Below are 54647 nucleotides of genomic sequence, written 5' to 3'. Positions count from 1 at the left end.
GCGGTACGCGACAGGACCAGCTGAGGACCGCGGTTCTCGGTACGGATCTCCTTCAGCAGGGCACGCACGCGGGTGCCAACGCGGAAGGTCTCGCGCGGAATGATCTGGTCGCGGGCCAGCAGCGCCTCGGCGTTGTTGCCGAGATCGACGATGACGTTGTCGCGGGTGACCTTCTTCACGGTACCGGAAATGATCTCGCCGACCTTCTCGCGGTAGGCATCGACCACCTGGGCGCGCTCGGCCTCGCGGACCTTCTGCACGATGACCTGCTTGGCAGTCTGCGCAGCGATGCGGCCGAACTCGATGGATTCGATCTTTTCTTCGATGACCTCGCCGACCTTCGCGCCCGGCTTCTGCTCCTGGACGTCCTCGACGGTGATCTCGGTGGCGGGGTCCTGGTAGTCCTCGTCGGCGACGACGTGCCAACGACGGAAAGTCTCGTAGCTGCCGTTATGACGATTGATCTCGACGCGCAGGTCGACCTCGTCCTCGAAACGTTTCTTGGTGGCGGTCGCCAGAGCCAGCTCCAGCGCCTCGAAAATCACGCCGGCCGGTACGCCCTTTTCGTTGGATACCGACTCAACAACCAGCAGTACTTCTTTGCTCATTGTACGCCTCGCCTTTCAATCCATTGGATCCGCGGATTCGCGTCTCAATCAAAACGGGGAATGATGTTGGCCTTGTCGATCGAATCGATCGGCAGCAGGTACTCGTGATCGTCCACCAGGACCACCACATCCTGCTCCTCCACACCACGGAGAATGCCTTGGTAGTTACGCCGCCCCTCATAGGGCGAACGCAGCCTGATCTTCACTTGCTCGCCGGCATGCTTGGCGAACTGTTCGAGGGTGAACAGCGGCCGATCCATGCCCGGAGAGGACACCTCCAGGGTGTACTCGCCGCTGATCGGGTCTTCGACGTCGAGAATACCGCTGACCTGCCGACTGACGGCTTCACAGTCATCGATGAGGATGCCTTCGGGGCGGTCGATATAGACGCGCAACACCGAATGACGACCCTGGGAAATGAACTCGACGCCCCAGCACTCATAGCCGAGCGCCTCGACCACAGGGGCCAGCAAGGCCTGCAACTGTTCTAGCTTGCTCGACACCTGATCGCCTCGCGTATGTCGTAGAAACAAAAAATGGGCGAAACGCCCATCCCTAAATTGCCACTCGGAACCGTGGCATGGACTGTCCAGCTAACAAAAAGCCCCTAAAAAGGGGCCCTGAAAAACTGGTTGCGGGGGCTGGATTTGAACCAACGACCTTCGGGTTATGAGCCCGACGAGCTACCAGACTGCTCCACCCCGCGTCAAAGCTGGTGCAAGATTATACGACCGACACCCTGATGGGTCAACCGAACCTTGCGGAGACAAACCCCGCAGGACGGGGCTTGCTTATATGGTACCGAGGAGGGGACTCGAACCCCTACAGCCTATGGCCACTACCACCTCAAGGTAGCGTGTCTACCAATTCCACCACCTCGGCAGAAACCTTTCTCTTACTTCTGTTCAGGAGCCGCCGGTACATCGCCTGCACTTTCCGCAGGCTTGGACTGCTCCTGAAGAACCGGCACATCGTCAGCGGCCGGTGCTTTCTCTTGCTTCTGCTCCAGAACTGCCGGATCCGGCAGTCCGATGTGTTGCAGAGCATCAGACTTTTCTTTAGCGAAGTACGCTAAGCCAAGGCTGGTCAAGAAAAAAACCGCTGCCAGTATACCAGTAATCCGACTCAAAAAGGTAGCGGAACCTTGGCTTCCGAAAACAGTTGCCGAAGCACCTGCACCGAAAGAAGCCCCTGCATCCGCACCCTTGCCATGCTGAACGAGGATCAGGCCAACAAGACCCAATGCCATCAGCAGATGCACGACAATTACGACCTTTTCCAGCATCTTCAGCTTCCCGCGGCACGACAGATCGCGCCGAACTCATCCGCATTGAGGGAGGCTCCACCTACCAGCCCCCCATCGATATCTGGCATGCCGAACAACTCGGCTGCACTTGCCGCCTTTACACTGCCGCCGTAAAGGAGTCGCACACCTTTTGCGACCTCGGCATTTTCCGCTGCCAGTTGCGCGCGGATCGCCGCGTGCACTTCCTGGGCTTGCGCGGGGGACGCGGTCAACCCGGTCCCGATCGCCCAGACCGGCTCGTAAGCCACGACTGCGCGAGCAAAAGCTCCAACACCCAACTCGTCGATCACGCTTCCCAGCTGCCTTGCGACAACCTCCAGCGTCTTGCCCGCCTCGCGCTCCGCCCGGGTCTCCCCGACACACAGCACCGGCACCAGGCCGCACGACTGAGCCGCGGCAAACTTGCGACTCACAACCTCGTCACTCTCGCCGAGAATCAGGCGACGCTCCGAGTGGCCTACAAGGACCATGCTACAACCGACATCCGCCAACTGACTGGGAGCAGTCTCACCGGTCAGCGCGCCTTGCATCGGCTCGACGGCGCTGTTCTGCGCACCTACATCGATCGCCTTGCCGGCCAGGCCCTGGATGACCTGGCTGATGAACAAGCAAGGCGGCATCACAGCTACATCGACTCCGCTCGGCAACGCCAGCTGACGCAAGCCTTTGATCAACTCGGCCACACTGGAATGAGTACCGTGCATTTTCCAGTTACCGGCCACCAAGGGTCGACGCATGCTGTACCTCGCGGGGCAAAGTGGGCGCAGATGTTACTCAACAGTTTCCAGACTGGCAAGCAAAATCAAGCACATACCTCAGAAACAATTTTTGCCAGCTGTTCGGCGTGGGCACGAACGCTAGCTTCCTCGTCGCCCTCGACCATCACCCGGACCAACGGCTCCGTGCCGGATTTGCGCAGCAGGACACGACCGCGCCCGCCCATTTGCTCGGTGACGCGGACGCTGGCCTCCTTCACCGAGGGGTGCTCGAGCGGATCGCTTTCGCCCTTGAAGCGCACATTGATCAGCACCTGGGGGCACTTGCGAATCCCCTGGCGCGCCTCGGCCAGGGTCTGGCCGCGATGCTTGAGCGCCATCAGCACCTGTAGCGCCGCGATGATGGCATCGCCCGTCGTGGTGTTCTGGCAGCAGACGATATGTCCCGAATTCTCCCCTCCCAGCATCCAGTTCCGAGCCAGCAGTTCGGCCATCACATAGCGATCGCCGACCTTCGCCCGCACGAACGGGATATGCAGTTCCTGCAAAGCCAGCTCCAGGCCGAGGTTGCTCATCAGGGTGCCGACCACACCGCCTTGCAGGCGCCCGCTTTCCTGCAGGTCGCGCGCGATGAGGAAAAGCAGTTCGTCGCCATCCACGACCGCACCGGTATGGTCGACCATCATCACCCGGTCGCCGTCGCCGTCGAAGGCGATGCCGAGGTCGGCATGGTGCTCGACCACCGCAGCCTGCAGGCCATCCAGGTGAGTGGAACCGCACTTGTCGTTGATGTTCAGGCCATTCGGGCTGGCCGCCAGCACCGTCACTTCCGCGCCCAGTTCCCGGAAGACGCTGGGAGCGATCTTGTAGGTAGCGCCGTTGGCGCAGTCGAGCACGACCTTGAGACCGTTGAAGTCGGTGCTGGTCGGCACGCTGCTCTTACAGAATTCGATGTAGCGCCCCGCCGCGTCATTGATCCGCGAAACCTTGCCGAGACGGGCGGACTCCACCACGGTCATCGGCGCATCGAGCAGTTCCTCGATCATCAGCTCGACGTCGTCCGGCAGCTTGGTCCCCTGCCCGGAGAAGAACTTGATGCCGTTGTCGTCGTGGGGATTGTGCGAAGCGCTGATCACCACCCCGGCCTCGGCGTGGAAAGTCCGCGTCAGGTAGGCGATGCCGGGGGTAGGCATCGGTCCCAGCAACAGGGTATCGGCGCCGGAAGCGGAGAGCCCCGCCTCGAAGGCCGACTCGAACATGTAACCCGAGCTGCGCGTGTCCTTGCCGATCAGGACCCGGCAGTTGCCCTGCCGGCGGAAGGCCATGCCCACCGCCCAGCCCAGCTTGAGAACGAAGTCCGGAGTAATCGGAAACTCGCCAACACGACCACGGATACCGTCAGTCCCGAAGTATTTTCTGCTCATCTTTTGTCTTCCGTGCTCAATCCGCCATTTCAACGGCGGAGATCATTCGCATCACGTCGACGGTCGCCGCCACGTCATGCACTCGAATTATCCGTGCGCCCTTGGCCAGCGCCAGGGCCGCCAGAGCTAGGCTGCCGTAGAGGCGTTCGTCCACCTCCCGCCCCAGTACCTTGCCGATCATGCTCTTGCGCGAAACGCCGACCAACAACGGCAAGCCCAGGCCATGGAGTGCCTGCAGATGCCTGAACAGCACCAAGTTGTGCTCCAGTGTCTTGGCAAAACCGAAACCCGGATCCAGCAACAGCCGCTCGCGGTCGATTCCGGCCGCCACGCAGGCATTCACACGCTCCTGCAGGAACGCGCCGACTTCCGCCACCACATCCTGGTAGGCAGGCGCATCCTGCATGGTCTGCGGTTCTCCACGCATGTGCATGAGGCAGACCGCCAGGCCGCTATCCACCGCAGCATCCAGCGCACCGTCGCGCTGCAGCGAACGGACGTCGTTGATCAGACCCGCTCCGAGACGCGCAGTTTCGCGCATGACCGCGGGCGTGGAGGTATCCACCGAAATCACGACGTCCAGCTCGCGAGCGATGCGTTCGACTACCGGAGCGACCCGCTCCAGCTCCTCCGTCGGAGAAACGCTGCGCGCACCGGGACGGGTCGACTCGCCGCCGACGTCGATGAGCGTTGCGCCTTCCCGCACCATGCGCTCGGCATGCCGCAGGGCATCGTCCAGCCGGTCGTAACGGCCGCCATCGGAAAAGGAATCGGGGGTGACATTGAGGATGCCCATGACATGTGGGCGGGCCAAATCAAGAACCCGACTGCCGCAAGGCAGTCGGGTCGGGTATTGCGGATTGCTCATTCAGGGCTCTCAGTGCTCGCCGGCCGGCCCACCGATGGGAGGGGTGTTCTCGCGGCGGCCCGACTCTTCCAGGTTGGCCGGCGGGGTGCCGGTACCCGAACCACCCTGCCAGTCACGCGGCTCGCGCGGCACGCGACCGGCCATGATGTCGTCGATCTGGTCGGAGTCGATGGTTTCGTACTTCATCAGTGCGTCGGCCATCATCTCCAGCTTGTCGCGGTTCTCGTCGAGCAGTCGCTTGGCGGTACCGTAGCAGTCGTCGATGATGCGCCGGACTTCCTGGTCGATCATCTTGGCGGTCTCGCCCGACACATTGGCGTGCTGGCTGCCGGCGCTACGGCCGAGGAACACCTCGCCCTCCTCCTCCGCGTACATCAGCGGGCCGAGCTTCTCGGACAGACCCCACTTGGTCACCATGTTCCGCGCCAACTGGGTAGCACGCATGATGTCGTTGGAAGCGCCAGTGGTGACGCCTTCGAAGCCGAGGGTCATCTCTTCCGCGATACGGCCGCCGAACAGCGAGCAGATCTGGCTTTCCAGCGCGCGCTTGGACAGGCTGTAGCGATCTTCCTCGGGGAGGAACATGGTCACGCCCAGGGCGCGTCCGCGCGGAATGATGGACACCTTGTAGACCGGGTCATGCTCCGGCACCAGGCGACCGACGATGGCGTGGCCGGCTTCGTGGTAGGCGGTGTTGCGCTTCTCCTTCTCGGACATGACCATGGTCTTGCGCTCGGCGCCCATCATGATCTTGTCCTTGGCCAGCTCGAACTCGCGCATGTCGACGATGCGCTTGTTGGAGCGCGCGGCGAACAGCGAAGCCTCGTTGACCAGGTTGGCCAGGTCGGCGCCGGAGAAACCGGGCGTACCGCGGGCGATGACGGCAGGATCGACATGGTCGCCCAGCGGCACCTTGCGCATGTGCACCTTGAGGATCTGTTCGCGCCCGCGGATATCCGGCAAGCCGACCACCACCTGGCGGTCGAAGCGGCCCGGGCGCAGCAGCGCCGGGTCCAGAACGTCCGGACGGTTGGTGGCAGCGATGACGATGATGCCATCGTTCATCTCGAAGCCATCCATCTCCACCAGCAACTGGTTGAGGGTCTGCTCGCGCTCGTCGTGACCACCGCCCAGGCCGGCGCCGCGGTGGCGGCCGACGGCGTCGATCTCGTCGATGAAGATGATGCACGGCGCATGCTTCTTGGCCTGGTCGAACATGTCGCGGACACGGGAAGCGCCCACGCCGACGAACATCTCGACGAAGTCGGAACCGGAAATGGTGAAGAACGGCACCTTGGCTTCGCCGGCGATGGCCTTGGCCAGCAGGGTCTTGCCGGTGCCGGGCGGGCCGACCATCAGCACGCCGCGCGGGATACGGCCGCCCAGGCGCTGGAACTTGCCCGGATCGCGAAGGAACTCGACCAGCTCGCTGACCTCCTCCTTGGCCTCGTCGCAGCCGGCGACGTCAGCGAAGGTGGTCTTGACCTGGTCCTCGGACAGCAGGCGCGCCTTGCTCTTGCCGAAGCTCATCGGGCCGCCGCGACCGCCGCCGCCACCCTGCATCTGGCGCATGAAGAACATGAAGACGGCGATGATCACCAGGATCGGGAAGCTGGCGACCAGCAACTGGGTCCAGATGCTCTGCTGTTCGGGCTGCTTGCCCTCGACCACGACGTTGTTGTTGACCAGGTCGCCGATCAGGCCGTTGTCCTGGATCGCCGGGCGGATGGTCTTGAAGGTATCGCCGTCGCTACGCTTGCCGGTGATGACATAGCCATCCACGGTCACTCGCTCGACCTTGCCATCCTTGACCTGCTGGATGAAGTCCGAGTAGTTCAGCGTCTGTGGCTCGCTCGGGCTCGAGAAATTGTTCATCACGGTCACCAGTACCGCCGCGATGATCAGCCACAGAATCAGATTCTTTGCCATGTCGTTCAATTGACTACCCTCTGAAGCCGGCTCCGTCCTGGAAACCGCTTCACACGACGGCCAGACTCCTTCCGGCCAAAAGTACTACACAAGCGCCCGCGCACGCAGGCGTTGTCTGTAACCCTTTATGAACCCTCGCCCGTCCCGGCACAACAGGTCATCGACCAATAGACAGGCTATAGGGTCAATCATTCCAGTCTATTCCCCGCGAAAGCCGCGTGCGAGCAGATACTGTTCCCGCGAACGATCACGCGACGACAGGGGCTTGCGCATCTGTACCTTGTCGAACATTTCCCGGGCCTGCTTGTGGTACTGGTCGAAACCTTCGCCCTGGAAGATCTTGATCAGGAAATCGCCGCCCGGCCGCAGCACACGGCCGGCCAGGTCCAGCGCCAGTTCGCAGAGATACATGGCGCGCGGCTGGTCGGCGGCCCGCACTCCACTCATATTGGGGGCCATATCGGAAATCACAAGGTCTACCGGATGGTCGCCGATCGCCTCGAGGATCCGCGCGAACACCGCGTCCTCGGTGAAGTCGCCCTGGATGAAGGTGACGTCGGGGATGCTGTCCATCTCGAGGATGTCCGAAGCGATCAGCCGGCCGCGGTCGCCGATCACCCGGCTGGTGACCTGCGACCACCCGCCCGGCGCGGCGCCCAGGTCGACCACGGTCATGCCCGGACGCAGGATGCGGTCCTTCTCCTGGATCTCCAGCAGCTTGTAGCTGGCGCGCGAGCGATAGCCATCGCGCTGGGCCATCTTCACGTAGGGATCGTCGAAATGTTCTTTCAGCCAACGCTGGCTGGTTTTGGAGCGGGCCACGGAATACCTCTTCGGGCACCCCCGGTCGGCGGGGGCAGCATCACTTGGACTAAAACTGGGGTAAAATAGACGACTTTTTCCCAGGGGTCTGATTATGGCGCTCACTCAAGAGCAGAAGAAACAGTTCAAATCTATCGGTCACCACCTGAAACCGGTATTGATCGTAGCCGAGAACGGCTTGACCGAAGGCGTTCTCGCCGAACTCGAGCGCGCACTCAACGATCACGAACTGATCAAGGTGAAACTGGCGCTGGCCGAGCGCGACGATCGCCGCGCCCTGCTCGACGAACTCTGCGCGCAGTCGCGCAGCGACCTGGTGCAAAGCATCGGCAAGATGGCGCTGGTCTATCGGAAGAACCCGAAGCCGAACAAGAATCTCTCGAACATCAGCCGTTTCGCCGGCATCTGATGTCCCATCCAACCAAGGTCGGGAAACTTCCCGACCTGGTTCAGACGTATTCCTCGTCCCGCCCCGGTACCGGCTGCAACACCAGCAGCAGGCCACACATCGCCACCGCCAGGTAGTTGAACAGCAGCCAGCGCACCGCCTCGGGCGCCAGCCCACGCACCAGGAAGTACACCAGGCAGAGCAGCGCGACGGCGAGCAACAGCTGACCGCGAAGGTCTCGCCAAAGGCTCCTCGGCCCGTGGCTCGACACCAACACCAGCGCCTGCAGCACCGCACAGAATCCGGCGAAGCCGATCAGCAGCGGCGTCAACGCCGCGGCTACGGTTTCCACCAGCAGCGGCGCCAGTCCGGTCTTGGCCAACGCAGGCAGGACCACGAACTGCAGCAACCAGAGGCCGCCGACCCAGAACGTCTGGGCCAGCAGCCAACTGATCGCGCCTGCGCGCAACGGGGCGCGCTTAGATATGGCGAACCTCGACGATCTCGTACTCGACGTCGCCGCCCGGGGTTCTCACCAGCACGGCATCGCCTTCGGTCTTGCCGATCAGCGCACGGGCGATCGGCGAATTCACCGAGATCTTGCCACCCTTGATATCCGCCTCGTCGTCGCCGACGATCTGGTAGGTCACGGTCTCGTCGGTCTCGACATTGGCGATGTCGACGGTGGTGCCGAAGATCACCTTGCCGCTGTGCGGGATGGCGGTGACATCGATGACCTGGGCGTTGGACAGCTTGGCCTCGATGTCGCGGATACGCGCCTCGACCATGCCCTGCTGTTCGCGCGCCGCATGGTACTCGGCGTTTTCCTTGAGGTCGCCCAGTTCACGCGCTTCGGCGATGGCCTGGCTGATCTGCGGGCGCAGCACGCCCTTCAGGTGTTTCACTTCTTCTTCCAGGGCGCGGGCGCCCTGGACGGTCATGGGGAACTTGCTCATGCCTTGATTCCTGCGTGGAGATCCTGCAGACGCCGAACGGTCTTCTCGGGACCGAACTTGAGCGCCTCACAGATCGCCTGCCCACCCGCAATGGTGGTGGTGCAGCAGATCTTGTGCTGCAGGGCGTTTCGACGAATGGAGTAGGAGTCAGCGATGGACTGCCGGCCCTCGGTGGTGTTGATGATCAGGGTGACCTCGTCGTTCTTGATCATGTCCACCACGTGCGGGCGACCTTCGGTCACCTTGTTCACGCGACGCACCGGCAGGCCCGCGGCCTCGATGACACGCGCGGTACCGGCGGTGGCTACCACTTCGAAGCCCAGCGCGACCAGGTCGCCAGCCACCTGGGCGGCGAACGGCTTGTCGTCTTCGCGGACGCTGATGAAGGCGCAACCGGCGGTCGGGAGGATCTCGCTGGCCCCCAACTGAGCCTTGGCAAAGGCTTCGGCAAAGCTATCACCGACGCCCATCACTTCACCAGTGGACTTCATTTCCGGGCCGAGGATCGGATCGACGCCGGGGAACTTGGCGAACGGGAACACCGCTTCCTTGACGCTGAAGAACGGCGGGATGATTTCCTGGGTGAAGCCGACCTCGGCCAGGGTCTTGCCGGCCATGACGCGGGCGGCGACCTTGGCCAGCGACTCGCCGACGCACTTGGAGACGAACGGCACGGTACGCGAGGCGCGCGGATTGACCTCGATGACGAAGATATCCTCGCCCTGCACCGCCATCTGCACGTTCATCAGGCCGACCACGCCAAGCTCCAGGGCCATTTTCTTGACCTGCTCGCGGATCTCGTCCTGGATGTGCTGCGGCAGCGAGTACGGCGGCAGCGAACAGGCGGAGTCGCCGGAGTGAACGCCAGCCTGCTCGATGTGCTGCATGATCGCGCCGATCACCACGATCTCGCCGTCGCATACCGCGTCGATGTCGACTTCGATGGCGCAGTTGAGGAAGTGGTCGAGCAGCACCGGGCTGTCGTTGGAAACCTGCACCGCCTCGCGCATGTAGCGCTTGAGTTCTTCTTCCTGGTAGACGATTTCCATCGCCCGCCCGCCCAGCACGTAGGACGGGCGTACCACCAGCGGATATCCGATGGCCTTGGACGCGGCCAGGGCCTCGTCTTCGCTGCGCGCGGTGGCGTTGGCCGGCTGGCGCAGGTTCAGGCGCTGGACCATCTGCTGGAAGCGCTCGCGGTCTTCGGCACGGTCGATGGCGTCCGGACTGGTGCCGATGATCGGCACGCCGGCCTCTTCGAGGGCGCGGCAGAGCTTCAGCGGGGTCTGGCCGCCGTACTGGACGATCACGCCCTTGGGCTGCTCGACGCGGACGATCTCAAGGACGTCCTCGAGGGTCACCGGCTCGAAGTACAGGCGGTCGGAGGTGTCATAGTCGGTGGAGACGGTTTCCGGGTTGCAGTTGACCATGATGGTCTCGTAGCCGTCTTCGCGCATCGCCAACGCCGCGTGCACGCAGCAGTAGTCGAACTCGATGCCCTGGCCGATGCGGTTCGGACCGCCGCCGAGGATCATGATCTTCTCGCGGCTCGACGGGTTGGCCTCGCACTCTTCCTCGTAGGTCGAATACATGTAGGCGGTGTCGGTGGCGAACTCGGCGGCGCAGGTATCGACGCGCTTGTAGACCGGCAGTACCTTCAGCTTGTGGCGATGGCTGCGCAGGTTCTTCTCGGTGACGCCGAGCAGCTTGGCCAGGCGCGCGTCGGAGAAGCCCTTGCGCTTGAGCTTGTACATCAGCTCGCGATCGATGGAGGACAGGCCGAGGGTCTTGACCTTCTCCTCGTCCTTGACCAGGTCCTCGATCTGCACCAGGAACCATTCGTCGATGCGGGTCAGCTCGAACACTTCCTCGACGCTCTTGCCGGCGCGGAAGGCGTCGGCGACGTACCAGACACGCTCGGCGCTGGGCACGGTCAGCTCGCGCTTGAGGATGCTGTCGGCCTCCGGGTCGTTCAGGTCGAGCTTCGGATCGAAGCCGGTGGCGCCGACTTCCAGGCCGCGCAAGGCTTTCTGCACCGACTCCTGGAAGGTCCGGCCGATGGCCATGACTTCGCCGACCGACTTCATCTGGGTGGTCAGGCGGGCATCGGCTTTCGGGAATTTCTCGAAGGCGAAGCGCGGGATCTTGGTCACCACGTAGTCGATGGCCGGCTCGAACGACGCCGGGGTGCGACCGCCGGTGATGTCGTTCTGCAGTTCGTCGAGGGTGTAGCCGACCGCCAGCTTGGCGGCGATCTTGGCGATCGGGAAACCGGTGGCCTTGGAGGCCAGGGCCGAGGAGCGGGAAACCCGCGGGTTCATCTCGATCACCACCATGCGCCCGGTGTTCGGGCAGATGCCGAACTGCACGTTGGAACCGCCGGTTTCCACGCCGATCTCGCGCAATACCGCCAGCGAGGCGTTGCGCATGATCTGGTATTCCTTGTCGGTCAGGGTCTGCGCCGGTGCCACGGTGATCGAGTCACCGGTGTGCACGCCCATCGGGTCGAAGTTCTCGATGGAGCAGACGATGATGCAGTTGTCCTTCTTGTCGCGGACCACCTCCATCTCGTATTCCTTCCAGCCGATCAGCGACTCGTCGATCAGCAGCTCGTTGGTCGGCGACAGGTCGAGGCCACGGGCGCAGATCTCTTCGAACTCTTCACGGTTGTAGGCGATACCGCCGCCGGTGCCGCCCATGGTGAAGGACGGACGGATGATGCAGGGGAAGCCGACCTGCTCGAGCACGCCGTAGGCCTCCTCCATGCTGTGGGCGATGCCCGAGCGCGGACAGGCCAGGCCGATATCCTTCATCGCCTTGTCGAAGCGCGAGCGGTCCTCGGCCTTGTCGATGGTATCGGCATTGGCGCCGATCATCTCCACGCCGAACTTCTCCAGCACGCCGTGGCGCTCCAGGTCCAGGGCGCAGTTCAGCGCAGTCTGGCCGCCCATGGTCGGCAGCAGCGCGTCGGGGCGTTCCTTCTCGATGATCTTGGCCACGGTGGCCCACTTGATCGGCTCGATGTAGGTCGCGTCGGCCATCGCCGGGTCGGTCATGATGGTCGCGGGGTTGGAGTTCACCAGGATGACGCGGTAGCCCTCCTCGCGCAGGGCCTTGCAGGCCTGGGCGCCGGAGTAGTCGAATTCGCAGGCCTGGCCAATCACGATGGGGCCGGCACCGAGGATCAGGATGCTCTTTATGTCTGTACGTTTTGGCATGGGACTCTCGTTGCAATAATCAGGACAGGGTTGCGGTGGCCAGCTTCACACCAAAGCCGACGAACAGGGCGCCGACGCCCGAAGTGGCGCCGGCAGCCAACCGTTGCCGCCGGCGGAACCAGGCCGCCAGCCGCACACCGGTGAAAATCAGGAAGCTCAGGTAAAGGGCGCTGACCAGTTCCAGGATCACCGCCAGCACCAGGAACGACAGGCCCGGATAGGCATAGCCGGGATCGACGAACTGGATGAAGAAGGAGATGAAGAACAGGATCGCCTTGGGATTCGACAGGCTGAGCAGCAGCGCCTTGCGGAACGGCTGGTGGACATCCACCTGTTCGGCCTGCGCCGCCGTCGCTTCGGGATTGCGCAGCTTGCGCCAGGCGCCCCGCAGCATGCCGACGCCGAGATAGAACAGGTAGGCCGCACCGAGGTACTTCAGGCCGATGAACAGCATCGGCTCGGCCTTCAGCAGGGACGCCACGCCAAGGGCCGACAGCAGCATCAGCACCGCGTCGCCGAGGAACACGCCGCAGGCGGCCCGGTAGCCGGTCGCCACGCCACGCTGGGCCGAAGTCGCGAGGACGAACAACGAGTTCGGTCCGGGCAACAGGATCACGAAAACCACACCCAGCACGTAGGTCCAGAAATCGGTTATCCCCAGGGTCGGCATGGCTCTGCTCCTCAGCGACGCTCGGCCATCGCCGAGATGAAGCGGTCGAACAGCGGGGCGACGTCATGCGGACCGGGGCTCGCCTCGGGGTGGCCCTGGAAGCTGAAAGCGACCTTGTCGGTGCGCTCGATACCCTGCAGGGTACCGTCGAACAGCGACTTGTGAGTGGCTCGCAGGTTGTCCGGCAGGGTGCTCTCGTCGACCGCGAAACCGTGGTTCTGGCTGGTGATCATCACCACGCCGCTGTCCAGGTCCTGCACCGGGTGGTTGGCGCCGTGGTGGCCGTGGCCCATCTTCAGGGTCTTGGCGCCAGAGGCCAGGGCCAGCAACTGATGGCCGAGGCAGATGCCGAACACCGGGATCTCGGTATCGAGGAATTCGCGGATCGCCTGGATCGCGTAGTCGCACGGTTCGGGGTCGCCGGGGCCGTTGGAAAGGAAGATGCCGTCCGGGTTCAGCGCCAGCACTTCGCTGGCCGGCGTCTGCGCCGGCACCACGGTCAGGCGGCAGCCGCGCGCCACCAGCATGCGCAGGATGTTCAGCTTGACGCCGTAGTCGTAGGCCACCACGTGATACGGCAGTTCACCGGCCGGGATCTCCGGGTGACTGTCGCTTTCCAGGTTCCAGACGCTGGAGCGCCACTCGTAGCGCTCGGCGGTGGTGACCTCCTTGGCCAGGTCCATGCCCTTCAGGCCGGGGAAGGCGCGAGCCAGCTCCAGCGCGCGTTCCTCGGTAGCGTCGGCACCAGCCAGGATGCAGCCGTTCTGCGAACCCTTCTCGCGGAGGATACGGGTCAGGCGACGGGTATCGATGCCGGCGATGGCGACGGTGCCGTTGGCTTTCAGGTAGTCAGGCAGCGACTGCTTGCTGCGCCAGTTGCTGGCGATCAGCGGCAGGTCGCGGATGATCAGGCCGGCGGCCCAGACACGGTTGGCCTCGGCGTCTTCCGGGGTGGTACCGGTATTGCCGATGTGCGGGTAGGTCAGGGTGACGATCTGCTGGGCGTAGGAAGGATCGGTAAGGATTTCCTGGTAGCCGGTCATGGCGGTGTTGAACACCACCTCGCCAACGGTCTGACCGTCGGCACCGATGGCTTCACCGCGAAAAATGCTGCCGTCGGCAAGTGCAAGTATGGCTGGCTTAGTCAAGAAGACCTCCCGTAAATCAAGCCTGACTGGTCGCGCAGGTGTAAAAAAGCGGGATGACACCGTGAAGAGTCATCCCGCTTTTTTTCGATTCATGCTGCGCTGCTTTTAGTGGACACACTAAAGCTGTAGTTTACAGAATCGCGACATTCCGGTCCACCAATAAGACGACGTGCGGCAGCGCCTCAGCGTAGGCCGAGCACATCCTGCATGTCGTACAGGCCGTTCTCCTTGCCCTCCAGCCACAGCGCCGCACGCACCGCGCCACGGGCGAAGGTCATGCGGCTGGAAGCCTTGTGGGTGATCTCCACGCGCTCGCCCTCGGCGGCGAACAGCACGGTGTGGTCGCCCACTACGTCGCCGGCGCGCACGGTGGCGAAGCCGATGGTTTCCCGCGCCCGCGCGCCGGTCTGCCCCTCGCGTCCGTAGACCGCCACTTCCTGGAGGTCCCGGCCGAGCGCCTGGGCTACCACCTCGCCCATGCGCAAGGCGGTGCCGGACGGTGCATCGACCTTGTGCCGGTGATGGGCCTCGATGATCTCGATATCCACTTCGTCGCCCAGCACCCGTGCCGCGGTATCCAGAAGCTTCAGGCAAAGGTTCACGCCGACGCTGAAGTTGGCAGCGAAGACGATCGGGATATCCTTCGCCGCCTCGGCCAGCAGCAGCTTCTCGTCGGCGCTGAAGCCGGTGGTGCCGATGACCATCGCCCGGCGCGCCTTGCGGCACTGCTCGATGTTCTTCAGGGTTACGGAGGGATGGGTGAAATCGATCAGGACGTCGAACTCCTCGCAGACCTTGCCCAGGTCCCCGGACAGCGGCACGCCGATCCGGCCGAGACCGGCCAGCTCGCCGGCGTCCGCCCCCACCAGGGTGCTATCCGGACGATCCACCGCCGCCGTCAGCCCGGCGGCACCGCCGGTCTGCTGAACGGCCTCGATCAGGTTCTTGCCCATGCGCCCGGCGGCGCCCACTACGGCTATACGTCGCATAAAACCACTCCACGCGGAACCCGGACGCGGCTGTCAGGCCGCGCCCATGGCTTTGTTTATAGGTCGTCGAAGAAACGCTTCATGCCTTCGAACCAGCCACTGGCCTTGGGCGAATGCGAGGTGTCGCTCTGCAACGACTTGCGGAACTCCTCGAGCAGCTCGCGCTGGCGCTTGTCCAGGTTCACCGGGGTTTCCACCACCACCTTGCACATCAGGTCGCCGGCGCCGCCGCCGCGCACCGGGGCCACGCCCTTGCCGCGCAGGCGGAACAGCTTGCCGGTCTGGGTGCTTTCCGGAATCTTCAGCTTGACCCGGCCATCCAGGGTCGGCACTTCCAGCTCGCCACCCAACGCAGCGTCGGCGAAACTGATCGGCACTTCGCAGTACAGATGCTTGCCGTCGCGCTGGAAGATCGGGTGCTCGCGCACATTGACCACCACGTACAGGTCGCCCGCCGGACCACCCATGCTGCCGGCCTCGCCTTCGCCGGTGAGGCGGATGCGGTCGCCGGTGTCGACGCCGGCCGGCACCTTCACCGACAGGGTCTTCTGCTCTTCCACGCGCCCCTGGCCATGGCAGGAGCCACAGGGATCGGAAATCATCTTGCCGGTGCCGTGGCAGCGCGGGCAGGTCTGCTGGACCGAGAAGAAGCCCTGCTGCATGCGCACCTGGCCGATACCGCCGCAAGTGGTGCAGGTGACCGGTGTGGTGCCGGGCTTGGCGCCGCTGCCGTTGCAGGTCTTGCAACCGACCAGGGTCGGCACGCGGATGGTGACGGTGGTGCCACGTACCGCCTCCTCCAGGTCGAGGTCCAGGGTGTAGCGCAGGTCCGCGCCGCGCTGCGCGCCGCCGCGCGAGCCACCGCGGGCACCGCCGCCACCGAAGAAATCGCTGAACACATCGCCGAAGATGTCGGAGAAGCTCGCCCCGCCGAAACCGGCGCCAGCGCCCCCACCCATATTCGGATCGACGCCGGCATGGCCGTACTGGTCGTAGGCCGCCCGCTTGCTGGCATCGGAGAGGACCTCGTAGGCCTCGTTGGCCTCCTTGAACTTGTCCTCGGCTTCCTTGTCGCCAGGATTGCGGTCCGGGTGGTATTTCATCGCCAGGCGGCGGTAGGCCTTCTTCAGGTCCGCCTCGCTGGCGCCACGCTCAACCCCCAGAACCTCGTAAAAGTCTCGTTTCGCCATAACCTTTCCGTCTCAATTAAGGACCCTCCAGACACGCCAACGCGGGAGCAGGCTCCCGCGTGGCGGATCATGCGTACCGGCCTGGCCGGCACGCGGGGCAGAAGCAAGCCGGGGCTTACTTGTTGTCCTTGACCTCTTCGAACTCGGCGTCCACCACGTCGTCAGCGGCTTTCGCCTGCTCGCCCTGGGGAGCGTCTTCGCCCTGCTGGGCCTGTTCGGCGTACATCTTCTGCGCCAGCGGGGTGGAAGCCTGGGACAGAGCGTTCATCTTGGCCTCGATCTCGGCCTTGTCGTCGCCCTTCACCGCCGCTTCCAGCTCGCCCAGCGCCTTCTCGATGGTCGCCTTGTCCTCGGCGGTGGCCTTGTCGCCCGCCTCGGTGATCATCTTGCGGGTCGCGTGGACCAGCGCGTCGCCCTGGTTGCGAGCGGCAGCCAGTTCCTCGAACTTGCGGTCCTCCTCGGCGTTCGCCTCGGCATCGCGGACCATCTGCTGGATCTCATCCTCGGACAGGCCGGAGGATGCCTTGATCACGATGGACTGCTGCTTGCCGGTGGCCTTGTCCTTCGCCGAGACGTGCAGGATGCCGTTGGCATCGATATCGAAGGTCACCTCGATCTGCGGCACGCCGCGCGGAGCCGGCGGAATGTCGGCCAGGTCGAACTTGCCCAGCGACTTGTTCTGCGCGGCCTGCTTGCGCTCGCCCTGCAGCACGTGGATGGTCACCGCGCCCTGGTTGTCGTCGGCGGTGGAGAACACCTGCGACTTCTTGGTCGGGATGGTGGTGTTCTTCTCGATCAGACCGGTCATCACACCGCCCAGGGTCTCGATGCCGAGGGTCAGCGGGGTCACGTCGAGCAGCAGCACGTCCTTCACGTCGCCGGCCAGGACCGCGCCCTGGATGGCGGCACCGACAGCCACGGCTTCGTCCGGGTTGACGTCCTTGCGCGCTTCCTTGCCGAAGAACTCGGCAACGGTCTTCTGTACCAGCGGCATGCGGGTCTGGCCGCCGACCAGGATCACTTCATGGATATCGGAAACATCCAGGCCGGCATCCTTCAGCGCGGTGCGGCACGGCTCGATGGTGCGCTGCACCAGGTCTTCGACCAGGGACTCCAGCTTGGCGCGGGAAACCTTGACGTTCAGGTGCTTCGGACCGCTCGCGTCGGCAGTCACATACGGCAGGTTGACGTCGGTCTGCTGGGTCGAGGACAGCTCGATCTTGGCTTTCTCGGCCGCTTCCTTCAGACGCTGCATGGCCAGCGGGTCGCCCTTCAGGTTGATGCCGCTTTCCTTCTTGAACTCGTCGACGAGGTAGTCGATCAGGCGGATGTCGAAGTCTTCGCCGCCGAGGAAGGTGTCGCCGTTGGTGGCCAGCACTTCGAACTGGTGCTCGCCGTCGACTTCGGCGATCTCGATCACCGACACGTCGAAGGTACCGCCGCCCAGGTCATAGACGATCACGGTGTGGTCGCCCTTGGCCTTGTCCAGGCCATAGGCCAGCGCCGCCGCGGTCGGCTCGTTGATGATCCGCTTGACGTCGAGGCCGGCGATGCGGCCGGCGTCCTTGGTGGCCTGGCGCTGGCTGTCGTTGAAGTAGGCCGGAACGGTGATCACCGCTTCGGTGACCGGCTCGCCGAGGTAGTCTTCGGCGGTCTTCTTCATTTTCTTCAGCACTTCGGCGGAAATCTGCGGAGGCGCCATCTTCTGGCCCTTCACTTCCACCCAGGCGTCGCCGTTGTCGGCCTTGACGATGCTGTACGGCACCATCTGGATGTCTTTCTGAACCACGTTCTCTTCGAAGCGACGGCCGATCAGGCGCTTCACCGCATACAGGGTGTTCTGCGGGTTGGTGACCGCCTGGCGCTTGGCCGGCTGGCCCACCAGGGTTTCGCCATCGTTGGTGTAGGCGATGATCGAGGGGGTGGTACGCGCGCCCTCGGCGTTCTCGATGACCTTGACGTTACCGTTCTCCAGGATAGCCACGCAGGAGTTGGTGGTACCCAGGTCGATGCCAATGATTTTGCCCATATTCACTCTCCAGAAACTTTGATTCCGTGCGACCCGCCCGTGGGTCTCGTGCTCGGTTGACTACCCAGATGGGGTCGTCGCGTCGAATTTCAAGCCTGCTCGTCGATGGAAGGCGGGGTTTCCGCCGGCGCCTTGCTGACCACCACCATCGCCGGACGCAGCAGGCGGCCGTTGAGCAGGTAGCCTTTCTGGAACACCTTGAGGACACTGCCCGGCTCGGCCGAAGCGCTTTCCTGCATGGCCATCGCCTGGTGCTGCTCGGGGTTGAAAGGCTCGCCTTCCGGGTTCAGCGCCTCCACCTGGTAGCGGCGCAGGGTGTCGTCGAACATCTTCAGGGTCAGTTCCATCCCTTCGCGCATCGGCTTGATCGCCTCGTCGTTGGGATCGGACATCTCCAGGCCGCGCTCGAGGGTGTCGACCACCGCCAGCAGGTCGCCGGCGAATTTCTCCAGCGCGAACTTGTGCGCCTTCTCGACATCCTGCTCCGCACGCCGGCGTACGTTCTGCAGATCCGCGACCATGCGCAGCGCCTGGTCCTGGGCGGCAGCCAGCTGCTCCTCCAGCTCCTGCACGCGGGCGGTCAGGTCCTCGGCGGCGCCGGTGGGCTGCTCGGGGGTCTGTTGATCCAGGGTCTGCTGTTCGTCAGCCATGCCACTCTCCTTCAAAAATAAGCTGGCAAATACAAGGCGAACGCATAAGTTCGCAACGTTGCCGGCTATATGGGGACGGCTTTCCACGGTTCAAGGGGCGAGCGGCAATTGCCAGCCGGAAAAAATACTGTATAAATAACCAGACAAAACCCACGGAGCCGCCCGCCATGCTGGTTCACCTGTCCGTTCACAACTACGCCATCGTCGAGCACCTGGATCTCGAACTCGCTACCGGCATGAGCGTGATCACCGGCGAAACCGGTGCGGGCAAGTCGATCATGCTCGACGCCCTCGGCCTTACCCTCGGCGACCGCGCCGACAGCGGCGCGGTCCGTCCCGGAGCGGACAAGGCCGACATTCTCGCCAGCTTCGACGTCAGCGCCATCGCCGAGGCCCGCGACTGGCTCGCCGAGCGCGACCTGGAACAGGACGGTCCGTGCATCCTGCGCCGGGTGATCACTGCCGAAGGTCGCTCGCGTGCCTACATCAACGGCACGCCTTGCCCGCTGGGCGACCTGAAGAGCCTGGGCGAACTGCTGATCGACATCCATAGCCAGCACGAGCACCAGTCGCTGCTGAAGAGCGAGACCCACCGGCGCCTGCTCGACGAGTACGCCGGCTGCCAGGAGCTGGCGCGCCAGGTGCAGCTCGCCGCGCAACGCTGGAAGCAGACCAGCCAGGAACTCGAACGCCTGTCGCGTAGCGGCGACGAACAGCGCGCCCGCCACCAGTTGCTCAGCTACCAGCTGGAAGAACTGGAAAACCTGTCCCTCGGCGAAAACGAACTGGAAAGCCTGGAGCAGGAGCAGAAGACCCTGAGCAACGCCGAAAGCCTGCTCGCCGCCTGCCGCCAAGTCGTGGAAATGTGCAGCGAGAGCGATGCCGGCAACGTCCTTTCCGCGCTCAATGCCAGCCTCAACCGCCTGACCTCGTTCAGCGGCCAGCCCGCCGCTCTCGGCGAAGCGGTCAATCTGTTGTCCAGCGCGCAGATCCAGGTCGAGGAGGCGATCGGCGAACTGAACCGCTTCGTCGACCACTTCGATGCCGATCCCAATCGCCAGCAGCAGGTCGAGGAGCGCCTGGACGTCATTTACTCCCTGGCGCGCAAGCACCGGGTCCAGCCCGCCGAACTGGCCGACCTGCAGCAGCGCCTGTTCGACGAACTGGAGGCGCTGAACGCCGACGACGAAGCGGTCGGACGCCTGGGCGACGAGCTGGCCGCCTACGCCCGGCATTACCAGGAAAAAGCCGAAGAACTGAGCCGCCTGCGCCAGGCCGCGGCCGCACCTCTTGCCGCCAGCGTGGAGCAGGAGATGCAGCGCCTGGGCATGCCCGGGGGGCGCTTCGCCATCGTCCTGCATCCCGGCGACAGCGCCGAGCCGCAGGCCAACGGACTGGAAAGCGTGGAGTTCCTGGTCAGCGCCAACCCCGGGCAGCCGCTGAAAGGGCTGGCCAAGGTCGCCTCGGGCGGCGAACTGTCGCGGATCAGCCTGGCGATCCAGGTGATCACGGCACAGACCTCGCGCATCCCCACCCTGGTCTTCGACGAAGTCGACGTCGGCATCGGCGGCCCCACCGCCGAAGTGGTCGGACAGTTGCTGCGCCGCCTCGGCGAACGCGGCCAGGTCCTCACCGTGACCCACTTGCCGCAGGTCGCCGCCCAGGGCCACCAGCACCTGTTCGTGCACAAGGAACGCGGCAGCAGCGAAACCCGTACGGCGGTCGCCACCCTGAACAAGGCCCAGCGGATCGAGGAGATCGCCCGCATGCTCGGCGGCGTCGACCTGACCAAGGAATCCCTGGCCCACGCGAAGAAACTGGTCAACCTGGCCGCCCAGAACTGAACGTTCCTTCAATGGAAAATGAAAACGGCGACCCCAGGGTCGCCGTTTTCGCATGGAACCGTTGCGCGACTACTTCTTCTTGCGCACGTAGAGCACCAGATTGTGATCGACCAGCTCGAAGCCGCGCTCGCGGACGATTTCCTTCTGGCGCTTCTCGATTTCCGCATCCATGAACTCGATCACCTCGCCGGTATCGACGCAGACCATGTGGTCGTGGTGGCCGCTATCGGCGAGCTCGAACACGGCATGGCCGCCATCGAAGTTGTGACGCACCACCAGGCCGGCGGCCTCGAACTGGGTCAGCACCCGATAGACGGTTGCCAGGCCCACGTCCTCGCCTGCTTCCATCAGCGCCTTGTACACGTCTTCGGCGCTCATGTGGCGTTGCTCGGCCGAGTCGAGCATCTGCAGGATCTTGACCCGCGGCAGGGTCACTTTAAGGCCGGCTTTTCGAAGTTCGCTATTTTCAACCATGTCTGCTTTCTCAGCGCGGGATGTTTCGCAGTATCCCGGAATACGGGTATGATCGGGCTTTTATTTGCCCAGCCAAGATAGTGGAAGTCGCTCACCGATGCAAAACGCCAAGCTCATGCTGACCTGTCTCGCTTTCGCGGGGCTTGCCGCACTCGCCGGTTGCTCGTTTCCTGGCGTCTATAAAATCGACATCCAGCAAGGCAACGTCGTAACGCAGGACATGATAGACCAGTTGCGTCCCGGAATGACCCGACGCCAAGTGCGGTTTATCATGGGCAACCCGCTCATCGTCGATACCTTCCACGCCAATCGTTGGGACTACCTCTACAGCATCCAGCCGGGCGGCGGTCGTCGCCAGCAGGAGCGCGTCAGCCTGTTCTTCAACGACAGCGACCAGCTGGCCGGCCTGAACGGCGACTTCATGCCCGGCGTCAGCCGCGACGAAGCGATCCTCGGCAAGGAAGGCAGCACCACCGTCACCCAGCCGGCCGACCAGCAGAAACCGGAAGCGCAGAAAGAAGAGCCGCCGAAACCGGGCTCCACCCTGGAACAGCTCCAGCGCGAAGTGGACGAAGCCCAGCCGGTACCGGTCCCGACCCCCGAACCTCTGGACCCCAGCCCGCAATGACGGCTGGCGTTCCACGAAAAAGCCCGGCATTCGCCGGGCTTTTTCATTTCCGCAGGAAACCCCGCGGCTAACCGCCTTCGCGCTCGCTCCGGGCACGTGCGGCACGCTGCTTGCGCACCTCCTTGGGATCGGCGATCAGCGGACGGTAGATCTCCACCCGCTCGCCAGCCTCCAGCATCCGCTCCTCCGGGCGTGCCAGGAGCTTGCCGAAGATACCCAGCGGACAACCTTGCACATCCAGCCCTGGAAACGCCTCGGCGATGCCGGAGAGCAGCACGGCCTCGCGTGCGCTGGTACCTGCCGGCACGCTCAGGCGCAGTAACGCCTGTCGCTCCGGCAGCGCGTAGACCACCTCGACGGCGATCTCAGCCATAGAGTTGCTTGGCGCGCTGGCAGAACGCGTCGACCATGGTGTTGGCGGCCTGGGTGAACAGCGGCCCGAGGGTCGCCTTGACCAGCGGCCCGGCGTAATCGAAGGTCAGGTCGAGGGTGATCTTGCAGGCCTTCTCGCCCAGCGCCTTGAACTGCCAGACGCCATGCAGTTCGGTGAACGGTCCGTTTTCCAGGTTCATCTCGATGGAAGCTCCCGGCACCAACACGTTGCGGGTGGTGAAGCGCTGGCTGAGGCTACCCTTGGCCACGGTCAGCTCGGCGCGCATCAGGCTTTCGCTCTCCTCCAGGACCTGGCTGGCCGAACACCAGGGCAGGAACTCCGGATAGCGCTTCACGTCGTTCACCAGATCGAACAGCGCGCGGGCGGGATAAGGCAACAGCGCCGAACGCTGGATATGGGTGCTCATAGAACTCTCACTTCTGCTGTCGAGCGGGCGACTCCCCAAGCATAGCCGGCGGGACGGCGGCATCCGCCACGGCGGCGCGCTGCGCCCGTCGACCGGGGCCAGGGTTCGGCAGAAAAAACGCTCAGCGCAGCCTGACGCCACTTGAAGACTTTTCTTACAAAACCTTGGCCAGCGGCCAGGAAAAGAGTGGGCATTGTCCGAAATTCGCCTCTATCCCTCAAGCGCGACGCCGCCCCATAGCGGTGAAGCCGGCGACTCCCTATAATGCGCCGCCTATGGCTAAGCAGAAGAAACACCCTTCGGGGACCATCGCGCAGAACAAGAAGGCTCTGCACGACTATTTCATCGAACAACGCTTCGAGGCGGGCGTCGCCCTGGCGGGCTGGGAAGTGAAAAGCCTGCGCGCCGGCAAGGCCCAGCTGGTCGACAGCTACGTGCTGCTCAAGGATGGCGAGGCCTGGCTGCTCGGCAGCCACATCACGCCCCTGACCACCGCCAGCACGCACGTGATCGCCGACCCGGTGCGCACGCGCAAGCTGCTGCTGCACAAGCGCGAACTGGGCAAGCTGTTCGGCGCCGTGCAACAGAAGGGCTACGCCTGCGTCGCCCTGTCGATGTACTGGAAGAAGCACCTGGTCAAGTGCGAGATCGCCCTGGCCAAGGGCAAGAAGGACTTCGACAAGCGCCACACCGAGAAGGAGCGCGACTCCGATCGGGAGATCCAGCGCGCCATGCGCCACGGCAAGGACGACTGAGCGCGTCCCTGCCCGCGCCTCGCTAGTCTTCCTGCACGCTGCGCCGGCGCTGCGAGCGCTTCATCCTGCGCGCCTCTTCCTGGACCTCCGCCAGGACCTCCTGCACATAGTGGATGTGCTGGTTGGACACCTCCCGGGCCAGCTCCGCCTGACCGCTGATGATCGCGTCGTATAGGCGCTGGTGCTGCTCCATCAGTTGCGCGCGGGTTTCCGTGCGCTGCGCGTACATCCCGCCGATATTGGTCACCACGTTGCGCCGCAGCAAGTCGAACAGGCCCTTGATGGTGTGCAGCAGCACGGTGTTGTGGCTGGCCTCGGCGATCGCCAGGTGGAAGCGCGCGTCGGCGGCGCCCTCTTCCGCGCTGACCTGGTCGTTGCGCGCATAGCAGGCCTGGAGCGCCTCGAAGGCCTCGGTCAGGCGCTGGTGATCGAGGGAGGTCGCACGCAGCGCCGCGTAGTAGGCACAGGACCCTTCCAGCGTGTGGCGAAACTCCAGCAGGTCGCGCTGGGCCTCCGGGTTACCCTCCAGCAGGTGCAGCAGCGGATCGCTGAAAGTCGCGCCCAGCGATTCGGTCACATAGTTGCCGCCACCCTGGCGGCTGACCAGCAGCCCCTTCGCCACCAGTTTCTGGATCGCCTCGCGCAGCGACGGCCGGGAAACCCCGAACTGCTCGGCAAGCACGCGCTCGGCGGGCAGCCGCTCGCCGGACTTCAGCGTGCCCTCCAGGATCATCGCCTCCAGTTGCGCAACGATGTCATCCGACAGACGGCGCTGCCTGACCTGACCAAATTCCATATCCCGACACCCTTACCCGAAGTTTCGTCGCAAAGCCTCTGCCATGCGCCCAGCGCGAAAAAGAGAGGAAGCGTACCGAGCCGCTCCCCGCACCACAAGCGAGGCGCCACGAGCCCCGCACGAGCATCCTTAGACAAAAGTCGTAGACGGGCAAATTGACACGCCGAACGCTCGACTCTTAACCTGAGCGCTCGCTTTTGTAAATTGGTCTTACCAATTATGCGAGCTTTGCCAGGTTCGGCTGCCCAGCGCCCTTGCACACACAGGTCTTGGCGCGTGTCCGATCTGGTCACAGGCAAACCCAACAACAATTAGGGAGCCAACCCCCATGCAAGCCTGGCAACAACTCTATACCCCCCTGGGCAGTCTCGGCCTGTCGGCCGCCGCGGCCGTCATCCCGATCGTGTTCTTCTTCCTCGCCCTGGCGGTATTCCGCCTCAAGGGCCACATCGCCGGCAGCATCACCCTGGCGCTGGCCATCGCGGTGGCCATCTTCGCCTTCCACATGCCCGCCGACATGGCCTTCGCCGCCGCCGGCTACGGCTTCCTCTACGGTCTCTGGCCGATCGCCTGGATCATCGTCGCCGCGGTCTTCCTCTACAAACTGACGGTGAAGAGCGGCCAGTTCGAGGTGATCCGCAGCTCGGTGCTGTCGATTACCGGCGACCAGCGCCTGCAGGTACTGCTGATCGGCTTCTCCTTCGGGGCCTTCCTCGAAGGCGCCGCCGGTTTCGGCGCGCCGGTGGCGATCACCGCCGCCCTGCTCGTCGGCCTCGGCTTCAATCCGCTCTACGCCGCCGGCCTGTGCCTGATCGCCAACACTGCGCCGGTGGCCTTCGGCGCACTGGGCATCCCGATCATCGTCGCCGGCCAGGTGACCGGCATCGACGCCTTCAAGATCGGCGCCATGACCGGCCGCCAACTGCCGTTCCTGTCGATCCTGGTACCGTTCTGGCTGGTGTTCATGATGGACGGCTGGCGCGGCATCCGCGAAACCTGGCCGGCCGCCATCGTCGCCGGCGGCAGCTTCGCCATCACTCAGTACCTGACGTCCAACTTCATCGGCCCGGAGTTGCCGGACATCACCTCGGCGCTGGTCAGCCTGGTCTCCCTGACCCTGTTCCTCAAGGTCTGGCAGCCGCAGGGCGCCAGCGAAGCGCTCGCCGCCAGCGGCGGCGCGGCCGTGGCCGGTGGCGGCTACGGCGGGCAACGCAGCGTCGAACCGTCCGCCTACAGCTTCGGCGAGATCCTCAAGGCCTGGTCGCCGTTCCTGGTGCTCACCGTACTGGTGACCATCTGGACCCTGAAACCTTTCAAGGCCCTGTTCGCCCCGGGCGGCGAGCTCTACTGGCTGGTGTTCAACTTCGCCATCCCGCACCTCGACCAACTGGTGGTCAAGGGCGCGCCGATCGCCACCAGCGCCACGCCGATCGCCGCGGTATTCAAGTTCGACCCGATCTCCGCCACCGGCACGGCGATCTTCCTCTCGGCGCTGGTATCGATGTTCATCCTGCGCATCGGAGCGAAAATTGGTATTACCACTTTCAAGGAAGTCTTGGTGGAGCTGAAGTGGCCGATCCTGTCCATCGGCATGGTCCTGGCCTTCGCCTTCGTCACCAACTACTCGGGCATGTCCACCACCCTGGCCCTGGTCCTGGCCGGTACCGGCGCGGCGTTCCCGTTCTTCTCGCCGTTCCTCGGCTGGCTGGGGGTATTCCTGACCGGTTCGGATACATCCTCCAACGCCCTGTTCAGCTCCCTGCAGTCGACCACCGCGCACCAGATCGGAGTCAGCGACACCCTGCTGGTGGCCGCCAATACCAGCGGCGGCGTGACCGGCAAGATGATCTCCCCGCAATCCATCGCCGTGGCCTGCGCCGCGACCGGGATGGTCGGCAAGGAATCCGACCTGTTCCGCTTCACCCTGAAGCACAGCCTGATCTTCGCCGCGCTGGTCGGACTGATCACCCTGGCCCAGGCATACCTATTCACCGGCATGCTGGTGCACTGACCGCGCCCTGATCGGCCGCGCGTCGGCGATACTGCGCAGGAAATGGCCCGGCTCCCTCGGCCATTTCCGCCGTGTCCCGCTCCACTGCGCTCGATGCGAAACCTTTCGACACAACGGAAGAGCCCAATGATCATTTCCGCTTCCACCGACTACCGCGCCGCCGCCCAACGCAAGCTGCCGCCGTTCCTCTTCCACTACATCGACGGCGGCGCCTACGCCGAATACACCTTGCGTCGCAACGTCGAAGACCTGTCGGCCATCGCCCTGCGTCAGCGGGTGCTGAAGAACATGTCCGAGCTGAGCCTGGAAACCCGCCTGTTCGACGAGACCCTGGCGATGCCGGTGGCGCTCGCCCCGGTCGGTCTCACCGGCATGTACGCCCGCCGCGGCGAGGTCCAGGCGGCGCGCGCGGCGGCGGCGAAGGGCGTGCCCTTCACCCTGTCGACGGTATCGGTGTGCCCGATCGAGGAGGTCGCCCCGGCCATCGACCGGCCGATGTGGTTCCAGCTCTACGTGCTGAAGGACCGCGGCTTCATGCGCAACGCCCTGGAGCGGGCCAAGGCCGCCGGCGTCACCACCCTGGTGTTCACCGTCGACATGCCGGTCCCCGGCGCCCGCTACCGCGACGCCCATTCCGGCATGAGCGGCCCCTACGCCGCGCCGCGCCGCATCCTGCAAGCCATGACCCACCCGGCCTGGGCCTGGGACGTCGGCCTGCTGGGCAAGCCCCACGACCTCGGCAACATTTCCGCCTACCGCGGCAACCCGACCGGACTGGAGGACTACATCGGCTGGCTGGGCGCCAACTTCGACCCGTCGATTTCCTGGAAGGACCTGGAGTGGATCCGCGAGTTCTGGGACGGCCCGATGGTGATCAAGGGCATCCTCGACCCCGAGGATGCCAGGGATGCGGTGAAGTTCGGCGCCGACGGCATCGTCGTCTCCAACCACGGCGGCCGCCAGCTCGACGGCGTGCTGTCCAGCGCCCGCGCGCTGCCGGCGATAGCCGATGCGGTGAAGGGCGAACTGGCGATCCTTGCCGACTCCGGCATCCGCACCGGTCTCGACGTGGTGCGGATGATCGCCCTCGGCGCCGACAGCGTGCTGCTCGGCCGCGCCTTCGTCTACGCCCTGGCCGCCGCCGGCGAGGCCGGGGTGCGCAACCTGCTCGAACTGATCGAAAAGGAAATGCGCGTGGCCATGGTCCTCACCGGGGCCAAGTCGATCGGCGAGATCAGCGCCGACTCGCTGGTCCGCGAACTGGGCGCCTGAGACGCCCACCAGAAAAGCCTGAAAACGCCCGGGGCGTGACCGTCGTCCCAGGGCCGAGGAAAGCCGATGAGCCTGCCGATTCCCTTTCTCGAGACCGTCGAGCGGCTGATACCGCGCGAACGCCGCTTCGACGACCCGCTGTCGACCCTGGCCTTCGGCACCGACGCCAGTTTCTACCGGTTGATTCCCAAGCTGGTGCTGCGCGTCGAAAGCGAGGACGAGGTCGCCGCGATCCTATCCGCCGCCTACCGCGAGCAGGTCCCGGTGACCTTCCGCGCCGCCGGCACCAGCCTCTCCGGCCAGGCCATCAGCGACTCGGTGCTGCTCGTCCTCGGCGACAACTGGAACGGCCGGGAAATCCGCGCCGACGGCGCGCAGATCCGCCTGCAGCCGGGTGTCATCGGCGCCCAGGCGAACGCCTGGCTAGCGCCGTTCGGCCGCAAGATCGGTCCCGACCCGGCCTCGATCAACGCCTGCAAGATCGGCGGCATCGTCGCCAACAACGCCAGCGGCATGTGCTGCGGCACCGCGCAGAACAGCTACCACACCCTCGCCGGCCTGCGCCTGCTGCTGGCCGACGGCACCCGTCTGGACAGCGAGGACCCGGCCAGCGTCGCGGCCTTCCGCGCCAGCCACGGCGAGCTGCTGGAACGGCTCGCCGAACTCGGCCGCGAGACCCGCGCCAACGCCGAACTGGCCGCGAAGATCCGCCACAAGTACCGGCTGAAGAACACCACCGGCCTGTCGCTGAACGCGCTGGTCGACTACGACGAGCCGCTGGACATCCTCACCCACCTGATGGTCGGCTCCGAGGGCACCCTCGGCTTCATCAGCGCGGTGACCTACGACACCGTCCCGGAACACCCGCACAAGGCCTCGGCGCTGCTGGTTTTCCCCACGGTGGAAACCTGCTGCACGGCGGTCGCGGTGCTCAAGCGCCAGCCGGTCTCGGCGGTGGAACTGCTCGATCGGCGCAGCCTGCGCTCGGTGGAGAACATGCAGGGCATGCCGGAATGGGTGAAGAGTCTTTCCGCCGGTGCCTGCGCCCTGCTCATCGAGTCCCGCGCGGCGAGCCGCACGCTGCTGCACGAACAGCTCGGGCGGATCATGGCCTCCATCGCCGAATATCCGCTGGAGAAGCAGGTCGACTTCAGCGAAGACCCGGCGGTCTACAACCAGCTCTGGCGCATCCGCAAGGACACCTTCCCGGCTGTCGGCGCGGTGCGCGAGACCGGCACCACGGTGATCATCGAGGACGTCACCTTCCCCGTCGAACGACTGGCCGAGGGAGTCAACCGCCTGATCGAGCTGTTCGACAAGCACCGCTACGATGAGGCGATCCTCTTCGGCCACGCGCTGGAGGGCAACCTGCACTTCGTCTTCACCCAGGGCTTCGACTCGCCCGAGCAGATCGCCCGCTACTCAGCGTTCATGGACGACGTGGCGCACCTGGTGGCGGTGGAGTACGGCGGCTCACTGAAGGCCGAGCATGGCACCGGGCGCAACATGGCGCCGTTCGTCGAGCTGGAGTGGGGCGAGGACGCCTATCGCTTGATGTGGCAGCTCAAGCGCCTGCTCGACCCGCGCGGCATCCTCAACCCGGGTGTGGTCCTCAGCGACGACCCGCAGAGCCACCTGAAGAACCTCAAGCCGCTGCCGGCTGCCGACGAGATCGTCGACAAGTGCATCGAGTGCGGTTTCTGCGAACCAGTCTGCCCGTCGCGCGGACTGACCCTCACGCCACGCCAGCGCATCGTCCTGTGGCGCGACATCCAGGCGAAGAAGCGCGCCGGCGTCGACACCACGGCGCTGGAGCGCGACTACCGCTACCAGGGCATCGACACCTGCGCCGCCACCGGCCTATGCGCCCAGCGCTGTCCTGTGAACATCAACACCGGCGAGCTGATCCGCAAGCTGCGCGGCGCCGACGCCCGCCACGCCGAAGGCGCCACCTGGCTGGCGCGCAACTTTGCCGGAGCCATGCGTGCTGCGCGCTTCGCCCTGCTCGCTGCCGACGGCGCCCGGCGCCTGCTTGGCGCGCCCCTGCTGGCCAGGGCCAGCCGCGGCCTCAGCCAGGCCAGCGGCGGCCGCGTGCCGCAATGGACGCCGGCGCTGCCGCAGCCGGTACGCCTGGCGCCGCCGACCGCCCCGCTCGACGACGAGCGGCCGAGGGTGGTCTATCTCGCCGCCTGCGTCTCGCGTGCCATGGGCCCGGCCTTCGGCGACGAAGAGCGCGAGCCGCTGCTGGACAAGACCCGCCGTCTACTGGAAAAGGCCGGCTACCAGGTGGTGTTCCCGGATAACCTGGACAACCTCTGCTGCGGCCAGCCGTTCGCGTCCAAGGGGTATGCGAAGCAGGCCGACGACAAGCGCGACGAGCTGCTCGCCGCCCTGCTCCAGGCCAGCCGCGGCGGCCTCGACCCGATCTACTGCGACACCAGTCCCTGCACCCTGCGCCTGGTCCAGGGTCTGGACGATCCGCGGCTGCAGATCCACGACCCGGTGAAATTCATCCGCAGTCACCTGCTCGATCGCCTGGAGTTCATCCCGCAGGACAAACCGGTAGCGGTGCACGTCACCTGCAGCACCCAGCACCTCGGCGAGAGCCAGGCGCTGATCGACCTGGTCGGCCGCTGCACCCGCAAGGTGGTGATCCCGGAAGGCATCCACTGCTGCGGCTTCGCCGGCGACAAGGGCTTCACCACGCCGGAACTGAACGCTCACTCCCTGCGCAGCCTGAAGGATGCCGTGCAGTTCTGCGAGGAAGGCGTATCCACCAGCCGTACCTGCGAGATCGGCCTCAGCGAGCACGGCGGGATCGACTACCGCGGGGTGGTCTACCTGGTGGACCGGGTGACGCAGGCGAAGGGCGCGCCTCGGTAGGGCGAATAACCACTCGTGGTTATCCGCCGGGCCATGCTCCGCAAAAGCGGCGGATAGCGCCGCTGGCGCTATTCGCCCTACCTCACGACGCCCACCGGTAGGGCGAATAACCGCTCGCGGTTATCCGCCGGGCCATGCTCCGCAGAAGCGGCGGATAGCGCCGCTGGCGCTGTTCGCCCTACGTCAGGCGAAATGGCTGCTCCGGCGTCGTCGGCCCGCGCCGGGTCGGGCAAAAATCCGTCGTTAAGCACCTCTTAAGTCAGCCGCGCCTATCGTGCCTTCCACCGCGAGGACATCCCTCGCCGAAACGGAAGCAGGAGGCCTTCATGGCAATTCAACCGTTGCGACTCGATCCGATCACCGTGCTCGGCAAGCAACTGGTCATCGAGCTGTTCGACTGCGTCGACCAGCGCTTCGACGATATCCAGTGGATCGAGGAAAGCATGCTCGAGGCCGCCCGCCAGGCCAACGCCACCATCATCACCTCGGCGTTCCACAAGTTCAGCCCGATCGGCATCTCCGGCGTGGTGGTGATCGCCGAATCGCACCTGGCGATCCATACCTGGCCGGAGTACGGCTATGCCGCGGTCGACGTGTTCACCTGCGGCGACGTACTCGATGGCGCCCAGGCCGTGCGCGTGCTCAGCGAACGCCTGGGCAGCCGTCGGCACCTGATCTCGAGCATGGACCGCGGCCTCGGCGGCCATCGCCTGGGGCTGCTCAGCCGCAGCCTGGCCGGCAATGGCCCGGTCGACGAAGACAGCCCGACCCTGCGCTGGGCGCTGGGCCAGGGCACGGGGGTGGCCTGATGGATACGCCGATCGAACGCGCCCCGCTGGCTCCCGACCTGAGCCAGGCCCGTTACGCCGTCGACCTCACCGGCCTGGTGCCGGCGGAGGTCGCCGCCGGGCTGCCGCCGCTGCCGCCGAACCACTTCTATTTCTATCCGCCGGACCCGCTGCTGGAAGGCGACGGCGCGATCACCGCGATCGAGGACAGCGACCCCTTCGACCAGTACGTCTACCGCCTGCGCCGGGTGCTCTACCAGGGCCGCACGCGCTGGCAGAACGTGCTGATCGCCGACACCTACAACTACGACCGCGTGCTGATGCTCGACGGCGCGATCCAGAGCGCCGAGAGCGATGAGTCGCTGTACCACGAGCTGCTGGTGCAGCCGGCCATGCTCGCCCACGACGAGCCGCGCGACGTACTGATCATCGGCGGCGGCGAAGGCGCCACCCTGCGCGAGGTGCTGTCCCATGCCAGCGTGCGGCGGGCGGTGATGGTCGATCTCGACCGGGAGCTGGTGGAACTGTGTCGCGAACACCTGTTCCAGTGGCACCAGGGCGCCTTCGACGACCCACGCTGCGAACTGCTCGCCGAGGACGGCCGGGCCTATCTCGAGCGCGACCCGTCGCTCTATGACGTGGTCATCATCGACGTCGTCGACATGCTCGACAACGGCCCGGCCCAGGCTCTCTATACCCGCCAGTTCTACGAGCTGCTGCATTCGCGCCTGCGACCGGGCGGGGTGGTCGCGGTGCAGGGGCTGGAGTTCTCCCACAGCGACGACAAGCCCCACGCGGCCCTCGCCCGCACCCTGCGCAGTGTCTTCTCCCAGGTCCACAGCTACCGCGCCACGGTGCCCTCGTTCCTCTCCTCCTGGGGCTTCCTGCTGGCTTCCGACTGGCTCGACACGAACCACTGGCAGGCCGAGGACATCGACCGACGCATCGAACGCAAGCTCGGCCCGCTGTGGCTCGACCACCTCGACGGCGACTACCTCAAGGCCTGCTTCGTGATGGACCGGGAAACCCGCTTCCTGCTCGCCCAACCGGGACCGGTACTGGAAGACGGCGTACCCTTCGTCGCACCGCCGGATATCGAGGAGATCGAGTTCGGCCCGGCACAATTGCCGGCCCTGGCGAGGACCTGAAGATGTCCGCCGCTCCCCTGGCCAGCGTACCGCTGGCCGTCAACGGCGCGCCCTGCCTGCTGCACCGGGTACGCTTCCGCTCCGCCGCGGACGGCGGCGGCCTGCCGCTACTGGCCACCCTGCGCGATCCGCAGCCGGCGCTGGCCGTCCTGGCGCAACGCATCGAGCTGAGCGAAGACGCGGAACTGCCGGAGACCGCCGTCGACGACGAGCTGCTGGTGATCTTCGCCAACGCCGGGCTACAGACCGGGCACGCCTGGCGCCAGCGCCTGGAAGCCTGGATGGCCGCCGGCGAGGACGAGCGCCAGCCGACCCTGGAAGCGCCCTCGTTCGGCGAGCGGGTGCTGTGGCGCCCCGGCCGCGCGCTGGTCATCGGCAACCCCGAGCGCTGCCGGGAGCTGCTCGAAGGCCTGGCCGTCTTCGCCTGGCACGAAGGTCACCTGCGCCGCCTGGAAGGCGAGACCGCGGCGGCCTGGGAACCGGCCCAGGCCGATGTCGAACTGACCCAGCTACCGCGCCGTGCCGCCCTGCGGCGCCAGGAACATGTGAACCGGCAGGTGCGACGCACTACACTCTGGCGCATGGCCTATGCCCGCCTGGAGTCGCACCTGGAGAAGCCGCCGCTGCAACTGAACGGCGCTGTGCGCCGGCTCTACAACGAACTGGCCATGCAGGCCGAAGTGCACGATCGCCTGGCGACCCTGGACGACCGCATCGAAGTGCTGCAGGACCTCTACGAACTGGCCGCCGACCGCCTCGGCGAATACCGCTACTTCCGGGGCGAACTGCGGGTCGAATGGCTGATCGTCGCCATCCTCCTGCTGGAGGCCGGCCTGAGCCTGTGGGAATTGTGGAATCACTGAAACGAGGCTGCCATGAGAATACTGCTGGCCGAGGACGACCTGCTGCTCGGCGACGGCATCCGCGCCGGGCTGCGCCTGGAAGGCGATACCGTGGAATGGGTGACCGACGGCGTGGCCGCGGAGAACGCGCTGGTCACCGACGAGTTCGACCTGCTGGTGCTCGACATCGGACTGCCGCGCCGCAGCGGCCTGGACATCCTGCGCAACCTGCGTCACCAGGGCCTGCTCACCCCGGTGCTGCTGCTCACCGCGCGGGACAAGGTGGCCGACCGGGTCGCCGGGCTCGACAGCGGTGCCGACGACTACCTGACCAAGCCCTTCGATCTCGACGAACTGCAGGCACGGGTGCGCGCCCTGACCCGCCGCACCACCGGTCGCGCCCTGCCGCAACTGGTGCACGGCGAGCTGCGCCTGGACCCGGCGACCCACCAGGTGACCCTGTCCGGGCAGGCGGTGGAACTGGCGCCGCGCGAATACGCACTGCTGCGCCTGCTGCTGGAGAACAGCGGCAAGGTGCTCTCGCGCAACCAACTGGAGCAGAGCCTCTACGGCTGGAGCGGCGACGTCGAGAGCAACGCCATCGAAGTCCACGTCCACCACCTGCGGCGCAAGCTCGGCAACCAGTTGATCCGCACCGTCCGCGGCATCGGCTACGGCATCGACCAGCCGGCGCCCTGAAAACCGCCTACCGGAGTCCCCCGATGTCCCGTGCCGCCGTCCCCTCCGTCCGCCGGCGCCTGCTGGTCAACCTGCTGGTCGGCTTCGTGCTGTGCTGGCTGAGCGTGGCGGCGCTGACCTACCACCTCTCGCTGAAGCAGGTGAACCGCCTGTTCGACGACGACATGGTGGACTTCGGCGAAGCCGCCCTGCGCCTGCTCGACCTTGCCACCGAAGACCAGGCCGGCGAGGACGGCTCCATCACCGAGATCATCGAACGCAGCCGCGAAGCGATCCAGGGTCTGCCCCTGCTGCGCCGCGAAAGCGCCCTCGGCTACGCCCTGTGGCGCGACGGCCAGCCGCTGCTGTCGAGCCTCAACCTGCCGCCGGAGATCACGGCCCAGGGCCCCGGCTTCAGCACCGTGGAAGCCCAGGGCACCCACTGGCGGGTGCTCCAGCTGAATATCGACGGCTTCCAGATCTGGATCAGCGAAAACCTGATCTACCGCCAGCACACCATGAACCTGCTGCTGTTCTACTCGCTGTTCCCACTGCTGCTGGCGCTGCCGTTGCTCGGCGGCCTGGTCTGGTTCGGCGTTGCCCGCGGCCTGGCGCCGCTACGCGAAGTGCAGGCCGAGGTCCAGCAGCGCTCCGCGCGACACCTGCAGCCGATCGCGGTGGAAGCGGTGCCGCTGGAGATCCGCGGCCTCATCGACGAACTCAACCTCCTGCTGGAGCGTCTGCGCACCGCCCTCGAGGCCGAACGCCGACTGACCAGCGACGCCGCCCATGAGATCCGCACGCCACTGGCCAGCCTGCGCACCCATGCCCAGGTCGCGCTGCGTTCGGAAGACCCCAAGGCCCACGCCCGCGGCCTGCTGCAAGTCAGTCGCAGCGTCGAGCGGATCAGCACCTTGATGGAGCAGATCCTGCTCCTCGCCCGCCTCGACGGCGACGCCCTGCTGGAGCAATTCCACCCGGTCAACCTCGCCACCCTGGCCGAAGACGTACTCTCCGAACTGGCGCGCCAGGCCATCGACAAGGACATCGAGCTGTCGTTGCACCAGGAGACCGTGCACGTGATGGGCATCGACCTGTGGCTGAAGGCGATGGTCGGCAACCTGGTGGGCAACGCCCTGCGCTACACACCGGCCGGGGGCCAGGTCGAGATCCGCGTCGAGAATCGCGCCCAGCACGCCGTGCTGCGGGTGCGCGACAACGGCCCCGGGGTCGCCCTGGAAGAGCAGCAGGCGATCTTCACCCGCTTCTACCGCAGCCCCGCCACCAGCAGCGGCGAGGGCAGCGGCCTGGGCCTGCCGATCGTCAAGCGCATCGTCGAACTGCACTTCGGCAGTATCGGCCTGGGCAAGGGACTGGAGGGCAAAGGGCTGGAAGTGCAGGTGTTCCTGCCGAAGACCCAGCCGGACGCGACGCGGCCGCCGGCCAGAGGTCCGGACAGCGGGCGGTCACATATCTGATAGCCTGCGCATTGGCCGGGAAAGGGATAGGCTAGCGGCTTCGCAACCTCCCAGGAGACCCGGATGAACATCGGTGAAGCGGCGAAGAAAAGCGGACTGACGCCGAAGATGATCCGTTACTACGAGTCCATCGAGTTGCTCCGCCCAGCCGGACGCAGCGCCAGCGGCTACCGCCACTACAACGAGAACGACCTGCATACCCTGGCGTTCATCCGCCGTTCGCGGGACCTCGGTTTCTCCCTCGACGAAGTCGGCAAGCTGCTCACCCTCTGGCAGGATCGCCAGCGTGCCAGTGCCGACGTCAAGGCCCTGGCGGCGCAGCACGTGCGCGAGCTGAATCGCAAGATCGAGGAGCTCAGCACCCTGCGCGACACCCTGCAGGACCTGGTCGAGCACTGCCAGGGCGACCACCGCCCCGACTGCCCGATCCTCAAGGACCTGGCGTCTGGCTGCTGCCACTGATATCCAGCAGCGGCCAGCGCGCCGTCCAGTTCTTCTCCCGCAGGCGCCGCCGGTAGACCTCCGGCTTGCCGGCGAAATGCGCGGTGGGCCGCACCTTCAGCGCCAGCAGGTCGTCGACGCCCAGCGGTGCCAGTAGCTCCAGGCGTTCGCCGACGAGCCGCAGCGCCACCGCCGTGCACGTTTCCGCCCAGTGGCACAGCGCATCGGCGCAATCCCGGTAGGGCCGGTCGCCGTTGCGCAGGTGCATGCGCGCCTGGTTCTTCACCGACCAGGGTACCTCGCAGCAACGGCGCAACGCGGCCTCGAAGTCGGCGTCGGCCTGCGGGTCGAGGGCCCGCGGGGCGAAATGAAGTACGTCGATGTCCGCCAGCGGCGTGGCTTCGCCGTAGCCATGCAGATGGTCCCATACCGCGTTGCGCACGAAGCCGGCGCCGATCCAGGCGCCCTCCGGGCCGACCTCGCGCAGCACGCGGAGCAGATGCAGGCGCGAGGAATCGGCGGCGATCAGCGCGAGGATGTCTTCCGCCGTTTTCATCCCAACCGCCGCACCGGCCAGGCGAAGCGTCGCAGCAGGCTGGCCGGCAACAGGGTGATGGCCAGCCCGACGAACACCAGCGCGCAGGCCAGCAGGCTGTCCAGGTCGAGGCGTTCGCCGAGCAGCAGCCAGCCGGCGAGCATGCCCGACACAGGCACCGCCAGGGCGAACGGCGTCACCAGGCTGGCCGGGTAGTGGCGCAGGAGGAAACTCCAGATGGCGAAGCCCACCGTGGTCGCGCCGAAGGCGATGTAGAGCAGCGCGCCGAAGCCGCCCCAGCTCATGTTCAGCACGGCGCGCTCGATGGCTTGCGGACCTTCGAATAGATAGGAAAGCGCCAGCAGCGGCAACGGCGGGACCAGGCTGACCCAGCAGATCAGGCGCAGCATGTCGGTGGCCCCGGAACGCTTGGTGGCGATATTGGCGAAGGACCAGGCCAGCGCTGCGGCGACCACCAGCAGGAATGCCAGCAGGCTGTCTCCCAGCGGCCGTTCCAGGCCGATCAGGACCAGCCCCGCCGCCGCCAGCAGGAGGCCGAACAACCCGCGCGGCGTCGGCCGCTCGCCCAGCCACAGGGCGGCGATGAGGATGGTGAAGAATACCTGGCTCTGCAGCACCAGCGACGACAGCCCGGCCGGCATGCCTTGGGCCATGCCGACGAACAGCAGGCCGAACTTGACCACCCCGAGGAGCACGCCGATCAGCAGGATGCGTCCGAACGGCGCCGGCATCGGCCCGCGCAGGACCAGCAGCGGCAGCGCCGCCAGGGCGAAGCGCAGGGCGCAGAACAGCAGCGGCGGGAAGTCGCCGAGGCCGACCTTGATCACGACGAAGTTCAGACCCCAGATCAGGGTCACCAGCAGGGCGAGCAGGATATGTGCAACAGGCATGGCGGCCTCCGGAAAACTTCAGGCCACGCTAGCAGTTGCGTGCGCAAGGGTCGCGATACAGTTGGCGGGAAAAAACATCCGCCAGCCGCTCACTGCAACCAGGGCGGCGGCGGTTCCTCGCGCTCGCCACGCGGCGCGTCGTCGGCCTGGCGCAGCGCCTGGCGACGCGCCTCCTCGCGCTGCGCGGCCTCGATCTCGCGGAGCACCGCGCGCACGTCGGCGGCCTCTTCGGCTTCGACGAAGGTGCCGCTGAGCGGGGTTTCCGCTGTCAGCTCGCCGGCTTCGTAGAGCGCCCACATTTCCTTGGCATAGCGGGTCTGCCTGAGTTCCGGGGCGAAGCGGCCGAAGTAGGCGGCCATGTTGCCGACGTCGCGTTCGAGCATGCTGAACGCATGGTTGTTGCCGGCCGCGTCGACCGCCTGCGGCAAGTCGATGATCACCGGGCCGTCCGGACCGAGCAGGACGTTGAACTCGGAGAGGTCGCCGTGCACCAGGCCGGCGCAGAGCATGGCGACGATCTGGCGGATCAGGAAAGCGTGGTGGCGCCGTGCCTCGTCGGGCTCCAGCGTCACGTCGTTGAGACGCGGCGCAGCATCGCCGTCGGCGTCCGCCACCAGTTCCATCAGCAACACGCCATCGAGGAAATCATAGGGCTTCGGCACCCGCACACCGGCCCCGGCGAGACGGAACAGGGCCGCCACTTCGGCATTCTGCCAGGCTTCCTCCTGTTCGCGGCGGCCATACTTCGAGCCCTTGGCCATGGCCCGCGCCTGGCGGCTGTTGCGGACCTTGCGGCCCTCCTGGTACTCGGCGGCCTGGCGGAAGCTGCGCTTGTTGGCTTCCTTGTAGACCTTGGCGCAACGCAGGCTGTCGCCGCAACGCACCACATAGACCGAGGCTTCCTTGCCGCTCATCAGCGGGCGCACGACCTCGTCGATCAGACCGTCTTCGATCAACGGTTCCAGGCGTCTGGGTGTCTTCATCGGTGCTACGCGGTTCCTCGGGGCCAATGTGTAAGGCAAAGGGTCTGACGTTATACGGCAAACGCCGTGCCGAGCACAGCCGGACGCGCCGGCTTTCCGCCGGACTGCGCACCGATCGGCGTACTAGGCCGGTGGCGCGGTGAGTTCGATGCTTTCCGCCACCGCCTGTTCCAGCCGCTGCATCTCCACGTCCAGCGCCTCGGCGCTGTCGGCGTAGCGCCGGGCAACCTCGGCGAAAGCGTCGGCCACGGCGACGAAGGCCTCCACCAGCCGTGGGTCGAATTCACTGCCGGCGCCGGCCTGGATCAGCAGCACCGCCTCGGCATGCGCCAGCGGCGGCCGGTAGGCGTGCCGGCTGGTCAGTTCATCGTAGCGGTCGGCCAGGGCGACGATCCGCGCCGCCAGGGGAATCCGCTCGCCCGCAAGGCCTTCCGGAAAGCCCCGGCCATCCCAGCGTTCGTGATGACTGTAGGCGATCTGCCGGGCGAAGCGGAGGAATCCGGAAGGCTGGCCGAGCCGCCGCTCGGCGCTGGCCAGGGCGTCGCGCCCGGCGCGGGTATGGCCCTGTAGCAGGGCGGTGTCGGCGGCGTCCAGTTGCCCGGGGTTGAGCAGGACCCGGTCGGGCACCGCGACCTTGCCGATGTCATGCAACAGCGCCGACTTGCTCAGCAGGTCGACAGCCTCCGGAGTCAGCTCGTCGGCGAACGCCCGCTGCGCCGCCAGGTGCTCGGCGAGCAGCCTGACATAGCGCTCGATACGCGGAAGATGGCGGCTGCGCGGGTTGTCGCGAAGATCGCCAAGGGTCGCCAGGGCTTCGATGACGGCGTCCTGCAACTGTTGCAGCTGGCGCGTGCGACGGCGAACTTCGAGTTCCAGGTATTCGCTCTTGTCGCGCAGGAAATCGGCATTGGCCTTCAATTGCAGGTGGGTGCGCACCCGCGCCAGGACGATCGGCGGGCTCACCGGCTTGCCCAGGTAATCCACCGCGCCCAGGGCCAGGCCCTGTTGCTCGTCGTCGCGATCGGCGCGGGCAGTGAGGAACATCAACGGGATGTCGCGGGTCAGCGGATCGGCCTTGAGCCGTCGGCAGACCTCGTAGCCGTCCATGCCCGGCATGTTCACATCGAGCAGGATCAGGTCCGGGCGCGGCTCTTCGACGGCTGCCCGCAGCCCGGCCGGGCCGCTGCCGGCGGTGCGCACGCGGTACTGCTCCTCGAGCAGCTCGCGCATCAGCAGCAGGTTGTCCGGGGTGTCGTCCACCACCAGCACGAGTTCCTGCTCGGGCCTGTCCAGCATGCTCTCCATCGCCCCTCCGGCCTTCGCTACGGGGCCGCCTGGCGGCGACCGTCATTCCGTATTGAAGACGCTGGAGACGACTTCTGCACGTCCGGTCAGGCGCCCGGGGCGACCGTTCAGGGCGTCAGGCGGAAACGCAGTGGCGAATCCTCGGCCTCGGCGCCGTTCTCGCTCTCGCCGAAGGCCCGGCGCTCGATGGGGTCCTGGCCGAAATACTCCTTGATCGGCGACTCGATGGCCTTGCCGCCGGGGCTCACGTGACTGGCGCAACCGCCAAGGAACACCAGGACCACACCGATGACCAGCGCTTTCATCTTCGTACCCCCGTCAGCCCGGCCCATCCGGGCGCTGCGCCGCATCATGGCGCAGCCCGCCTTAGGGATCGCTTAAGGCATTCAGGCGGCGGCGCGGCTGGCGCGCCACTGGGGCAGGCCGATGAGCACCACGGCGCTGATGATCACCGCCATCGCCAGCCCCTCGATACCGCCGATCCGCTCGCCGGCGAACAGGGTGCCGAGCAACACCGCCACCGCCGGATTGACGTAGGCATAGCTGGTGGCCGCCGCCGGCCGTACGTTGCGCAGCAGGTACTGGTAGGCGCTGAAGGCGATGATCGAGCCGAACAGGATCAGGTACACCAGCGCCAGCCAGCCGCTGGTGCTCGGCCAATGCTCCAGGCGCTCGCCGCTGGCCAGGCTGCCGACCAGCAGCACCGCGCCGCCGACCAGCATTTCCGCGGCGCTGGCCATCGGTCCGGCCGGCAGCGACAGGCGCCGGCTCCACACCGAGCCGAAGGCCCAGGACGCGGCGGCGAACAGGATCAGGCCGGCGCCGGCAGGGCTGGCCTGGAGGTTCGAACCGAGGTTGAGCAGGACGATGCCGAACAGCCCGAGCACGATGCCGCCCCATTCCAGCGTGGTGTTGCGCTGGCCGAACAACTGGCTGAACAGCAGGGTGAACAGCGGCACCGTAGCCACCGCGAGGGCCGCCACCCCGGAAGACACGCCCCAGTGCTCGGCCACCGTCACCCCGCCGTTGCCGCAACTGAGCAGGAGGATTCCGACGACCCCCGCGCCGCGCCACTCGCGCCAGGTCGGCAACGGCGCGCCGCGCCAGCGCAACCAGGCGAACATCAGGCCGCCGGCGATGACGAAGCGCACCCCGGCCATCAGCATCGGAGGCCAGGACTCGACGCCGAAGCGGATCGCCAGGTAAGTGGAGCCCCAGATGAAGTACAGGGCGAAGAACGCACCGAAAAGCAACAGCGGAAGGCGACGGGCAGGCATGGAAAGCACTCGACAGGGCAGGCGGGAGAAAGACTTCATTTTATGAGGTCGCTACCCGCCGGTTAAGGCACAGCCGCTGGTTATCGGGACGTAACACTTTTCTTTCCATGGAAATCGGCCATGCTTTCCGTCGATTCGACAACCGGGACCCATCATGGACAAATACGACCGTGCGCTCCTCGCCGCCCTGATCGACAACGGCCGCCTGACCTTCGCCGAACTGGCCCGGCGCATCAACCTGTCGCCCCCGGCGGTGGCCGACCGGGTGGCCAAGCTGGAGGCCGAAGGGGTGATCACCGGCTACCACGCCTCGGTGAACCTGGCCAAGCTCGGCCTGCCCATCGAGTGCGTGATCGAACTGCGGATCACCGAGAAGGATTGCCAGTCGGTGCTCGACGAACTGGCCCGGATCCCCCAACTGACCCTCTGCCACCGGATCACCGGCGACGCCTGCGTGCTGATGAAGGCCGCCGTGGCTTCGATGCCGGAGCTGCAGGACCTGATCGACCGGCTGATGAAGTTCGGCATCAGCAAGACCTCGATGATCCTCTCCACCCCCTTCGCCGACCGCCAGCCGGCAAGCCTGCGGGGGCAGGACGGCAATGGCGGATGTGCGGCGTGAGCCCTACGCCGGGGTTATCCGGCAGGCGTCGGGATCCGTACTTCATCGCCGCCACGAACCCGAACGGTAGGGCGCATAACGCCAACGGCGTTATCCGCCGCAGCGGCACTCCCGGCCGATAGCGGAGCCGCCCTCACCCCAACTCTCTCCCTGAAGAGAGAGGGGATTCTCCGTACAAGCGTCGAATTCGCTGTCTCCAACGCCGCCGACGAACCCGAACCGTAGGGCGCCAGCAAAAAAAAAAGGCGGTCCCGTTCGCACGGCACCGCCCAAGTCACGGAGTTGCTTACATCGTCGAGCGACAAGGCCGCTCGCCCTATTGGATTACCGCTCGATGATCGCGGTCACACCCTGCCCACCGGCGGCGCAGATGGAAATCAGCCCGCGTCCCTGCTCCGCCAGCGAGAGCAGCTTGGCCAGGTTGGCGACGATCCGTCCTCCCGTGGCGGCGAACGGGTGGCCGGCGGCCAGTGAGCTGCCCTTGACGTTGAGCTTGCTGCGGTCGATGGAGCCCAGCGGCTGGTCGAGGCCGAGGCGGGTCTTGCAGTACTCGGGGTCTTCCCAGGCCTTCAGGGTGCAGAGCACCTGGGCGGCGAAGGCCTCGTGGATCTCGTAGTAGTCGAAGTCCTGCAGGCTCAGGCCGTTGCGTGCCAGCAGCCGCGGCACCGCGTAGACCGGCGCCATCAGCAGGCCCTCCTGGCGATCGACGAAGTTCACCGCCGCCGCCTCGCCGTCCTTGAAATAGGCCAGGATCGGCAGACCGCGCGCCTTCGCCCACTCCTCGCTGGCCAGCAGTACCACCGAGGCGCCGTCGGTCAGCGGCGTCGAGTTGGCCGCCGTGAGGGTGCCGCGCGAACCGCGCTCGAACACCGGCTTGAGGGTGCCGATCTTCTCCAGGTCGATATCCGGGCGCAGGTTCTGGTCGCGGGTCAGGCCGCGGAACGGCGTCATCAGGTCGTTCTGCCAGCCCTCCTCATAGGCCGCGGCCAGCTTGTGGTGGCTCTCGAAGGCCAGCCTGTCCTGCTCGTCGCGGGGAATCTGCCAGGTCTGCGCCATCAGTTCGCAGGACTCCCCCATCGACAGCCCGGTGCGCGGCTCGCCGTTGCGCGGGATGGCCGGGACCACGTGGCGCGGGCGGATCTTCAGCAGGCTCTTGAGCTTGTCCAGGTTGCTCTTGCCGCGGTTGGCCTCGAGGAGAATCTTGCGCAGGCCCTCGTTGACCCCGATCGGCGCGTCGGAAGTGGTATCGACGCCGCCGGCGATGCCGCTGTCGATCTGCCCGAGGGCGATCTTGTTGGCCACCAGGATCGCCGCCTCCAGGCCGGTACCGCAGGCCTGCTGGATATCGTAGGCCGGGGTTTCCGGGGCCAGGCGCGAACCGAGCACGCATTCGCGGGTCAGGTTGAAGTCGCGCGAATGCTTCAGCACGGCGCCGGCCACCACCTCGCCAAGGCGCTCTCCGTGCAGGTTGTAGCGCTCCACCAGGCCTTCCAGGGCGGAAGTGAGCATCTCCTGGTTGCTCGCCGTGGCGTACACGGTGTTCGAGCGGGCGAAGGGAATACGGTTGCCGCCGACAATGGCGACCCGGCGCAGCTGGGTCATGGAAGAACTCCTTGCTGGAATCGTTTACGCCGAGCCGAGGCTCGACCCGTTAACTGAGCGGTCAGTGGCGCACAGGCTAACCTTAGCCGGTCGCGTCGCATTGGCCGCCCTGCCGTTATCCCGGTCAGCGCGGTCAATTGCGGCGAACAGGTGGCTGCGTAGAGTTGTCCACACTGTTACCCGCGTTCCCTCGGCATCGTTGGCCGGCGGAATCCACCTTCAGCCTTGGAGCCTTTCCACCGGGAGCCCGTTCCATGACCGATCGTTACATCGCCTTCGCCAACTCCCCCGTCGGCCGCCGCCTGGTTGGCGCCGTCGGCCTTCCCTCCCCGCTGCGCCTGGAGCGCTGGCAGGCCGGCCGGGTGCGCCCGGTGGACGGCCCGCTGGTGATCGGCGGGAGCGGCGCGCTGGCCGAGGCCGTGCTGCCCTTCGCCGGCAAGCTGACCGACGCGGTGTTCGCCGCCGTCGAGGGACAGTTCGAGCTGCCGCGCTGGACCGCCGAGCACAGCCCGCGGGCCAAGGCGGTGCTGTTCGACGCCAGCGGCCTGACCCGCTTCGAGCAGTTGGTGGCGCTGCGCGACTTCTTCCAGCCGGTGCTCAAGGGCCTCGACAAGTGCCCGAAGGTGGTGGTCCTCGGACGCCCCCCCGAGTCTCTCAAGGACCCGGTCGCCGCCAGCGTGCAACGCAGCCTGGAAGGTTTCACCCGCTCCCTGGGCAAGGAAATCCGTCGCGGCGGCAACGTGCAGTTGCTGTACGTCGGCAAGGGCGCCGAGGACCAACTGGAAGGCGCACTGCGCTTCTTCCTCTCGCCGAAGAGCGCCTACGTCTCCGGCCAGGTGATCCGTCTTGCCGCCAACAGCGCCCAGGTCCACGACTGGAGCAAGCCGCTGGCCGGCCAGCGCGCACTGGTCACCGGCGCCGCCCGCGGCATTGGCGCGGCCATCGCGGAAACCCTGGCGCGCGACGGCGCGGAAGTGGTGCTGCTCGACGTGCCGCCGGCCAGGGAGGCCCTCGAAGGCCTCGCCGCGCGCCTCGGCGGCCGTGCCGTGGCCCTCGACATCTGCGCCGCGGACGCCGGGCAGCAACTGGTGGACGTGCTGCCTGAGGGCGTCGATATCGTTGTGCACAACGCCGGGATCACCCGCGACAAGACCCTGGCGAAGATGAGCAGCGACTTCTGGAACTCGGTGATCAACGTCAACCTCAATGCCCCGCAGGTGCTGACCCAGGCCCTGCTCGACGGCGGCAAGCTGCATGACAACGGCCGGGTGGTGTTGCTGGCGTCGATCAGCGGCATCGCCGGCAACCTCGGGCAGAGCAACTACGCGGTGAGCAAGGCCGGCCTGATCGGCCTGGCCCAGGCCTGGGCGCCGGCGCTGGGCAAGCGCGGCATCACCATCAACGCGGTGGCGCCGGGCTTCATCGAGACGCAGATGACCGCCGCCATTCCGCTGACCATCCGCGAGGCCGGCCGGCGGATGAACTCCATGAGCCAGGGCGGCCTGCCGCAGGACGTCGCCGAAACGGTGGCCTGGTTCGCCCAGCCGTCGTCCGGCGCGGTCAGCGGCCAGGTGCTGAGGGTGTGCGGGCAGAGCCTGCTGGGGGCCTGAGGCGGCCCCTGACTCCCCGGCAACAGGACGCCGACCCGGTAGGGCGGATAACGCCAACGGCGTTATCTGGCCCTGCACCGGGAAACCACCGGTAGCCCCTTCGGACAGGCCCTACCCGCGCCCCTGCTGCCCGCGCCGGCGGAACTCCACCGGCGTCTCGCCGACCCAGCGCTTGAACGCGCGATAGAAGGTGCTCGGCTCGGAAAACCCGGTGCGTTCGACGATCACTTCGATGCGCTCGTCGGTCTTCAGCAGCAGTTCCTTGGCCAGTCGGCAGCGGTAGTCGGTGACCAGATCGTTGAAGCGCACCCCGGCCATCGCCAGGCGTTCGCGCAGACGTCGGGCCGGCATGCCGAGGCGCGCGGCGACCTGCTCCAGGGTGGCGCCTCCGTCCACCAGCAACTCGCCGATCAGTTCGCGGACCTGGCGCACCAGGTCCAGGCGCTCCACCTCGGCCAGTTGCCGGCGCGCCAGCGACTCGTGCATGCGCAGCAGTTCCGGGGCGGCGTGGCGCGAGGGTTTGTCCAGCACCGCGGCATCGAATACCAGCGCGTAGCGCGGCATGCCGAGGATCGTCGGGCAGCCGTAGACCGCACGGTAGCGCTCCATCGGCGCGCCGGTTTCGTTCATCAGTTGCACTTCCAGCGGCTTGAACTCGCCCTCGGTGAGCGCGCCGAACAGGCGGATCACCGCGCCGGCGAGCATTTCCGGGAAGTGGCGGTTGATCGCCGGCGATTCGCCCAGCGACAGCACCGCGCGCTCGCCCTCCACCTCCAGTTGCGCCTGCAGGGTGTCGGACAGCAGGCGTACGTAGCGCAGGGAATGGCGCAGGCCGGCGCCGAAGGTATCGCTGGAGAGGAACAGGTATTCCAGGAGCAGGCCGTGGAACGCCGGCAGGTGCTCGGCCAGGTGCAGGCCGACATGCTCTTCGCCGCACTCGTCGGCGGCGGCCTTCCAGAACAGGTTCTGTGCGGAATGGGGGAAACGGCCGGCCGGCAGGCCACCCGGTGGCAGCCCGACACGGACCAGGACCCGGTCCGGATCGCAGCCGCTGGCGCGCAGGGCGTCGATCACCGGGCGCATCAGCGCTACATCGTCGGTCAGATCACGCATGGTGTTTTTTCTAGTTATCCATGGGGCGGGCCCATCTTAGGCAGCTTTGCCATCCCCTCTCAAGGAGAGGCCATAGAAATAACCCATCCCGCATGACGGAAAAACCCTCAGATCGACTAGCCGCCGGCGTGGTCGAAAATCTCGATGCAGACGCATCCCGGAGCCGATTGACCGCCCTGCCAGCGGCGTCGGCCAGGCGGCCAATGCCTGCTGCGGGTGCTCGACTAAGCTGACAGCCACCTATTTCGAGGAGATGTCCAATGCCCACCGCCTGGCTCGACCTGCCCGCCCCACCCGCCCTGCCCGGCCTGTTCCTGCGCGCCGCACTGCGCCGCGGCATCCGCGGCAAGGCCCTGCCCGAGCGCGGCCTGCGCAGCCAGGTCACGGTGGACCCGAAGCACCTCGAGCGCTACCGCCAGGTCTGCGGCTTCCGCGACGACGGCCTGCTGCCGCCGACCTACCCGCACATCCTCGCCTTCCCGCTGCAGATGGCGCTGCTCACCGACAAGCGCTTCCCCTTCCCGCTGCTCGGCCTGGTCCACCTGGAGAACCGCATCGACGTGCTGCGCGCGCTCGGCGGCCTCGGCCCGTTCACCGTGAGCGTCGCGGTGGAAAACCTGCAACCGCACGACAAGGGCGCCACCTTCAGCATCGTCACCCGCCTGGAAGACCAGCTTGGCCTGCTCTGGGTCGGCGACAGCAAGGTGCTCTGCCGCGGCGTCAAGGTGCCCGGCGAAATTCCGCCGAAAGCCGAGCAGGAGCCGCTGCCGCTGGAGCCGGTCGACAACTGGAAGGCGCCCGCCGACATCGGCCGGCGCTATGCCCGTGCCGCCGGCGACTACAACCCGATCCACCTGTCGGCGCCCAGCGCCAAGCTGTTCGGCTTTCCCCGCGCCATCGCCCACGGCCTGTGGAACAAGGCTCGCAGCCTGGCCGCCCTCGGCGAGCGACTGCCAGCCTCGGGCTATCGGGTCGAGGTGCGCTTCCAGAAGCCAGTGCTGCTGCCGGCCAGCCTCACCCTCCTGGCCAGCGCGGCGGCGGCGGACGGCCAGTTCAGCCTGCGCGGCAAGGACGACCTGCCGCACATGGCCGGGCATTGGAGCCGGCTACAGGGCTGACGCCGGTCCGCCATGCCTTGAAGCTTCGGGCGCAAAGCCCGAAGCTATGCGGCTGCTTACCGCCACCGCGAAGAATCCCCCATGGACCTGCACGAACTCACCGCGCGCCTGCACGCCATCCGCGACCGCAACGACTGGCGCCAATTCCACAGCCCGAAGAACCTGGCCATGGCCGCCAGCGTCGAGATGGCCGAACTGGTGGAGATCTTCCAGTGGCTGACGGAAGACCAGTCGCGCACGCTGTCGGCCGAGCAGCTCGAACACGCTGGCCAGGAAGTTGGCGACATCGTCCTTTATCTGCTGCTGTTCTGCGGGGAAACCGGCCTCGACCTGGAACAGGTGGTGCGCGCCAAGCTGGCCGACTGCGAACGGCGCTTCCTGCCATGAGCGACCGCCATTTCGACGAACTGGCGACGCGCTTCGCCGAAAAGATCTATGGCGGCGCCAAGGGTGCGATCCGCCTCGCGGTACTCCAGGCCGACCTCGCCGAGGCCCTCCCGGAGCGACCTCTGCGGGTCCTCGACATCGGCGCCGGGCTCGGCCACATGTCGCTCTGGCTGGCCGCTCGCGGCCACCGCGTAACCCTCGCCGAGCCAGCGCAACCCATGCTCGACGGCGCCCGCCAGCGCTTCGCCGAAGCCGGGCAGGCCGCCGAATTCATCCAGGCGCCCTGGCAGGAACTGCTCGGCCAGCTCACCGAGCCCTACGACCTGGTGCTCTGCCACGCCGTGCTCGAGTGGCTGGCCGAACCCCATGCGATCCTGCCGGTGCTGCACCAACTCTGCGCACCCGGCGGCTGGCTGTCGCTGGCCTTCTACAATCGCGACGCTCTGATCTACCGCAACCTGCTCAAGGGCCACTTCCGCAAGCTGCGCAAGGAACGCTTCGCTGGCGAGGGGCAGAGCCTGACCCCGCAGCGCCCGCTCGACCCGCGCGAGCTGGAACAGGCGCTGGCAGCGCGTTGGCGCATCGAGGCGCGCAGCGGCGTGCGGGTGTTCCACGACTACATGCCGAGCGAGTTCCAGGCCAAGGCCGAACGGCTCGACCTGGTAGAAATGGAACTGGCCTACCGCCGCCACCCGGCCTTTGCCGGGCTTGGCCGCTACCTGCACTGGCTGTGCCGCCCGCAATGAAAGGCGCAGAATGCAGTCTGAGCCTGCAAGGGCCGCCGACGTAGCGCGGCCACGGAGCGTCGAGCATGCAATCGCGACTGTTGATCCTGCCGTTACTCGCCAGCCTGGCCGCCCTCGGTGCCTGCCAGGGCGACAATCCCTACCGCGCCAGCTCTCTGCCCTACCCGCCGCAGCCGGCCACCGCGGCCAATCCCGGCCTCGATCCCGGCGCCTATCCGGCGGCGCCGCGCGACTACGCCCGCTACCGTAGCTGGAGCTGGGCCGCCGCCGGGGTCAGCGGCTTTCCCCAGGGCCTGGACGACAACCAGTTGCGCGACGCCGTCAGCCAGCAGCTCGACCAGCGCGGCCTGCGCCCGGCGCGGCCGGGCAGCGCGGCCGACCTGCAGGTCAGCGCGTTCCTGCGCAACGAACTGCGCACCCGCCAGGTCACCGACTACTACGGCGGCTACTACGGCAACTACGGCGGCTGGCGCGATCCCTGGTACGGCTATGGCGCCAGCTACCCGGTGACCCGCAGCTACACCGTGCAGGTCACCGTGGTCCGCGTCGAGCTGAACGACGCCCGCAGCGGCCAGCCGGTGTGGGGCAACAGCGCCGAGTTCGACTCCGGCGACTCCGCCAGCGAACAGGCCAAGGCCCTGCGCGAAGCGGTGAAACGGGCGCTGTCGAGCTACCCGCCGGGCTGATCGGCGAGCACCCGGCGGCGGATCGCCTCCATCTTCCTGGGCGAGTTGCTCATCACCGCGTCGGCGCCCAGGGCGCGCGCGGTGCGGTAGTCCTCGGCGGTCTCGATGCCGAACATCACCACCTTCACCGGCTCGCGGCGCACGCAGTCCATCGCTTTGCGCGTCCACAACTGCGCCGCCGGCACCTTGTAGGAAGACTCGCCAAGGGTGAAGCGCTCGGTCACCGTCAGTTCGCGGCGCAGCTCGATGCCCATCCAGGTGCCGCCGGCCGGCGGTGCCTCGCAGCGCTCGCCGAAGGCCAGGCCGACCAGGCGGTTGCGCGTCGCATCGCGGCTTTCGAACTGTCGCGCGCGGTCCGCGTAGCGCTGCGTCAGGTAGTCGTTGGCGGCCTTCTCGGTGGAATAGAAACGCACCCGCGACCAGGCCTTCTGCCGCTCCAGCTCGCCGGCCACGGCATCGACCAGCGGCTCCACCGGCAGCGACTTCATGTCGAGGAACACCGGCACCTGCGGCGGGATCGCCCGCAGCGCCTGGCGCAGCGTAGGAATCCGCAGCGGCTTCTGGCGGTAGGGATAGCTGCCGTCCTCGGCCTTGAACATATAGCCGGCGTTCAAGCGCGCCAGCTCGGCCAGGCTCGACTGGCCGACCGCGCCGGCGCCCTGGGTCAGGACCGCCAGGTCAGCGGGGCGATAGAGCACCGGATGGCCATCGGCGCTCAACTGCACCGACAACCATAGCGCGTCGGCGCCGTTGTCCAGCGCCTTGCGGATCGCCAGCAGGGTGTTCTCCGGGTAGTCCGCGGTGCCGGCGCGATGGGCCACCAGCAGCGGGCCCGGGCCATCCGCCGGTACCACCGAGCGTGCCTCGACGCAGCCGGTCAGCGACAGGCCCAGCAGCAGGATCGCAATACTTCGATTCATTTCATTCTCCCGTCGCGCCCTATAGGGCGGGTGCTCGCCAACGTTACTTGTGGAGACGCTTCAAACCCGCGTTTCCTCTTGCCTTTCATCCGGCGCTGAGCTTGGATGTGAACTCTGACTGGAGAAAAACCATGATCCGCCGAATCCTGCTGCTCGGCCTGCTCCTCAGCCTCGCAGCCTGCGAAACCACCCAGCTCGACCGCGACTTCGACAGCTCCCGCGACTTCGCCGCCTACCGTAGCTGGAGCTGGTCGCAACCCGCCTTCGAATACCGCCCCGACGACCCACGCATCAAGAGCGACCTCACCGAGCAACGCATCCGCGAAGCCGTCGCCCAGCAGCTCGACCAGCGCGGCCTGCGTCCGGCCCAGGGCAACGCCAGGGGCGACGTCACGGTGCGCGCCTACCTGATCGTCGACGATCGCCAGGACCAGATCACCACCAACTACGGCGGCGGTTACTGGGGCGGCTACTGGGGAGGATACTGGGGCGGCCCGGCGATGGCCGAGACGCGCACCGTGAATTACAAGGTTGCCACCCTCCAGGTCGACCTGTTCGACGGCAAGGACGGCAAACTGGTCTGGCGCGGCAGCGGCGAGCAGATCATGCGCACCAGCCCGCCGAGCCCGGCCGAGCGCGAGCAGGCGATCCGCGAGACGGTGCAGAAAGTCATGTCGCAATACCCGCCGCGCTGACATGCAGCTCAGCCACCGCCCGGCGGAGACCGGTGACCTGGAGACGGTCGCCGGCTTCCCCCAGGACCGCGACGAACTCTTCTATTGCTACCCCAAGGCGATCTGGCCGTTCAGCGTCGCCCAGCTGGCCGCCGCCATCGCCGAACGCCGCGGCAGCACCGTGGCCGTGCACGACGGACAGGTGCTCGGCTTCGCCAACTTCTACCAGTGGCAGCACGGCGACTTCTGCGCCCTCGGCAACATGATGGTGGCGCCCGCCGCGCGCGGCCTGGGCGTGGCCCGCTACCTGATCGGGGTCATGGAAAACCTCGCCCGCGAACAGTACAAAGCGCGCCTGATGAAGATTTCCTGCTTCAACGCCAACGCCGCCGGGCTGCTGCTCTATACCCAGCTCGGCTACCAGCCGCGCGCCATCGCCGAACGCCACGATCCGGACGGCCGGCGCGTGGCGCTGATCCAGATGGACAAGCCCCTTGAACCCTGACACCCACGCCCAGCGCGTCCTCATCATCGTCTCCAGCGGCCCGAGCACCCCGGCCCGCTGCGCCGCGCCCTTCCACACCGCCACCCTGCTGGCCTGCATGGACGCCGAGGTGACCCTGTTCCTCAGCGGCGAAGGCGTGCAGTTGGCCCGCCGCGCCGTCGCCGACCAGTTGCGCGCGCTGGACGGCGGCGAGCCGCTGCGCCACTTCATCCGCCAGGCCCGCGAGGCCGGCGCGCGCCTGCTGATGTGCCGCCAACCCGGGGTGAACATCGACGAAAGCGAACTGATCGAGGAACTCGACGAAATCTCCAGCGGCGGCGAACTGGCACGGCTGATCCTCGAATCCGAGCGGGTGCTGACCCTATGAGCGCGAACCTGCACGGCCTGGAGTTCCCCGACGGGCTGTTCTACGCCCCGGACTACAACCTGTGGTTGCGCGAGGAAGTCGACGGCAGCCTGACCCTGGGCCTGAGCGCCTACGGCTGCGCGCTGTATGGCGAAATCTTCGCCTTCACCCCCAAGCGCGACGGCTGGCACATCGAACGCGACCGCAGCTTCGGCGTGGTCGAGTTCGCCAAGGCTGCCTCCTCGGCCCGCAGCCCGTTGGCCGGGACCCTGCTGGCGAGCAACCCGGCGGTGGTCAAGCGCCCGGCGCTGATCAACCGGGATTGCTACGGCGAGGGCTGGATGGTACGGCTGCAACCGGACGACTGGGCCTCGGCGCGGAGCGCGTTTCTCCAGGGAGACGCGGCGCGGGAGGCATTCGCCGAGCGCATGCGCCTGGATGGGTTCGATCCGCAGCATCCAGGGGTACAGGCGCTGGACGTCTGAGACTCCCGGGTTTTACCCGCACCCCGCTCGCGGAAGGCGGATAACGCCGCTGGCGTTATTCGCCCTACCCCAGCTCTCCATCGCCGCCAATCTCCCGCATATCCCCGGAGTCCGCCATGTCCCCACCCCAACCGCCCCGCTTCGACGGCCAACGCTGGAGCAACGCCGACGACGACCGCATCGAGGTGCTGCCTGCCGACCCCGCCTAGCCACAACACTTCGCCGCCGAAGCCGAGGCCATCCGCACGGCGCTGGCGCTGCCCGGGCTGGGCATCGAGCATGTCGGCAGCACCGCGGTGCCCGGGCTCGACGCCAAGCCGATCATCGACATCCTCCTGCTGCCGCCGCCCGGCCACGATCCGCAGCGGCTGGCAGCCCCGCTGGAGGGCCTCGGCTACCAGTTCTGGCGCGAGAACCCGAACACCCAGCGGATGTTCTTCGTCAAAGGCATGCCGCCCTTCGGCCATGGCCGCACCCACCATGTCCATGTCATGCCCCTGGCCCAGGCCGACCGCTACCTGCTGTTCCGCGACTGGCTGCGCAACCACCCCGACGACGCCCGCCTCTACGCCGAAACCAAGCACGCCCTGGCCCGCCGCTACCCCACCGACCGCGAGGCCTATACCCGTGGCAAGGACGAGGTCGTCGCAAGGATTCTCGGCCGGGCGCTGGCGGCGACGCGGCACCCAATGATACAGAGTGGCCTAAAGGGGAGAACGCGAAATGCACGCCAGGGAACTGCGTGAAACGCTGGTCGCCGGCGCGGAATCGACGCCAGGCGGCCCCGCCGATACAGCCTATTTCGAGTCGCTGCGCAGCCGGGTAAGCAAGCCCCAGGACTGAGGCGGATAGCGTGCTTCGCTCACTACTGCGACTGTGCGAGCGCGGCTTCCACCAACCTCTCGATCACCTCCCCCACCCTCCCCGGCTCGCCAACCTCCACCCAGCGCAAATGCGCGAACCGCGGATCCTCGCGCAGGCCGGTGTATTTGCGGCGGTTGCCTGCGAAGGTGGTCCATGACCAGAGCAGGATCGAATCCCTGGAGCAGAACGCCATCCGCAGCGATTCACGGTTGCCGTGGGACAGGCGGGTGCGCAGCAGGCCCCGGGCCAGGGTGCGGCGAAGGACCCGGGAGAACACCGTCCAGCGGCCGAAATTCAGCCATACCACGTGGGTGGCGCGGCCCCAGAGCAACTCGCGGACGGCGCTGTAGTTGCCGTCGGCGACCCAGCGCGGCGCCGTCGTCGCCCGCTCCACGGCGTGCTCGAAGCGTTCGTGGGGCACGGCTTGCCAGCCGGGGCCCCAGTAGAGTCGGTCGAGTTCGACATGCGTACAACCCAGCCTGGCGGCCAGCGCGGCGGAGAAGGTCGACTTCCCGGCCCCGCTGGTGCCGACCACCACCACACGCAGCGGCGCGCCTCGCCCGGCCTCGACGCAGGTCATGCCTTGACCGCGACCAGCGTGTAGCACATCGGGATCGCCAGCGGTCCGTCCTCGTAGAGGTCGTAGAGTTCCTCGCGGTTCGAGTGCGGGTACTCCTTGAAGTGACTCAGGCGCAGGCCGGCGCCGAGCAGCCCGCCGAGGATGTCGCCGAGCGGGTGGACGTACCAGTAGCTGGCGATGCCGGTATCGCTGCCGCTGCCTTCGTAGACGATGGCCTCCCGGGATACGTGGGGCGTGTCGGTGAAGTAGTCGTTGCGCAGTTCGAACGGTCGCTCCGACTCGGGTTCGAGCATCTCCAGGAACGGGTGGGTCTCATAGATCGCCAATTGCCCGCCCGGCTTCAGCAGGCCGCTCACCGAGGCGAAGAAGCGCGCGATGTCGGGCATCCAGTTGAGCACACCGATGGTGATCAGCAGCAGGTCGAACTGACCGTTCAGCTCGGCCGGCAGCTCGTAGGCATTGGCTTCGACGAAACGCGGCTGATGCGGCGAGCGCTCGGCCAGTTGCCGCGCCTGGGCGAGGAAGGCGGCGGACTGGTCGATCCCAACCGCCCGCGCGACGCCGAAGGCGTACAGCGAAAGCACTTCCCGGCCGTTGTTGCAGCCGACCTGGACCGCCGCCTTGCCGGCCAGGTCCAGATTGCGCAGCACGCCAGCCAGGGTCTCGTCCAGGCAACTGAAGCCGGTTTCCTGTACCGCCAGCGACAATTCCTGCCAGCCGCTGCCACGCAGGTGACTGTCGGCGGACGCGTCCCAGGCGCGTCGGTTGCTTTCCACCGCGTGTTCAAGATCCGTCATGCGAAAACCTCAGAAGTGTTCCCAGGAAGGCCAGCCGAGTCGCGAACCCGCAGCCCACTCAATCGCGGAATTGCAGCCCGATATGGGCTCGGCAGTCGCGTCGTTCCAGGCTGCCTTCCTGGAAAGCGCCGCAGGCGCGGTTTCTCAGAGGCAGCGTCTGTTCCACCACGGTCACCCGCACCTCGTTCGCCGGTTGGCGCTGCTCGGCGGGTCGCGGCGCCTGACGCCGGCCGTTCAGGTTGTCGGCCCCGCCTGGCGGGATGGGCCGGCGCGTCGCGGCGATCCGCCTGCATGCTCAATAGAGACCGGTGGCGCTGCCCCGCTCGAACAGCGGCACCTGGTTGGCCAGGATCATGTTGTAGCTGAGCATGAACGGCACCCCGCCGCCGCTTTCGGCGATCTGGCCTACCCAGCCGATGGGGTTGTTGAACAGCGATTCGTCGGGGCTGAGCACGCCGACGGCGGCGCTGTCCGGGTCGCCGTCCCAGGTCACGTCGCCCCAGTGCCAGCCGAGGCCACGCACGTACTGCGCGCCGATCAGCGCGCCGAGGGCGAAGACCGCCTCGTCGTCGAGGCTGCGCCCCTGCTCCCTCGCATCGCGCACGTAGTCGGTGACGGCGGCGACGATCTGCGCCGGCGTCTCGTCCGCGGCGACGCCAAGCAAGGCGAGCCCCTGTGCCTGCAGCTCCGCCAGTTGCTGTTGCAGGTCCGTTGAAAGCGGATTGATCTCGGCCATCCCTGTTCTCCCGAGGCAAGCGTGCGCACCCGTCCGTCGGGCGCGCCATGAAGCGCGTTATCTTACGGCTTCGCGGCGACGAAAGCGCCCTCCCCA

At 66.5% G+C, this 54647-nt stretch carries 56 protein-coding genes, 2 tRNA genes and 1 pseudogene (1 of these 59 cut by a window edge); 24 read left to right on the top strand and 35 right to left on the bottom strand.

All coding sequences use genetic code 11. The features are described from left to right. The 10 genes from nusA to rlmE form a co-directional block, all read right to left on the bottom strand. Window positions 1-608, bottom strand: the start of a protein-coding gene (nusA, locus tag ACTJJX_RS01755) for a transcription termination factor NusA (RefSeq protein ID WP_003095192.1). Its footprint begins 874 nt before the window's first position; 608 of the gene's 1482 nt are visible here — the first part of the coding sequence; its start codon is at window positions 606-608; the stop codon falls past the left edge of the window. A gap of 44 nt (window positions 609-652) precedes the next feature. Further along, entirely contained in the window at window positions 653-1111 is a 459-nt protein-coding gene (gene rimP, locus ACTJJX_RS01750; RefSeq protein ID WP_003095193.1) for a ribosome maturation factor RimP, read from the bottom strand. A gap of 126 nt (window positions 1112-1237) precedes the next feature. Further along, window positions 1238-1314: transfer RNA gene (locus ACTJJX_RS01745), tRNA-Met, on the bottom strand. Between the two features lie 90 nt (window positions 1315-1404). After that, a tRNA-Leu gene (locus tag ACTJJX_RS01740) sits at window positions 1405-1490 on the bottom strand. A 13-nt stretch (window positions 1491-1503) separates the two neighbouring features. Then, complete coding sequence (secG, locus tag ACTJJX_RS01735) at window positions 1504-1893, bottom strand: preprotein translocase subunit SecG (protein WP_003095194.1); 390 nt, start codon at window positions 1891-1893, stop codon at window positions 1504-1506. 2 nt (window positions 1894-1895) lie between these two features. Next, complete coding sequence (gene tpiA, locus ACTJJX_RS01730; RefSeq protein WP_003100513.1) at window positions 1896-2651, bottom strand: triose-phosphate isomerase; 756 nt, start codon at window positions 2649-2651, stop codon at window positions 1896-1898. A gap of 65 nt (window positions 2652-2716) precedes the next feature. Beyond that, entirely contained in the window at window positions 2717-4054 is a 1338-nt protein-coding gene (gene glmM, locus ACTJJX_RS01725) for a phosphoglucosamine mutase (protein WP_003116076.1), read from the bottom strand. 16 nt (window positions 4055-4070) lie between these two features. Then, window positions 4071-4922: a dihydropteroate synthase gene (folP, locus tag ACTJJX_RS01720; protein ID WP_003121077.1), complete on the bottom strand. Its 852-nt coding sequence runs from the start codon at window positions 4920-4922 to the stop codon at window positions 4071-4073. 9 nt (window positions 4923-4931) lie between these two features. After that, on the bottom strand, window positions 4932-6851 hold the full coding sequence (gene ftsH / locus ACTJJX_RS01715; protein WP_003095200.1) for an ATP-dependent zinc metalloprotease FtsH: 1920 nt from the start codon (window positions 6849-6851) through the stop codon (window positions 4932-4934). 198 nt (window positions 6852-7049) lie between these two features. After that, window positions 7050-7673, bottom strand: coding sequence for a 23S rRNA (uridine(2552)-2'-O)-methyltransferase RlmE (rlmE, locus tag ACTJJX_RS01710; RefSeq protein ID WP_003095202.1), 624 nt, complete (start codon window positions 7671-7673; stop codon window positions 7050-7052). 94 nt (window positions 7674-7767) lie between these two features. On the opposite strand from rlmE, the gene yhbY reads away from it, so the two are divergent. Beyond that, window positions 7768-8082, top strand: coding sequence for a ribosome assembly RNA-binding protein YhbY (yhbY, locus tag ACTJJX_RS01705; RefSeq protein WP_003095204.1), 315 nt, complete (start codon window positions 7768-7770; stop codon window positions 8080-8082). A 40-nt stretch (window positions 8083-8122) separates the two neighbouring features. Here yhbY and ACTJJX_RS01700 read toward each other — a convergent pair whose 3' ends face one another. The 9 genes from ACTJJX_RS01700 to grpE all read right to left on the bottom strand — a co-directional run bounded on the left by ACTJJX_RS01700 (window position 8123) and on the right by grpE (window position 18911). Beyond that, window positions 8123-8530, bottom strand: a complete 408-nt coding sequence (locus ACTJJX_RS01700) for a DUF4149 domain-containing protein (RefSeq protein ID WP_003100510.1) — start codon at window positions 8528-8530, stop codon at window positions 8123-8125. A 10-nt stretch (window positions 8531-8540) separates the two neighbouring features. Continuing rightward, window positions 8541-9017, bottom strand: coding sequence for a transcription elongation factor GreA (greA, locus tag ACTJJX_RS01695; protein ID WP_003095206.1), 477 nt, complete (start codon window positions 9015-9017; stop codon window positions 8541-8543). Beyond that, on the bottom strand, window positions 9014-12235 hold the full coding sequence (gene carB, locus ACTJJX_RS01690) for a carbamoyl-phosphate synthase large subunit (RefSeq protein WP_003095207.1): 3222 nt from the start codon (window positions 12233-12235) through the stop codon (window positions 9014-9016). Before carB ends, greA begins: the two co-directional genes overlap by 4 nt. 19 nt (window positions 12236-12254) lie before the next feature. Beyond that, window positions 12255-12905, bottom strand: coding sequence for a leucine efflux protein LeuE (leuE, locus tag ACTJJX_RS01685; protein ID WP_003095208.1), 651 nt, complete (start codon window positions 12903-12905; stop codon window positions 12255-12257). Window positions 12906-12916: 11 nt separating this feature from the next. Continuing rightward, on the bottom strand, window positions 12917-14053 hold the full coding sequence (gene carA, locus ACTJJX_RS01680) for a glutamine-hydrolyzing carbamoyl-phosphate synthase small subunit (RefSeq protein WP_003095209.1): 1137 nt from the start codon (window positions 14051-14053) through the stop codon (window positions 12917-12919). A gap of 182 nt (window positions 14054-14235) precedes the next feature. Further along, window positions 14236-15042 (bottom strand): 4-hydroxy-tetrahydrodipicolinate reductase, encoded by an 807-nt coding sequence (gene dapB / locus ACTJJX_RS01675; protein ID WP_003095210.1) that lies wholly within the window; start codon window positions 15040-15042, stop codon window positions 14236-14238. Between the two features lie 56 nt (window positions 15043-15098). Next, window positions 15099-16232 carry a molecular chaperone DnaJ gene (gene dnaJ / locus ACTJJX_RS01670; RefSeq protein ID WP_003095211.1) on the bottom strand — a complete coding sequence of 378 codons (1134 nt, stop codon included), beginning with the start codon at window positions 16230-16232 and terminating at the stop codon, window positions 15099-15101. Window positions 16233-16347: 115 nt separating this feature from the next. Further along, window positions 16348-18261 (bottom strand): molecular chaperone DnaK, encoded by a 1914-nt coding sequence (dnaK, locus tag ACTJJX_RS01665; protein ID WP_003095212.1) that lies wholly within the window; start codon window positions 18259-18261, stop codon window positions 16348-16350. 89 nt (window positions 18262-18350) lie between these two features. Beyond that, a complete protein-coding gene (gene grpE / locus ACTJJX_RS01660) occupies window positions 18351-18911 on the bottom strand; it encodes a nucleotide exchange factor GrpE (RefSeq protein WP_003095213.1) in 561 nt (186 codons plus the stop codon). Between the two features lie 167 nt (window positions 18912-19078). On the opposite strand from grpE, the gene recN reads away from it, so the two are divergent. Continuing rightward, a complete protein-coding gene (gene recN, locus ACTJJX_RS01655; protein WP_003100507.1) occupies window positions 19079-20755 on the top strand; it encodes a DNA repair protein RecN in 1677 nt (558 codons plus the stop codon). 69 nt (window positions 20756-20824) lie between these two features. Here recN and fur read toward each other — a convergent pair whose 3' ends face one another. Continuing rightward, entirely contained in the window at window positions 20825-21229 is a 405-nt protein-coding gene (gene fur, locus ACTJJX_RS01650) for a ferric iron uptake transcriptional regulator (RefSeq protein WP_003095216.1), read from the bottom strand. A 97-nt stretch (window positions 21230-21326) separates the two neighbouring features. Here fur and ACTJJX_RS01645 point away from each other — a divergent pair, with 97 nt between their 5' ends. Further along, window positions 21327-21857, top strand: coding sequence for an outer membrane protein assembly factor BamE (locus ACTJJX_RS01645; protein ID WP_003113904.1), 531 nt, complete (start codon window positions 21327-21329; stop codon window positions 21855-21857). Window positions 21858-21924: 67 nt separating this feature from the next. On the opposite strand, the gene ACTJJX_RS01640 is transcribed toward ACTJJX_RS01645, so the two are convergent. Next, window positions 21925-22230 carry an RnfH family protein gene (locus tag ACTJJX_RS01640; protein ID WP_003457175.1) on the bottom strand — a complete coding sequence of 102 codons (306 nt, stop codon included), beginning with the start codon at window positions 22228-22230 and terminating at the stop codon, window positions 21925-21927. Then, window positions 22223-22657, bottom strand: coding sequence for a type II toxin-antitoxin system RatA family toxin (locus ACTJJX_RS01635; protein WP_003100497.1), 435 nt, complete (start codon window positions 22655-22657; stop codon window positions 22223-22225). Before ACTJJX_RS01635 ends, ACTJJX_RS01640 begins: the two co-directional genes overlap by 8 nt. A gap of 275 nt (window positions 22658-22932) precedes the next feature. On the opposite strand from ACTJJX_RS01635, the gene smpB reads away from it, so the two are divergent. Further along, window positions 22933-23412 carry an SsrA-binding protein SmpB gene (smpB, locus tag ACTJJX_RS01630; RefSeq protein WP_003100496.1) on the top strand — a complete coding sequence of 160 codons (480 nt, stop codon included), beginning with the start codon at window positions 22933-22935 and terminating at the stop codon, window positions 23410-23412. Window positions 23413-23434: 22 nt separating this feature from the next. On the opposite strand, the gene ACTJJX_RS01625 is transcribed toward smpB, so the two are convergent. Next, entirely contained in the window at window positions 23435-24208 is a 774-nt protein-coding gene (locus ACTJJX_RS01625) for an FCD domain-containing protein (protein WP_003095221.1), read from the bottom strand. Between the two features lie 328 nt (window positions 24209-24536). Here ACTJJX_RS01625 and ACTJJX_RS01620 point away from each other — a divergent pair, with 328 nt between their 5' ends. The 9 genes from ACTJJX_RS01620 (at window position 24537) to cueR (ending at window position 35770) form a co-directional block, all read left to right on the top strand. Continuing rightward, window positions 24537-26219: a lactate permease LctP family transporter gene (locus ACTJJX_RS01620; protein WP_003100495.1), complete on the top strand. Its 1683-nt coding sequence runs from the start codon at window positions 24537-24539 to the stop codon at window positions 26217-26219. A gap of 126 nt (window positions 26220-26345) precedes the next feature. Beyond that, window positions 26346-27491, top strand: coding sequence for an FMN-dependent L-lactate dehydrogenase LldD (lldD, locus tag ACTJJX_RS01615; protein WP_003100494.1), 1146 nt, complete (start codon window positions 26346-26348; stop codon window positions 27489-27491). Between the two features lie 66 nt (window positions 27492-27557). Beyond that, window positions 27558-30374 carry an FAD-binding and (Fe-S)-binding domain-containing protein gene (locus ACTJJX_RS01610; protein WP_003123510.1) on the top strand — a complete coding sequence of 939 codons (2817 nt, stop codon included), beginning with the start codon at window positions 27558-27560 and terminating at the stop codon, window positions 30372-30374. Between the two features lie 326 nt (window positions 30375-30700). Then, a complete protein-coding gene (gene speD, locus ACTJJX_RS01605) occupies window positions 30701-31183 on the top strand; it encodes an adenosylmethionine decarboxylase (protein ID WP_003095236.1) in 483 nt (160 codons plus the stop codon). Further along, the gene (locus tag ACTJJX_RS01600; protein WP_003102234.1) at window positions 31183-32310 is read left to right on the top strand and encodes a fused MFS/spermidine synthase; all 1128 of its coding nucleotides are present in this window, start codon (window positions 31183-31185) and stop codon (window positions 32308-32310) included. The genes speD and ACTJJX_RS01600 overlap by 1 nt, the downstream gene beginning before the upstream one ends. A gap of 2 nt (window positions 32311-32312) precedes the next feature. Further along, window positions 32313-33173, top strand: coding sequence for a hypothetical protein (locus tag ACTJJX_RS01595; RefSeq protein WP_003102235.1), 861 nt, complete (start codon window positions 32313-32315; stop codon window positions 33171-33173). Between the two features lie 12 nt (window positions 33174-33185). Continuing rightward, window positions 33186-33851 (top strand): two-component system response regulator PrmA, encoded by a 666-nt coding sequence (pmrA, locus tag ACTJJX_RS01590; RefSeq protein ID WP_003102236.1) that lies wholly within the window; start codon window positions 33186-33188, stop codon window positions 33849-33851. Window positions 33852-33874: 23 nt separating this feature from the next. After that, entirely contained in the window at window positions 33875-35308 is a 1434-nt protein-coding gene (pmrB, locus tag ACTJJX_RS01585; RefSeq protein ID WP_003102237.1) for a two-component system sensor histidine kinase PmrB, read from the top strand. 63 nt (window positions 35309-35371) lie between these two features. Beyond that, window positions 35372-35770, top strand: coding sequence for a Cu(I)-responsive transcriptional regulator (gene cueR, locus ACTJJX_RS01580; protein ID WP_003095248.1), 399 nt, complete (start codon window positions 35372-35374; stop codon window positions 35768-35770). On the opposite strand, the gene ACTJJX_RS01575 is transcribed toward cueR, so the two are convergent. From ACTJJX_RS01575 to yedA, 6 genes are all read right to left on the bottom strand, one after another. Further along, on the bottom strand, window positions 35739-36305 hold the full coding sequence (locus tag ACTJJX_RS01575; protein WP_016852167.1) for a nucleotidyltransferase family protein: 567 nt from the start codon (window positions 36303-36305) through the stop codon (window positions 35739-35741). The two genes, cueR and ACTJJX_RS01575, sit on opposite strands and share 32 nt — an antisense overlap. After that, window positions 36302-37195 carry an EamA family transporter gene (locus ACTJJX_RS01570; protein WP_003102239.1) on the bottom strand — a complete coding sequence of 298 codons (894 nt, stop codon included), beginning with the start codon at window positions 37193-37195 and terminating at the stop codon, window positions 36302-36304. Before ACTJJX_RS01570 ends, ACTJJX_RS01575 begins: the two co-directional genes overlap by 4 nt. Window positions 37196-37284: 89 nt before the next feature. Continuing rightward, window positions 37285-38178 carry a PA4780 family RIO1-like protein kinase gene (locus ACTJJX_RS01565; protein WP_003095255.1) on the bottom strand — a complete coding sequence of 298 codons (894 nt, stop codon included), beginning with the start codon at window positions 38176-38178 and terminating at the stop codon, window positions 37285-37287. Window positions 38179-38301: 123 nt separating this feature from the next. Then, window positions 38302-39483, bottom strand: a complete 1182-nt coding sequence (locus tag ACTJJX_RS01560; protein ID WP_003102241.1) for a cyclic di-GMP phosphodiesterase — start codon at window positions 39481-39483, stop codon at window positions 38302-38304. Between the two features lie 107 nt (window positions 39484-39590). Next, complete coding sequence (locus ACTJJX_RS01555; protein ID WP_016852168.1) at window positions 39591-39836, bottom strand: hypothetical protein; 246 nt, start codon at window positions 39834-39836, stop codon at window positions 39591-39593. A gap of 33 nt (window positions 39837-39869) precedes the next feature. Next, window positions 39870-40760 carry a drug/metabolite exporter YedA gene (gene yedA, locus ACTJJX_RS01550; RefSeq protein WP_003161350.1) on the bottom strand — a complete coding sequence of 297 codons (891 nt, stop codon included), beginning with the start codon at window positions 40758-40760 and terminating at the stop codon, window positions 39870-39872. Window positions 40761-40914: 154 nt separating this feature from the next. Between yedA and ACTJJX_RS01545 the strand changes: the two genes are divergently transcribed. Beyond that, on the top strand, window positions 40915-41382 hold the full coding sequence (locus tag ACTJJX_RS01545) for an Lrp/AsnC family transcriptional regulator (protein ID WP_003095262.1): 468 nt from the start codon (window positions 40915-40917) through the stop codon (window positions 41380-41382). A 324-nt stretch (window positions 41383-41706) separates the two neighbouring features. Here ACTJJX_RS01545 and ACTJJX_RS01540 read toward each other — a convergent pair whose 3' ends face one another. Continuing rightward, window positions 41707-42984 (bottom strand): acetyl-CoA C-acetyltransferase, encoded by a 1278-nt coding sequence (locus tag ACTJJX_RS01540; RefSeq protein WP_003102247.1) that lies wholly within the window; start codon window positions 42982-42984, stop codon window positions 41707-41709. A gap of 254 nt (window positions 42985-43238) precedes the next feature. On the opposite strand from ACTJJX_RS01540, the gene ACTJJX_RS01535 reads away from it, so the two are divergent. Beyond that, entirely contained in the window at window positions 43239-44594 is a 1356-nt protein-coding gene (locus ACTJJX_RS01535; protein ID WP_004352620.1) for a 3-oxoacyl-ACP reductase, read from the top strand. 111 nt (window positions 44595-44705) lie between these two features. On the opposite strand, the gene ACTJJX_RS01530 is transcribed toward ACTJJX_RS01535, so the two are convergent. After that, window positions 44706-45707 carry an AraC family transcriptional regulator gene (locus tag ACTJJX_RS01530; RefSeq protein WP_003095270.1) on the bottom strand — a complete coding sequence of 334 codons (1002 nt, stop codon included), beginning with the start codon at window positions 45705-45707 and terminating at the stop codon, window positions 44706-44708. A 260-nt stretch (window positions 45708-45967) separates the two neighbouring features. On the opposite strand from ACTJJX_RS01530, the gene ACTJJX_RS01525 reads away from it, so the two are divergent. From ACTJJX_RS01525 to ACTJJX_RS01510, 4 genes are all read left to right on the top strand, one after another. Further along, window positions 45968-46825: a MaoC family dehydratase gene (locus tag ACTJJX_RS01525; protein ID WP_003095272.1), complete on the top strand. Its 858-nt coding sequence runs from the start codon at window positions 45968-45970 to the stop codon at window positions 46823-46825. An 81-nt stretch (window positions 46826-46906) separates the two neighbouring features. Next, entirely contained in the window at window positions 46907-47212 is a 306-nt protein-coding gene (locus tag ACTJJX_RS01520) for a nucleotide pyrophosphohydrolase (RefSeq protein WP_003102255.1), read from the top strand. Then, window positions 47209-47958 carry a methyltransferase domain-containing protein gene (locus tag ACTJJX_RS01515; protein ID WP_003111303.1) on the top strand — a complete coding sequence of 250 codons (750 nt, stop codon included), beginning with the start codon at window positions 47209-47211 and terminating at the stop codon, window positions 47956-47958. Before ACTJJX_RS01520 ends, ACTJJX_RS01515 begins: the two co-directional genes overlap by 4 nt. Before the next feature lie 65 nt (window positions 47959-48023). Further along, the gene (locus ACTJJX_RS01510) at window positions 48024-48644 is read left to right on the top strand and encodes a DUF4136 domain-containing protein (RefSeq protein ID WP_003102259.1); all 621 of its coding nucleotides are present in this window, start codon (window positions 48024-48026) and stop codon (window positions 48642-48644) included. On the opposite strand, the gene ACTJJX_RS01505 is transcribed toward ACTJJX_RS01510, so the two are convergent. Further along, a complete protein-coding gene (locus tag ACTJJX_RS01505; protein ID WP_003102260.1) occupies window positions 48629-49564 on the bottom strand; it encodes a glycerophosphodiester phosphodiesterase family protein in 936 nt (311 codons plus the stop codon). The two genes, ACTJJX_RS01510 and ACTJJX_RS01505, sit on opposite strands and share 16 nt — an antisense overlap. A gap of 131 nt (window positions 49565-49695) precedes the next feature. On the opposite strand from ACTJJX_RS01505, the gene ACTJJX_RS01500 reads away from it, so the two are divergent. From ACTJJX_RS01500 to ACTJJX_RS01480, 5 genes and pseudogenes are all read left to right on the top strand, one after another. Further along, a complete protein-coding gene (locus tag ACTJJX_RS01500; RefSeq protein WP_003095282.1) occupies window positions 49696-50259 on the top strand; it encodes a DUF4136 domain-containing protein in 564 nt (187 codons plus the stop codon). Between the two features lies 1 nt (window position 50260). Continuing rightward, window positions 50261-50743, top strand: a complete 483-nt coding sequence (locus ACTJJX_RS01495; RefSeq protein WP_003111411.1) for a GNAT family N-acetyltransferase — start codon at window positions 50261-50263, stop codon at window positions 50741-50743. Then, the gene (locus ACTJJX_RS01490) at window positions 50733-51110 is read left to right on the top strand and encodes a DsrE family protein (RefSeq protein ID WP_003095286.1); all 378 of its coding nucleotides are present in this window, start codon (window positions 50733-50735) and stop codon (window positions 51108-51110) included. Before ACTJJX_RS01495 ends, ACTJJX_RS01490 begins: the two co-directional genes overlap by 11 nt. After that, window positions 51107-51574: a glycine cleavage system protein H gene (locus tag ACTJJX_RS01485; protein WP_003121090.1), complete on the top strand. Its 468-nt coding sequence runs from the start codon at window positions 51107-51109 to the stop codon at window positions 51572-51574. The genes ACTJJX_RS01490 and ACTJJX_RS01485 overlap by 4 nt, the downstream gene beginning before the upstream one ends. Before the next feature lie 116 nt (window positions 51575-51690). Then, a pseudogene (locus tag ACTJJX_RS01480) lies at window positions 51691-52417 on the top strand (GrpB family protein). A gap of 22 nt (window positions 52418-52439) precedes the next feature. Here ACTJJX_RS01480 and ACTJJX_RS01475 read toward each other — a convergent pair. The 3 genes from ACTJJX_RS01475 to ACTJJX_RS01465 all read right to left on the bottom strand — a co-directional run bounded on the left by ACTJJX_RS01475 (window position 52440) and on the right by ACTJJX_RS01465 (window position 54479). Beyond that, on the bottom strand, window positions 52440-53018 hold the full coding sequence (locus tag ACTJJX_RS01475) for an AAA family ATPase (RefSeq protein WP_010793734.1): 579 nt from the start codon (window positions 53016-53018) through the stop codon (window positions 52440-52442). Continuing rightward, complete coding sequence (locus ACTJJX_RS01470) at window positions 53015-53815, bottom strand: class I SAM-dependent methyltransferase (protein ID WP_003095295.1); 801 nt, start codon at window positions 53813-53815, stop codon at window positions 53015-53017. The genes ACTJJX_RS01475 and ACTJJX_RS01470 overlap by 4 nt, the downstream gene beginning before the upstream one ends. Window positions 53816-54110: 295 nt before the next feature. After that, window positions 54111-54479, bottom strand: coding sequence for a hypothetical protein (locus tag ACTJJX_RS01465; RefSeq protein ID WP_003114628.1), 369 nt, complete (start codon window positions 54477-54479; stop codon window positions 54111-54113). Window positions 54480-54647 lie beyond the last annotated feature (168 nt).

This window comes from Pseudomonas sp. 22490 (assembly GCF_052044465.1).
GTDB lineage: Bacteria > Pseudomonadota > Gammaproteobacteria > Pseudomonadales > Pseudomonadaceae > Pseudomonas > Pseudomonas aeruginosa.
Note: the sequence above shows the minus strand (reverse complement) of the source record. Positions and strands in the feature narration are given on the sequence as shown.

What these genes read in the sequence shown, in the direction of transcription:
- ACTJJX_RS01545 (WP_003095262.1), top strand. Translation starts at nt 40,915, where the DNA reads ATGGACAAATACGACCGTGCGCTCCTCGCCGCCCTGATCGACAACGGC.
- ACTJJX_RS01565 (WP_003095255.1), bottom strand. Translation starts at nt 38,178, where the DNA reads ATGAAGACACCCAGACGCCTGGAACCGTTGATCGAAGACGGTCTGATC.
- ACTJJX_RS01500 (WP_003095282.1), top strand. Translation starts at nt 49,696, where the DNA reads ATGATCCGCCGAATCCTGCTGCTCGGCCTGCTCCTCAGCCTCGCAGCC.
- ACTJJX_RS01595 (WP_003102235.1), top strand. Translation starts at nt 32,313, where the DNA reads ATGTCCGCCGCTCCCCTGGCCAGCGTACCGCTGGCCGTCAACGGCGCG.
- speD (WP_003095236.1), top strand. Translation starts at nt 30,701, where the DNA reads ATGGCAATTCAACCGTTGCGACTCGATCCGATCACCGTGCTCGGCAAG.
- ftsH (WP_003095200.1), bottom strand. Translation starts at nt 6,851, where the DNA reads ATGGCAAAGAATCTGATTCTGTGGCTGATCATCGCGGCGGTACTGGTG.
- ACTJJX_RS01640 (WP_003457175.1), bottom strand. Translation starts at nt 22,230, where the DNA reads ATGGCTGAGATCGCCGTCGAGGTGGTCTACGCGCTGCCGGAGCGACAG.
- ACTJJX_RS01510 (WP_003102259.1), top strand. Translation starts at nt 48,024, where the DNA reads ATGCAATCGCGACTGTTGATCCTGCCGTTACTCGCCAGCCTGGCCGCC.
- ACTJJX_RS01470 (WP_003095295.1), bottom strand. Translation starts at nt 53,815, where the DNA reads ATGACGGATCTTGAACACGCGGTGGAAAGCAACCGACGCGCCTGGGAC.
- tpiA (WP_003100513.1), bottom strand. Translation starts at nt 2,651, where the DNA reads ATGCGTCGACCCTTGGTGGCCGGTAACTGGAAAATGCACGGTACTCAT.
- ACTJJX_RS01515 (WP_003111303.1), top strand. Translation starts at nt 47,209, where the DNA reads ATGAGCGACCGCCATTTCGACGAACTGGCGACGCGCTTCGCCGAAAAG.
- ACTJJX_RS01520 (WP_003102255.1), top strand. Translation starts at nt 46,907, where the DNA reads ATGGACCTGCACGAACTCACCGCGCGCCTGCACGCCATCCGCGACCGC.
- ACTJJX_RS01575 (WP_016852167.1), bottom strand. Translation starts at nt 36,305, where the DNA reads ATGAAAACGGCGGAAGACATCCTCGCGCTGATCGCCGCCGATTCCTCG.
- folP (WP_003121077.1), bottom strand. Translation starts at nt 4,922, where the DNA reads ATGAGCAATCCGCAATACCCGACCCGACTGCCTTGCGGCAGTCGGGTT.
- ACTJJX_RS01600 (WP_003102234.1), top strand. Translation starts at nt 31,183, where the DNA reads ATGGATACGCCGATCGAACGCGCCCCGCTGGCTCCCGACCTGAGCCAG.
- carB (WP_003095207.1), bottom strand. Translation starts at nt 12,235, where the DNA reads ATGCCAAAACGTACAGACATAAAGAGCATCCTGATCCTCGGTGCCGGC.
- dapB (WP_003095210.1), bottom strand. Translation starts at nt 15,042, where the DNA reads ATGCGACGTATAGCCGTAGTGGGCGCCGCCGGGCGCATGGGCAAGAAC.
- glmM (WP_003116076.1), bottom strand. Translation starts at nt 4,054, where the DNA reads ATGAGCAGAAAATACTTCGGGACTGACGGTATCCGTGGTCGTGTTGGC.
- smpB (WP_003100496.1), top strand. Translation starts at nt 22,933, where the DNA reads ATGGCTAAGCAGAAGAAACACCCTTCGGGGACCATCGCGCAGAACAAG.
- pmrA (WP_003102236.1), top strand. Translation starts at nt 33,186, where the DNA reads ATGAGAATACTGCTGGCCGAGGACGACCTGCTGCTCGGCGACGGCATC.
- ACTJJX_RS01560 (WP_003102241.1), bottom strand. Translation starts at nt 39,483, where the DNA reads ATGGAGAGCATGCTGGACAGGCCCGAGCAGGAACTCGTGCTGGTGGTG.
- ACTJJX_RS01475 (WP_010793734.1), bottom strand. Translation starts at nt 53,018, where the DNA reads ATGACCTGCGTCGAGGCCGGGCGAGGCGCGCCGCTGCGTGTGGTGGTG.
- yedA (WP_003161350.1), bottom strand. Translation starts at nt 40,760, where the DNA reads ATGCCTGCCCGTCGCCTTCCGCTGTTGCTTTTCGGTGCGTTCTTCGCC.
- ACTJJX_RS01620 (WP_003100495.1), top strand. Translation starts at nt 24,537, where the DNA reads ATGCAAGCCTGGCAACAACTCTATACCCCCCTGGGCAGTCTCGGCCTG.
- leuE (WP_003095208.1), bottom strand. Translation starts at nt 12,905, where the DNA reads ATGCCGACCCTGGGGATAACCGATTTCTGGACCTACGTGCTGGGTGTG.
- ACTJJX_RS01530 (WP_003095270.1), bottom strand. Translation starts at nt 45,707, where the DNA reads ATGCGTGATCTGACCGACGATGTAGCGCTGATGCGCCCGGTGATCGAC.
- ACTJJX_RS01635 (WP_003100497.1), bottom strand. Translation starts at nt 22,657, where the DNA reads ATGAGCACCCATATCCAGCGTTCGGCGCTGTTGCCTTATCCCGCCCGC.
- pmrB (WP_003102237.1), top strand. Translation starts at nt 33,875, where the DNA reads ATGTCCCGTGCCGCCGTCCCCTCCGTCCGCCGGCGCCTGCTGGTCAAC.
- dnaJ (WP_003095211.1), bottom strand. Translation starts at nt 16,232, where the DNA reads ATGGCGAAACGAGACTTTTACGAGGTTCTGGGGGTTGAGCGTGGCGCC.
- secG (WP_003095194.1), bottom strand. Translation starts at nt 1,893, where the DNA reads ATGCTGGAAAAGGTCGTAATTGTCGTGCATCTGCTGATGGCATTGGGT.
- ACTJJX_RS01625 (WP_003095221.1), bottom strand. Translation starts at nt 24,208, where the DNA reads ATGGAATTTGGTCAGGTCAGGCAGCGCCGTCTGTCGGATGACATCGTT.
- yhbY (WP_003095204.1), top strand. Translation starts at nt 7,768, where the DNA reads ATGGCGCTCACTCAAGAGCAGAAGAAACAGTTCAAATCTATCGGTCAC.
- cueR (WP_003095248.1), top strand. Translation starts at nt 35,372, where the DNA reads ATGAACATCGGTGAAGCGGCGAAGAAAAGCGGACTGACGCCGAAGATG.
- ACTJJX_RS01555 (WP_016852168.1), bottom strand. Translation starts at nt 39,836, where the DNA reads ATGATGCGGCGCAGCGCCCGGATGGGCCGGGCTGACGGGGGTACGAAG.
- fur (WP_003095216.1), bottom strand. Translation starts at nt 21,229, where the DNA reads ATGGTTGAAAATAGCGAACTTCGAAAAGCCGGCCTTAAAGTGACCCTG.
- ACTJJX_RS01540 (WP_003102247.1), bottom strand. Translation starts at nt 42,984, where the DNA reads ATGACCCAGCTGCGCCGGGTCGCCATTGTCGGCGGCAACCGTATTCCC.
- ACTJJX_RS01485 (WP_003121090.1), top strand. Translation starts at nt 51,107, where the DNA reads ATGAGCGCGAACCTGCACGGCCTGGAGTTCCCCGACGGGCTGTTCTAC.
- ACTJJX_RS01610 (WP_003123510.1), top strand. Translation starts at nt 27,558, where the DNA reads ATGAGCCTGCCGATTCCCTTTCTCGAGACCGTCGAGCGGCTGATACCG.
- greA (WP_003095206.1), bottom strand. Translation starts at nt 9,017, where the DNA reads ATGAGCAAGTTCCCCATGACCGTCCAGGGCGCCCGCGCCCTGGAAGAA.
- ACTJJX_RS01645 (WP_003113904.1), top strand. Translation starts at nt 21,327, where the DNA reads ATGCAAAACGCCAAGCTCATGCTGACCTGTCTCGCTTTCGCGGGGCTT.
- dnaK (WP_003095212.1), bottom strand. Translation starts at nt 18,261, where the DNA reads ATGGGCAAAATCATTGGCATCGACCTGGGTACCACCAACTCCTGCGTG.
- ACTJJX_RS01525 (WP_003095272.1), top strand. Translation starts at nt 45,968, where the DNA reads ATGCCCACCGCCTGGCTCGACCTGCCCGCCCCACCCGCCCTGCCCGGC.
- ACTJJX_RS01570 (WP_003102239.1), bottom strand. Translation starts at nt 37,195, where the DNA reads ATGCCTGTTGCACATATCCTGCTCGCCCTGCTGGTGACCCTGATCTGG.
- ACTJJX_RS01495 (WP_003111411.1), top strand. Translation starts at nt 50,261, where the DNA reads ATGCAGCTCAGCCACCGCCCGGCGGAGACCGGTGACCTGGAGACGGTC.
- recN (WP_003100507.1), top strand. Translation starts at nt 19,079, where the DNA reads ATGCTGGTTCACCTGTCCGTTCACAACTACGCCATCGTCGAGCACCTG.
- lldD (WP_003100494.1), top strand. Translation starts at nt 26,346, where the DNA reads ATGATCATTTCCGCTTCCACCGACTACCGCGCCGCCGCCCAACGCAAG.
- ACTJJX_RS01535 (WP_004352620.1), top strand. Translation starts at nt 43,239, where the DNA reads ATGACCGATCGTTACATCGCCTTCGCCAACTCCCCCGTCGGCCGCCGC.
- ACTJJX_RS01505 (WP_003102260.1), bottom strand. Translation starts at nt 49,564, where the DNA reads ATGAATCGAAGTATTGCGATCCTGCTGCTGGGCCTGTCGCTGACCGGC.
- grpE (WP_003095213.1), bottom strand. Translation starts at nt 18,911, where the DNA reads ATGGCTGACGAACAGCAGACCCTGGATCAACAGACCCCCGAGCAGCCC.